Origin of the sequence: Pseudomonas sp. 1D4 (genome assembly GCF_001728925.1) — a bacterium.
Taxonomy (GTDB): domain Bacteria; phylum Pseudomonadota; class Gammaproteobacteria; order Pseudomonadales; family Pseudomonadaceae; genus Metapseudomonas; species Metapseudomonas otitidis.
The window spans coordinates 1-56,321 of sequence record NZ_LXJQ01000021.1; the positions used below are offsets into that span (position 1 = coordinate 1).

A 56,321-nucleotide genomic window follows, 5' to 3' on the forward strand; every position below is an offset into this window, starting at 1 on the left:
GTGTCATCAATGGCTACCTGGGCGACCGCGGCCTGTCATTGCGTCAAGGCACCATCGTCGATGCCACGCTGATTCATGCGCCCAGTTCGACCAAGAACAAGGAAGGCAAACGCGATCCTGAAATGCACCAGACCAAGAAAGGCAACCAGTATTACTTCGGTGCCAAGGCACATATCGGTGTCGATGTCGAGTCGGGGCTGGTGCACCACATCCACGTCACAGCCGCCAATGCTGCGGACGTCACCCAGGTGGACAAGTTGCTGCATGGTGAAGAGAACAGGGTGGCTGCTGACGCCGGTTATACGGGCATCGAGAAGCGCGAGGAGCATAAGGGGCGCAAGGTCATCTGGCAGATCGCGGCTCGGCGCAGCACGTACGAAAAGCACGGAAAGAAAAGTGCACTGTACAAGGCATACCGCAGCATCGAGAAAGCCAAAGCGCAGACGCGCTCGAAGGTCGAGCATCCGTTTCGCGTGATTAAACGCCAGTTTGGTTACACCAAGGTGCGGTTTCGTGGCCTGGTGAAGAACACGGTACAGATGGTCACATCTCGTAGCACTGTCGAACCTGTGGATGGCACGTCGACATTTGCTGGCCACCGCAGGAGAGGTGCGCCTGTGATGAGGGAAATGACCTCCGCAGACTACTTGCGGCGGTCAGTAACGGCAACATAAGCGAGCGATCTGACCATTATGTGATCAGCGAGCCTCTTTCAAAATCGGTAGCGACCGAAGTCGGCCAGAAATGGTGGCCTATTTCAGACCTTCCCTAACGCTCAGTGTTGGGATTTGCTTTTGCGTGAGGACTTGCCGGGACGCTTTTTTGCAACGGACACGCCGTAGCCGTTCTTCAGCACATTCACAACCACTTCGAAGAACTGGGCTTTCTGGCTCATGACTTCCAGTGCTGCTCCAGCTCCTTGATGCGCTGCTCCGTCGTCAGTGGCAGGTTGGGTTCGGACATCGGCTTGCTCCTAGCGGATCGAATGGAGGCTCCCTGACTCCAGTCCTGCCGGCCATGCTTGCGTTAACCACACCAGCACCGTTGAACGGCCTTGGAGCCGTGGTGAGCCTGAGCCTCCTTGTAGCTCGTTTCGCCTTTTTCGACCTGATCGACCACTGCCAGCTTAAAAGCTAGCGTGTAATCACGCTGACTGCTACGGATACCTTCTGCTACCAGGACTCTCCTGAAATAAGGGGAAGGTGTAAACGATATTCAGGACGGTACAACCAAAACAAAAAGGCGACCCGAAGGTCGCCTTTTTATGCGATGAACTGCCCGAACTTAGTTCTGGTTTTCCATCTGCGCACGAATCAGATCACCAATGGTGGTCGGACCAGTGCTTTCGGATTCCTGCTTGCGCAGTTCCTTCATTGCGTCTTTCTCGTCGTCCACGTCCTTAGACTTGATGGACAGGCTGATGACGCGGCTCTTACGGTCGATGCTGATGATCTTAGCTTCGACTTCTTCACCTTCCTTCAGCACGTTGCGAGCATCTTCAACGCGGTCACGGCTGATTTCAGAGGCTTTCAGGACGCCTTCGATATCGTTGCCGAGGGAAATTACAGCGCCTTTGGCGTCAACTTCCTTGACAGTGCCACGGACGATGCTGCCCTTCTCGTTCAGAGATGCGTAGTTGGAGAACGGATCGTCTTCCAGCTGCTTGATGCCCAGGGAGATGCGCTCGCGCTCCGGGTCAACAGAGAGGATGACGGTTTCCAGCTCGTCGCCCTTCTTGAAGCGGCGTACGGCTTCTTCGCCAACCTCGTTCCAGGAGATGTCGGAGAGGTGAACCAGACCGTCGATGCCACCTTCAAGACCGATGAAGATACCGAAATCGGTGATCGACTTGATGGTGCCGGAGATCTTGTCGCCCTTGTTGAAGCGGCTGGAGAAATCTTCCCACGGGTTGGATTTGCACTGCTTGATACCCAGGGAGATACGACGACGCTCTTCGTCGATATCCAGAACCTGAACTTCCACTTCGTCGCCGACCTGAACGACCTTGGACGGGTGGATGTTCTTGTTGGTCCAATCCATCTCGGACACGTGCACCAGGCCTTCTACACCTTCTTCCAGCTCGGCGAAGCAGCCGTAGTCGGTCAGGTTGGTGACGCGAGCCATGACGCGGGTGCCTTCCGGGTAACGGGCCTTGATGGCAACCCACGGATCTTCGCCCAGTTGCTTCAGACCCAGGGAGACGCGGTTGCGCTCACGGTCGAACTTCAGGACCTTGACGTCGATCTCGTCACCAACGTTGACGATTTCGGACGGATGCTTGATGCGCTTCCACGCCATGTCGGTGATGTGCAGCAGACCATCTACGCCGCCCAGGTCAACGAATGCACCGTAGTCAGTGAGGTTCTTGACGATACCCTTGACTTGCTGACCTTCCTGCAGGGATTCCAGCAGAGCTTCGCGCTCGGCGCTGTTCTCGGCTTCGAGGACGCTGCGACGGGAAACGACAACGTTGTTGCGCTTCTGATCCAGCTTGATGACCTTGAATTCGAGCTCTTTGCCTTCCAGGTGAGTGGTGTCACGCACCGGACGCACGTCGACCAGGGAACCCGGCAGGAACGCACGGATGCCATTGACGTCGACAGTGAAGCCACCTTTGACCTTGCCGTTGATAACGCCCTTGACCACTTCTTCGGCAGCGAAAGCCGCTTCCAGAACAATCCAAGACTCGGCGCGCTTGGCTTTCTCGCGGGACAGCTTGGTTTCGCCGAAGCCGTCTTCCACAGCATCGAGCGCAACGTGCACTTCGTCACCGACCTTGATGGTCAGCTCGCCCTGCTCGTTGTAGAACTGCTCGACCGGGATGACACCCTCGGACTTCAGACCGGCATGAACGGTGACCCAGTCACCATCGATGTCGACCACGATGCCGGTGATGATCGCACCGGGCTGCATGTCGAGGGATTTCAGGCTTTCTTCAAAAAGTTCTGCAAAGCTTTCGCTCATGTTGATTCCTGTTGATCAAGGGCGAGAATTCACCCAAAGCCACACTCCAGACAATGTGGGTTTGTTCATATAAAAAGAGTCTTGCGGGGCTTTAGACTGGTCTTCCCGCATGCCTCTCTGGGTTACCCGGCGAGATCGCGAGTTGCGACCTCACTGAGAATACGTTCCAGCACCTGCTCGATCGAGAGATCGGTGGAATCCAGCAGGATCGCATCGGGCGCCGGTTTAAGCGGAGCCACCGCACGCTGCGTATCACGCTCGTCACGTGCGATTATCTCGTCAAGTAGACTCGGCAGATTAACATCCTCGCCTTTGCCCTTCAACTGGAGATAGCGGCGTCGCGCGCGCTCCTCGGCGCTTGCGGTGAGGAATATCTTGAGTGGCGCCTCGGGAAATACGACGGTCCCCATGTCACGACCGTCCGCAACAAGGCCGGGGGACTCACGGAACGCACGCTGGCGCTCCAGCAGCGCATCGCGAACCGCCGGCAAGGCTGCCACCTGGGAAGCGCCCGCCCCTACCACCTCGGTTCGGATCACATTGGACACATCTTCGCCTTCGAGCACGATGCGCTGGCTGCCATCAGCCGCGGAAAGGAACTGCACGTCCAGATGAGCCGCCAGAACCGTCAGCGCTTCCTCATTGGTGAGGTCAACACCGTGGTTGCGCGCAGCAAATGCCAAGAGGCGGTAAAGCGCACCCGAATCGAGCAGATTCCAGCCCAGGCGCCTGGCCAGCAAGCCACACAGGGTGCCTTTGCCGGAGCCTCCCGGGCCATCGACGGTTATGACAGGTACGCCACTCATCATTTGCCCTCTTCCGCTACGCGGATTCCGACCTGCGAAGCCAGCCCAAGGAAGTTCGGGAAGGAGGTCGCCACGTTCGCGCAGTCATGGATTCGGATCGGAGCCCCGGCGCGGAGCGACGCCACCGTGAAGGACATGGCGATACGATGGTCGCCATGCGCCCAGACTTCACCACCGCCCATCGGGCCACCTTCGATGACGATACCGTCCGGGGTCGGCTCCGCCTTGACGCCCAGGGTCTGCAGGCCATCGGCCATGACCTGGATACGGTCGGACTCCTTGACCCGCAGCTCTTCCGCACCACGTAGCACGGTACGCCCCTCCGCGCATGCAGCCGCGACGAAGAGTACCGGAAACTCATCGATGGCCAGGGGCACCAGGTCTTCGGGAATATCAATGCCCTTGAGCTTTGCTGCCCGAACGCGGATATCGGCAACCGGTTCGCCACCCACCACGCGCTGATTTTCCAGGGTGATGTCGCCCCCCATCAGCTTGAGGATATCGATCACCCCGGTACGGGTTGGGTTGATGCCAACATGCTCGAGCAGCAACTCAGAACCTTCGGCAATGCTCGCCGCCACCAGGAAGAAGGCAGCCGAGGAAATGTCGGCAGGCACCTCGATCTTGCAAGCCGTGAGCTTGTGACCGCTCTCGACGCTCGCAGTATTGCCTTCCACCTTCACCGGGTAGCCAAAGCCCTGGAGCATGCGCTCGGTGTGATCACGGGTAGGGGCCGGCTCGGTAACGGCGGTCTCCCCGGCCGCATACAGGCCGGCGAGCAGCAGGCAGGACTTCACCTGGGCACTGGCCATGGGCATGTCGTAGCTCATCCCGGTCAGGCGCTGGCCGCCGCGGATGGTCAGCGGCGGGCGCCCCTCAGGGCCGGTTTCGATCACCGCCCCCATTTCCCGCAGCGGCTTGGCCACGCGATTCATCGGGCGCTTGGAGAGAGACGCATCACCAGTCAAGGTGGTGTCGAACGGCTGGGCCGCCAGCAGACCGCTGAGCAGACGCATGGAAGTGCCAGAGTTACCCAGGTAGAGAGGACCCGGCGGCGGTTTGAGACCATGGAGGCCAACACCATGGATGGTCACACGACCATGGTGAGGGCCTTCGATGACGACGCCCATGTCACGGAAGGTCTGCAGCGTCGCCAGGGCGTCCTCGCCCTCTAGGAAGCCTTCCACCTCGGTGGTTCCTTCGGCCAGGGAGCCGAGCATGATCGACCGATGGGAGATGGATTTGTCGCCAGGAACGCGAATACGGCCAGAAATTTGGCCACCGGGCTGGGCAAGGTAGATCAGATCGTTATTGTGCATGGCGTCCACATAGGCCCTGCGGGCCAGGATTTTGCTGAAATGCTCGCGGGCGAAGCGGGCGCGGGTGAACACGCCCAGCAACTCATGCCCATCCCCAGCGTCGACCGCAGCGCGCAGCGCGTCGAGGTCGGCGCGAAATACGTCCAGGATCCGCAGCACGGCCTCGCGATTGGCGAGAAAGATGTCGTGCCACATCACCGGATCACTGCCGGCGATCCGCGTGAAATCACGGAAGCCGCCAGCGGCGTAACGGAAAATCTCCAGGTTCTCGCTGCGCTTGCCGAGCGAATCGACCAGGCCAAACGCCAGCAGGTGCGGCAGATGGCTGGTCGCAGCGAGCACTTCGTCGTGGTGCTCGACATCCATGTGCTCAACATCGGCGCCCAAGGCACGCCAAAGCTGGTCGACCTGCTCCAGGGCTGCCGGGTCGGTATTCTCTGCCGGCGTGAGGATCACCTTGTGACGACGGAACAGACCCGCGTTGGCCGCTTCCACCCCGCTCTTCTCCGAACCCGCGATGGGGTGACCGGGGACGAAACGCGCAGGCATCTGGCCGAACGCCACGCGTGCAGCGCGTACCACATTGCCCTTGGCACTTCCCACATCGGTCAGCACGGCCTTTCCAAGGTCAAGCGCGGCCAACTGCCCCAGCAGTTTCTCCATGGCCAGTATCGGCACCGCCAACTGGATCACCTCAGCCCCGCGACAGGCGGCATCCAGATCGCTCTCGCAGCGATCCACCACCCCTGTCTCGACGGCGATGCGGCAGGACTCCAGATCCTTGTCCACGCCCACCACCTCGGCAAACACCCCCTTCTCGCGCAAACCCTTGGCGAAAGATCCGCCAATGAGGCCCAGCCCAATCACCACCAGGCGCCCGAAGATAGGACCGCCCCGTTGCAGGGTCATGACATCAGGCACGGGCGAGCACCTTGGCCAGCGCCTCCAGGCAACGGGCGTTTTCCGCCGGCAGACCAATGGAGACACGCAAGAAGGTGGGCATGCCATAGCCCCCCACCGGGCGAAGGATCACACCCTCGCGCAGCAAGGCGGCATTGATGGGGGCAGCGTCACGACCGAAGTCGACTGCGATGAAGTTGCCCTTGGAAGGAATCCACGTCAGACCCAGGGCGCGGCCCCCCTCTTCCAACTGAAGCATGCCGGCATCGTTGATCCGGCGGCTTTCAGCAAGGTAATCAGCATCGTCCAGCGCTGCGCAGGCCGCTGCCAGGGCCAGACTGTTGACGTTGAAGGGCTGGCGCACGCGGTTCAGCACATCGGCCACCTGGGCACTGGAAAGACCGTAGCCGACCCGCAGGGACGCCAGGCCATAGGCCTTGGAGAACGTCCGCGAGACCAGCAGGTTCGGGTAGCGCGCCAGGTAATCGAGACCATCGGGCAACTCGTCGCCCTCGGCGTACTCGATGTAAGCCTCGTCCAACACCACCAGAACGTTTTCCGGCACCTGGGCGAGGAAGCTCTCCAGGGCAGCAGGGCCGAACCAGGTGCCGGTGGGATTATTGGGGTTAGCGATGAAGACGACGCGGGTATTGGCGTCGATGGCCGCCAGCATGGCCGGCAGGTCGTGGCCAAAATCCCGGGCCGGAACCACCTTGCCGACAGCACCCACGGCCTGAGTGGCAATGGGATAGACGGCAAAGGCGTACTCGCTGAACACGGCATTCAAGCCAGGCGCCAGGTAGGCCCGGGCCACGAGATCGAGAATGTCGTTGGAGCCATTGCCGAGGGTCACCTGGGCCGGCGTGACGCCGCAGCGTTCGGCCAGGCGGCGCTTCAGCTCGAAGCCGTTGCCATCGGGGTAGCGGGTCAGCTCGGCCAGCTCGGCACGAATGGCCTCGAGAGCCTTGGGGCTCGGGCCGAGCGGATTCTCGTTACTTGCCAGCTTGACGATGCCGGACGGATCGAGGTCGAGCTCGCGAGCCAACTCATCCACCGGCTTGCCGGGCACATAAGGTGAAAGTTTCTGCACGCCCGGTTGGGCAAGGGCAAGGAAGTCACAGGACATAGCTGCACGCCTCAAGCTTTGAGCCACAAACCGGAAGCCACGCGCCGGATCTGTTCAGCAAGAGGCTAGCGGCCTGTGACCGTCGATTCAGAGAACTGCTTTGGGATAGGAACCAAGCACCTTCAGTGCCACGGCCTCCTGATTGATCTTCTCCAGCACGTCCTTGATCAGCGGATCGCGGTGGTGGCCAACGAAGTCGATGAAGAAAACGTAGGTCCACTTGCCACTGCGTGACGGGCGGGTCTCGATGCGGGTCAGGTCGATGCCGTTGTTGTGGAACGGCACCAGCAGCTCGTGGAGCGCCCCCGGCTTGTTGCGCATGGAGACGATGACCGAGGTCTTGTCGTCGCCGGTGGGCGGCACTTCCTGGTTACCGATGATGAGGAAACGCGTGGAATTGTCCGGGCGGTCCTCGATCTTCTCGCACAGTTTGGTCAGCCCGTAGAGGCTGGCCGCCATGTCGCCGGCGATGGCGGCAGAGTTCCACTCGCTCTTCACCCGCTTGGCCGCATCGGCATTGCTCGAAACCGCCACGCGCTCGACGTTGGGGTAGTGGGCGTCCAGCCACTTGCGGCACTGCGCCAGGGACTGGGCATGGGAGTAGATACGGGTGATGTTGTCGGTCTTGGTGTTCTCACCCACCAGCAGGTGGTGGTGGATGCGCAGCTCAACTTCACCGCAAATCACCATATCGTGCTCGAGGAAGCTGTCCAGGGTGTGGTTGACCGCACCCTCGGTGGAGTTCTCCACCGGCACGACACCGAAGTTGACGGCACCTGCTGCAACCTCGCGGAACACCTCGTCGATGGCGGCCATCGGCGAGCTGATCACCGCATGGCCGAAATGCTTGAGGGCAGCCGCCTGGGTGAAGGTGCCTTCCGGCCCCAGGTACGCCACCTTGAGGGGCTGCTCCAGGGCCAGGCAGGAGGACATGATCTCGCGGAACAGCCGCGCCATTTCCTCGTTATCCAGCGGCCCCTGGTTGCGCTCCATGATGTGCTTGAGCACCCAGGCCTCGCGCTCGGGGCGGTAGAAGACCGGCTTCTCGCCCTCCGGCAAGGACGCCATCTTCACTCGCGCCACATCCTGGGCGCAGCGGGCACGCTCGCTGATCAGCTCGAGGATCTTCTCGTCAAGGCTGTCGATGCGCAGACGCAGGGCCTTCAGTTCCTGGTCGGACATCACGCGCGCTCCTTCTCGAACTCCGCCATGTAGGCCACCAGGGCCTCGACCGCATCCAGGCCCACGGCGTTGTAGATGGAGGCACGCATGCCGCCTACGGAGCGATGGCCCTTGAGGTTGAGCAGGCCACGGGCATCGGCGCCGGCGAGGAAGTCCTTGCCCAGGCGCTCGTCAGCCAGGCGGAACGGCACGTTCATCCAGGAACGGGCGTTGTGCGCAATGGGGTTAGTGTAGAAGTCGCTCTTGTCGATGTAGCCGTAGAGCAGGTCCTTCTTGGCCTTGTTGCGCACCTCCATGGCCTCGACACCACCCTGCTCCTTCAGCCACTCGAACACGAGGCCCGAGAGGTACCAGGAGAAGGTCGCCGGCGTGTTGTACATGGAGCCGTTATCGGCCGCGATCTTGTAGTTGAGCATGGTCGGGCAGGACGAACGGGCACGGCCCAGCAGGTCCTCGCGCACGATCACCACCACCAGGCCGCTGGGACCGATGTTTTTCTGCGCGCCGGCGTAGATCAGGCCGAAACGGGAAACGTCCAGCGGGCGGGAAAGAATGTCGGACGACATGTCCACCACCAGCGGTACGTCGCCAACCTCCGGAACCCAGTCGAACTGCAGACCGCCGATGGTTTCGTTGGAGGCGTAGTGCAGGTAGGCAGCGTCCTTGGACAGCTGCCACTCGTTCTGGCCAGGAATGGCGAAATAGTCGTAGCACTTGGCACTGGCCGCGACGTTGACGCGGCCGAAGCGGCTGGCCTCTTCAATGCTCTTCTTCGACCAGATGCCGGTCTCGACGTAGTCGGCCACACCGTTCTCGGGCAGCAGGTTCAGCGGAATCTCGGCGAACTGCTGGCTGGCGCCGCCCTGGAGGAACAGCACCTTGTAATTGGAGGGAATGGACAGGAGGTCGCGAAGATCCTGCTCGGCCTTCTCGGCAATGGCCACGTAGTCATCACTGCGATGGCTCATCTCCATCACGGACAGGCCCTTGCCCTGCCAATCGAGGAGTTCGGCCTGGGCACGTTGCAGTACAGCGTCCGGAAGCGCGGCGGGGCCGGCGCAGAAGTTATAGGCTCGCTTGCTCACATCCATTCTCACTGGGTAGCGCGAGGGCATCGGCGCCCTCGCAGGTTTTTCTTCTACCGAACGGACGGACCGGCGAAGGCCCGCCCTTGCCACACTTACTCGTCAGCGGCCTGCTCGGCGTCACCCTCGACGCCCTCAACCGCGGCCACGGCCTCATCATCAAGGCCTTCGATCACGTCGTCCTCGCCATCGTCGGAAGGCTCCTGGACGCGCTCGAGCCCAACCAGCGTCTCATCCTTGGCGAGCTTGATCAGGGTCACACCCTGGGTGTTGCGCCCGGAGCTGGAGACTTCGTCGACGCGGGTACGTACCAAGGTGCCCTGGTCGGAGATCAGCATGATTTCCTCGCCGTCCTGCACCTGGATGGCGCCGACCAGCTTGCCGTTGCGCTCGTTGGAAACCATGGCGATGACGCCCTGGCCACCGCGCCCACGGCGGGGGAACTCACCCAGACGAGTGCGCTTGCCGTACCCGCGCTCGGAGGCGGTCAGGATCTGCGCATTGGCTTCAGGGATCAGCATGGAGATCAGGCGCTGGCCTTCCGGCAGGCGCATGCCGCGCACGCCACGGGCATTACGGCCCATGATGCGCACAAGCTTTTCCTTGAAGCGGATGACCTTGCCACCATCGGAGAACAGCATGACTTCCTTGGCACCGTCGGTAATGGCCGCAGCGATCAGGGTGTCACCCTCTTCCAGCTTCAGCGCGATCAGACCGGCACTGCGCGGACGGCTGAACTGCACCAACGGGGTCTTCTTCACGGTGCCGAAGGCGGTGGCCATGAAAATGTAGGCCCCGGTGGGCTCGTCGTTGGCCAGCTCGGTCTCGCCGTCGTCAGCGCCTTCGCTGGCGGCTTCCGGCTCGACTACTTCACCCTCGATCACCACGCCATCGGCTTCGTCCAGGTCCTCGTCGCTGCCGCTCTGCTGCAGCGCTTCCAGGTCGATCTGGAGCATCGCGGTGATGCGCTCGCCTTCGTCCAGCGGCAGCAGGTTCACCAGCGGGCGACCACGCGCAGTACGGGACGCCTCGGGAATCTCGAAGGTGCGCAGCCAATAGACCTTGCCCTTGCTGGAGAACAGGAGCAGGGTCGCGTGGCTGTTGGCGACCAGCAGGTGTTCGATGTAGTCCTCGTCCTTCACGCCCGTGGCGGACTTGCCCTTGCCGCCACGGCGCTGGGCCTGGTAGACGGCCAGCGGCTGGGACTTGGCGTAGCCACCATGGGAAATGGTGACGACACGCTCTTCCTCGGTGATCAGGTCAGCGATGGTCAGGTCGACCTGGGACGCGACGATCTGGGTACGACGGGCATCGCCGAACTCGGCCTTAACCTTCTCCAGCTCTTCGCGGATGACCTCCATCAGGCGCTCGGGGTTGGTCAGGATGCGGATCAGCTCGCCGATCAGGTTGAGGATTTCCTGGTACTCGGACAGGAGCTTCTCGTGCTCCAGGCCGGTCAGGCGGTGCAGGCGCAGCTCGAGAATGGCCTGGGCCTGCTCGGGGGACAGGTAATACTTGCCATCGCGCAGGCCGTATTGCGGCTCCAGGTCCTCGGGGCGGCAGGCATCGGCACCGGCGCGCTCGACCATGGCTTCCACGGCGCTGGATTCCCAGGCGGTGGCGATCAGGCGCTCCTTGGCTTCGGCCGGGGTCGGCGAGGCCTTGATCAGCTCGATCACCGGGTCGATGTTGGACAGCGCAACGGCCTGGCCTTCGAGGATGTGCCCACGCTCACGCGCCTTGCGCAGCTCGTAGACGGTACGGCGGGTCACCACTTCACGGCGGTGACGGATGAAGACCTCGAGCATGTCCTTGAGGTTCATCGTGCGCGGCTGGCCATCCACCAGCGCCACGGCGTTGATGCCGAAGACGCTCTGCATCTGGGTCTGGGCGTAGAGGTTGTTCAGCACCACCTCGCCCACTTCGCCACGACGCAGCTCGATCACCACGCGCATGCCGTCCTTGTCGGACTCGTCACGCAGCTCGGTGATGCCCTCGATCTTCTTCTCCTTGACCAGCTCGGCGATCTTCTCGATCAGACGCGCCTTGTTCAACTGGTAAGGCAGCTCGGTGACGACGATCTGCTGGCGACCGCCGCCCTTCTCCATGTCCTCGATCTCGGCGCGGGCACGGATGTAGATACGACCACGACCGGTGCGATAGGCCTCGATGATCCCCGCGCGGCCGTTGATGATGCCGGCGGTGGGGAAGTCGGGGCCCGGGATGTACTTCATCAGGTCGTCGACGGAAAGCTCCGGGTTCTCCATCAGCGCCAGGCAGCCGTCGATGACTTCGCCCAGGTTGTGGGGCGGGATGTTGGTCGCCATGCCCACGGCGATACCGCTGGAACCGTTGACCAGCAGGTTCGGGATCTTGGTGGGCATGACCGCCGGGATCTGCTCGGTGCCGTCGTAGTTGGGCACCCAGTCCACGGTTTCCTTGTCCAGATCGGCCAGCAGCTCGTGGGCCAGCTTGGCCATGCGCACTTCGGTGTAACGCATGGCGGCCGCGTTGTCGCCGTCCACCGAACCGAAGTTGCCCTGACCGTCCACCAGCATGTAGCGCAGGGAGAAAGGCTGGGCCATGCGCACGATGGTGTCGTACACGGCAGTATCACCGTGGGGGTGGTACTTACCGATCACGTCACCGACCACACGGGCCGACTTCTTGTAGGGCTTGTTCCAGTCGTTGCCCAGTTCGCTCATGGCAAAGAGGACACGACGGTGGACCGGCTTCAACCCGTCACGCGCGTCCGGCAGGGCGCGACCGACGATCACGCTCATCGCGTAATCGAGGTAGGACTGTTTCAGCTCGTCTTCGATATTGACCGGGAGGATTTCTTTGGCCAGTTCACCCATGAGAAGCCTGATTCCTTTTTCTGATGAAACCCCGCGCCATCCGTCCTGAACGAGGCGGGGTCCGCCGCCCGGCCAGCACCAGGACGACACGAAAAATCAAAGAGTTACGCCGGGATCGCGCGGATGCGACCGCCCCGGCGAGGGGAAGCGCTAGAACTGGCGGAGGTTACCACAATCCCCACCCGGCAGGCAGCCCCGCCGGGCATGGGCAAAACGCCTCAGTGCAGGCGCTTGCGGCACATCAGTTGGGCCATTTTCTCGGCATCAGGGCGCTCGACGATGCCGCGCTCGGTCACGATGACATCGATCAGGTCGGCCGGTGTCACGTCGAACACTGGATTCACGGCCTCGACATCCGCCGCAATGCGCACCCCGCCCACCTCCAGCAGTTCACTGCCAGCACGCTCCTCGATCGGGATGTCCTCGCCGCTTTCCAGCCCCATGTCGATGGTGGAGCTGGGCGCTACCACCATGAAACGCACACCGTGATGCATCGCACACACAGCCAACTGGTAGGTGCCGATCTTGTTGGCCACATCACCATTGGCCGTGATGCGATCCGCCCCGACAATCACCCAGGTGATACCCCCCACCTTCATCAGGTGAGCAGCCGCCGAGTCGGCGTTCAGGCGCACCGGCACGCCCTCATTCACCAGCTCCCAGGCCGTCAGACGGGCCCCCTGCAACCAGGGGCGAGTCTCATCGGCGTAGACCCGCTCCACCAACCCCTCCAGGTGAGCCGCACGGATAACCCCCAGGGCCGTACCGAAACCACCGGTCGCCAGGGCACCGGCATTGCAATGGGTCAGAAGTGCCTGGGGCGCCCCCTGGTGACGCCGGATCACCTCCATCCCCAGTTGAGCCATGGTCAGGTTGGCCTCGCGATCACTCTCATGGATCGCCACGGCCTCGATCTCCAGCACCACCAGCGGATCCTCCGTATCCTTCAGGCGCTCAAGGCGATCACGCATGCGGTTCAGCGCCCAGAACAGATTGACCGCCGTAGGGCGCGAGCCTGCAAGAAGCGCAAAATCCTCCTCCAGCGCCTGGCGCCAGTCACCACCGGCCGCCAACCGCTCACGCACTCCCAGCACCACGCCATAGGCTGCACTGATGCCAATGGCCGGCGCACCACGCACCACCATGTCGCGAATGGCCTGAGCCACACCCGCAGCGGAGTCGTAGGACAGCCAGATTTCCTCACGCGGCAGGAGCCGTTGATCGATCAGCCGCAGGACGCCGTCCCGCCACTCGATGGCCGTGACCTTCTCGGCCGCCAACAGTCGCTCACGCATGCCACACCTCACCCCAGTCAACTTCGCGAAAAACCGCGGATTATAGCGATGCAAGGGCGGTCTGGCTTGGCTATTCGGGTATACTCCCGCGATATTTTCCGCGCCCAGGACGCGCCACCATGCCTCACGCCCGCCTCCCCCTCGACCTGCTCCTGCTGCCCACCTGGATCGTCCCGGTAGAGCCCGCCGGCGTCGTGCTTTCCCACCACGCCCTCGGGGTGCGCGACGGCCGCATCGCCCTGATCGCCAAGCGCGAGGAAGCTCTGGCCCATCCAGCCCGCGAGGTCATCGAACTGCCCGGCATGCTGCTCGCCCCCGGCCTGGTGAATGCCCACGGCCACGCCGCCATGTCGCTGTTCCGTGGCATCGCCGACGACCTGCCGCTGATGACCTGGCTGGAGAAGCACATCTGGCCGGCCGAGGCCCGCTGGGTCGACGAGGACTTCGTCCGCGATGGCACCGAGCTGGCCATCGCCGAGCAGATCAAGGGCGGCATCAGTTGCTTCTCCGACATGTACTTCTTCCCCTCGGTGGCCAGCGAAGCCATGCACGGCGCCGGCATCAAGGCGCAGATCACCATCCCGGTGCTGGACTTCCCCATCCCCGGCGCCAACGACGCCAGCGAAGCCGTGCGCCGTGGCCTGGAGCTGTTCAGCGACCTCAAGCACCACCCCCGCCTGAAGGTCGCCTTCGGCCCCCACGCCCCCTACACCGTCAGCGATGACAAGCTGGAGAACGTCCGGGTACTGGCCGAGGAACTGGATGCCGGCATCCACATGCACGTGCAGGAAACCGCCTTCGAAGTGCAGCAGAGTCTTGAGCAGCGCGGTGAGCGCCCCATGGCCCGCCTGGCACGCCTCGGCCTGCTCGGCCCGCGCTTCCAGGCCGTGCACATGACCCAGATCAGCGATGACGACCTGGCCCTGCTGGTAGAAAGCAACGCCAGCGTCATCCACTGCCCCGAATCCAACCTCAAGCTGGCCAGTGGCTTCTGCCCGGTGGAGCGCCTCTGGCTCGCGGGTGTCAACGTCGCCATCGGCACCGACGGCGCCGCCAGCAACAATGACCTCGACCTGCTGGGGGAAACCCGCACCGCCGCCCTGCTCGCCAAGGCCGTCGCCGGCTCCGCCACCGCCCTGGACGCCCACCGCGCCCTGCGCATGGCCACCCTCAACGGCGCCCGCGCGCTGGGCATGGAGGCGGACACAGGCTCCCTGGAACTGGGCAAGGCCGCCGACATGATCGCCGTCGACCTCAGCGGGCTGGCCCAGCAGCCGGTCTACGACCCGGTATCGCAACTTATCTATGCCACCGGGCGCGATCGCGTCCGGTACCTGTGGGTGGACGGCAAGCCGCTGCTGGAAGACGGCCGCCTCACCCGCCAGGACGAAGACCGCCTGATCGCCACCGCCCGCCAATGGGGCCAGCGCATCGCCGGTCACTGAATTACGTTTGATAAAGGTGTTCACCATGAGCAACGTCGATCACGCCGAAATCGCCAAATTCGAGGCCCTCGCCCACCGCTGGTGGGACCGCGAAAGCGAGTTCAAGCCCCTGCACGACATCAACCCCCTGCGGGTCAACTGGATCGACGAACGCGTCCAGCTCGCTGGCAAGCGCGTGCTGGACGTCGGCTGCGGCGGTGGCATCCTCAGCGAGGCCATGGCCCAGCGTGGCGCCACCGTCACCGGCATCGACATGGGCGAAGCCCCCCTGGCGGTGGCCCAGTTGCATCAACTGGAATCCGGCGTCCCGGTGGAGTACCGCCGCATCACCGCCGAGGAGCTGGCAGCCGAGATGCCCGGCCAGTTCGACGTCGTCACCTGCCTGGAGATGCTCGAGCACGTTCCCGACCCCGCCTCGGTGATCCGCGCCTGCCACACCCTGGTCAAACCCGGTGGCCAGGTGTTCTTCTCCACCATCAACCGCAACCCTAAGGCGTACCTGTTCGCCATCGTCGGCGCCGAATACATCATGAAGCTGCTGCCGCGCGGCACCCATGACTTCAAGAAGTTCATCCGCCCGTCCGAGCTGGGCGCCTGGAGCCGCGCTGCCGGTCTGGCCGTGAAGGACATCATCGGCCTGACCTACAACCCGCTCACCAAGCACTACAAGCTGGCCAACGACGTCGACGTCAACTACATGGTCCAGACCCTGCGCGAGGAGTGACGACCATGCGACTGCGAGCGGTTCTCTTCGACATGGACGGCACCCTCCTCGACTCGGCGCCGGACTTCATCGCCATCTGCCAGGCCATGCGCGCAGAGCGCGGCCTGCCGCCACGGGACGAGAAATCGATCCGTGACGTGGTCTCCGGCGGCGCCCGCGCCATGGTTGCAACCACCTTCGAGATGGACCCCGAAGCCCCCGGCTTCGAAGCCCTGCGTCTGGAGTTCCTCGAACGCTACCAGCAGCACTGCGCCGTGCTCACCCGTCCTTTCGACGGCATCGAGCCGCTGCTTGCCGATATCGAGGCCGCCAAGCTCATCTGGGGCGTGGTGACCAACAAGCCGGTGCGCTTCGCCGAACCGATCATGCAGCAGCTTGGTCTGGCCCAGCGCTCGGCCGTGCTCATCTGCCCGGACCACGTGACCAACAGCAAGCCCGACCCGGAGATGCTCCACCTCGCATGCAGCCAACTGGGGCTGGAGCCGGCCAGCGTGCTGTTCATCGGCGATGACCTGCGCGACATCGAATCCGGTCGCGCCGCTGGAACGCGCACCGCCGCAGTCACCTACGGCTACATCCACCCCGACGACAACCCCCACCACTGGGGAGCCGACGTGGTGGTTGACCACCCGCTCGAGCTGCGCGCCATTCTCGACCGCGCACTCTGCAACTGCTGACCGGCGGGGGCCTGCCACGCAGCGACCCCATGCCCTGCCTTCCCATTGCCTGAAGCGAGCACCCGCAGCGCTTCGAAGGAGTCCAAGATGTTCCAGTATTCCGCCCGCCCCGACCTGCTGAAGGACCGCGTCATCCTCGTGACCGGCGCCGGTCGCGGCATCGGAGCCGCCGCCGCCAAGACCTTCGCCGCCCATGGCGCCACCGTCCTGCTGCTGGGCAAGACCGAATCCCACCTCAACGAGGTGTATGACGCCATCGAAGCCGCCGGCCACCCGCAGCCGGGCGTCATCCCCTTCAACCTGGAGACCGCCCAGCCGCACCAGTTCGACGAACTGGCCGCCCTGGTGGAGCGTGAATTCGGCCGCCTCGACGGGCTGCTGCACAACGCCTCCATCCTCGGCCCACGTACACCCATCGAGCAGTTGTCCGGCGAGAACTTCATGCGCGTCATGCAGGTGAACGTCAACGCCATGTTCATGCTCACCAGCACCCTCCTGCCCGTGCTCAAGCTCTCCAGCGACGCCTCGGTGGTGTTCACCTCCAGCAGCGTAGGCCGCAAGGGTCGCGCCTACTGGGGCGCCTACGCCGTCTCCAAGTTCGCCACCGAGGGCCTGATGCAGGTCCTCGCCGACGAGCTGGACGGCATCGCCAACGTCCGTGCCAACAGCGTCAACCCGGGCGCCACCCGCACCAGCATGCGCGCCCTCGCCTACCCCGGCGAGAGCCCCACCAACAATCCGGAACCCGAGGCCATCATGCCGGTCTACCTCTACCTCATGGGGGCGGACAGCACCGGCATCAACGGCCAGGCATTCGACGCACAGTAAGACCTTCCGGCGGCGGCCATCCAACCGCCGCCATCGCCCTGCCATTAAACCGGCGCGCCCCTCCGCAACAGGCATCAAATTGCCATCTCGCCCGTCAGACAACCGGCAACGCCTTGCCACCCCACCACTCTAGAAGCGCATAAGCGGCTGATAGAAAAGGGATTTCCCAAGGAATGTGAAACCTGGCACGGAAATAGCCTTAGGTCGGATGTCGTCGCTCGAAGCGTCAGAGGTTTCGCCAAATGGCTCACCACACGCCCACCAACACCATTGATTTCGATGCCGCCAAGCTCCAGCGCCTGGGCTATAACACGCCCACTCCGCTGCAGCCGCCGCGCCAGGTCACCCTGCTGGAGCTGCGCCGCCAGCTGACCCTGCAGCTGCAGACCAGCCTGGAAGTGGACCGCATCCTCGGCAGCTTCTTCCGCGAGGTGCAGCGCCTGGTACCGCTGGACGCGCTGGCCTACGCGCACCAGGGCAGCGATCTGCGCCTGGAATTCGGCGAGCGTGCAGCCCACTCCGCCGGCTATCGCCTGACCCATGAGGGCGAGTACCTGGGCGAACTGGTGTTCCGCCGTCGCCAGCGCTTCGAAGAGGCCGAACTGGCGCAGCTCGAATCCCTACTGGCCTGCCTGCTGTTCCCGTTGCGCAACGCGCTGCTGTACCGGACCGCCGTGCAGTCCGCCCTGCGCGACCCGCTGACCGAGACCGGCAACCGCATCGCCATGGACCAGGCCCTGCAGCGCGAGGTCGACCTGTCGCGCCGTAACCAGCAGCCGCTGTCGGTGCTGATGCTGGACATCGACCACTTCAAGCGCATCAACGACCAGTACGGCCACGGCACCGGCGACGAAGTGCTCAAGGCCGTGGCCACCACCTTGAAAGGCCGCCTGCGCAACGTCGACATGGTGTTCCGCTACGGCGGCGAAGAATTCCTCATCCTCCTCTCCAACACCTGCCGCGAGGCCGCTGCCATGGTGGGCGAGCGCCTGCGTCTGAGCGTGATGGAGATCCAGCACCTGGTGGCCGGCCGGCCGATCGAGCTGTCCGTCAGCCTGGGCTGCGCCACGCTGCTGCCGGCCGAGTCGGTGCAGAGCCTGCTGCGCCGCGCCGACAACGCCCTCTATGTCGCCAAGCGCGACGGACGCAACCGCCTGTCCATGGCCGGCTGATCCAGACGGCGGACATGAAAAAGGGGCTCATCGAGCCCCTTTTTCATTGCCTGTAACCCAGCGTCAGCGCTTGCGACCAAAGCCCGGGCGCTGGCCTTCGCCGGCCGGCGGATTGCTGCGGCGGCTCACCGGACGCTGCGGCTTGGGCTTGCGCTGCGGGCGCTCGGCGACTTCCACGGCATCACCCTGGGGGCGGGCCGGGCGCTGCGGCTTGCGACCGGAATCCTTCGGACGCTCGGCGATCGGCGTGCCACGCGACTCGCCACGCCCAGCCGGACGGGGCGCACGGGCCGGACGCTCAGCCCCCTCACCGCGCGGACGGCTCGGGCGCTCGGCCTTCTCACCACGCGGGGCGCGTACCGGACGCTCATCACCCTCACCACGGGTCGGACGCGGCGAACGCACCGGGCGCTCCGCACCTTCGCCACGGGGACGGCTCGGACGCTCGGCTTTCTCGCCACGGGGCGCACGGGCCGGACGCTCGTCCCCCTCGCTGCGGGCAGGACGCGAGCGCGGAGCCACCGGCTTGGCGGACTTGCGCTGCATGCGCTCCAGCTTCTCGCGGGACTTGGCCTTCATGGCCGGCAGGGCCACCGGGCGCAGGCCGACTTCCTCGCTGAGGATGTCCACTTCCTGCTGGCCCATCTCGCGCCAGCGCCCCATGGTCAGGTCGGAGGTGATGAACACCGGGCCAAAGCGCACACGCTTCAGACGGCTCACCACCAGGCCCTGGGACTCCCACAGGCGACGCACTTCACGGTTGCGGCCTTCCATCACCACGCAGTGGTACCAATGGTTGAAACCTTCACCGCCCGGGGCTTCCTGGATGTCGGTGAACTTGGCCGGGCCGTCTTCCAGCATCACGCCGTTCTTCAGGTTCTCCAGCATCTCCTCGGTGACCTCGCCGCGCACGCGCACGGCGTACTCGCGGTCCATCTCGTAGGAGGGGTGCATCAGCCGGTTCGCCAGCTCACCGTCGGTGGTGAACAGCAGCAGGCCGGTGGTGTTGATGTCCAGGCGGCCGACGTTGATCCAGCGACCGGAACGCAGGCGGGGCAGGCGCTCGAAGACAGTGGGGCGGCCTTCCGGGTCGTCGCGGGTGCAGACTTCGCCTTCGGGCTTGTTGTAGATCAGCACGCGGCGGACGCTCTCGGCCTCTTCCTCGCGCTTGAGCAGGCGGCCATCGACGCTGATGGCGTCATGGCTGTCGACCCGCTGGCCGAGGGTGGCAGCAGCGCCGTTGACCTTGACGCGGCCTTCGGTGATCCAGGCCTCGATGTCGCGGCGCGAGGCCAGCCCCATGCGTGCCAGGACCTTCTGCAGCTTTTCCCCTGCGGGGCTGTAATCGTCTTCGTTCATCTGGGCACCTCCCGGTGTATCGCTCGAAAAAGGTCGCGCATCATACGCGGCGGTAGTCACTGAGGCTAGCCAGACCTGGCCGGGCCGTCAGCCTTTACGCCGGCCGGTCGCCTGCAGCGCCAGCAGACGCAGGTCGGCTTCGGCCAGCACCACCAGGCGCTCGCCCTTGTCCAGCTTCTTCCAGGCCTTGATCTCGCGGCGGGTGCGGCCGCAGCCCCGGCAGACATCGTCGGAAAACTGGCACACGCCGATGCAGGGGTCCTTCATCAGGTCACCTCAGTGCAGGGTCTCGCCTTCGTCGGCGAGGGGCGTGTCCTCATCCTCCACCTCATCGGCCGTGGCAGGCTCGTCGTCAGGCGGCAGCAGGTCGTCGAAGTCGGTCTTGAGCCCCTCCTCCATGGTGTCCAGCTCGGCCAGCAGGCTGCGGAAGCTGACTTCCTCGCGGGGCTCGCCGGCAGGCTCATCGCCCAGTGCTGCGTCCGCACGGGCCTGCAGGTCGGCCGGCACCGGCGCCTCGTCATCCAGGGCCAGCTCGGGCTCCGGCTCCAGTTCGCGCAAGGCAGCCAGGGGCGGCAGTTCGTCGAGGTTGCGCAGGTTGAAGTGGTCGAGGAAGGCCTTGGTGGTGGCAAACATTGCTGGTTTGCCCGGCACGTCGCGGTAACCCACAACGCGAATCCACTCCCGCTCCATCAGTGTCTTGACGATCTGGCTGTTCACCGTGACGCCACGGATGTCCTCGATCTCACCCCGGGTGATGGGTTGCCGGTAGGCGATCAGCGCCAGGGTCTCAAGCAATGCGCGGGAATAGCGCTGCGGCCGCTCCTCCCAAAGACGCCCGACCCAGGGTGCAAAGCGCTCGCGCACCTGGAGGCGGTAGCCCGAGGCCACCTCCTTCAGCTCGAAGGCACGGCCATTGCAGGACTTGGCCAGCACGGCGAGGGCGTCGCGGATCTTCGACAGCTCCGGGCGCTCGGCTTCCTCGAACAGCTCAGCGATCCGCTCCAGCGACAGGGGCTTGCCGGCGGCCAGCAGAAAGGCTTCGAGCAGGGAAGCCAGCTCCTTGGTGTCGTTGAGGTTCATCGGTCACTCGGCTCGGGCACGGACATGGATGGGCGCGAAGGGCTCATTCTGCACCAGTTCAACCAGTTGTTCCTTGATCAGTTCGAGCACCGCCATGAAGGTGACCACCACCCCCAGCCGCCCCTCCTCCGGGGCGAACAGGTGGACGAACGGCACGAAACCGCCCCCCTTGAGACGCTCCAGCACCTCGCTCATGCGCTCGCGGGTGGACAGCGCCTCGCGGGTGACCTGGTGGCTCTCGAACATGTCGGCCCGGCGCAGCACCTCGGCCATGGAGAGCAGCACTTCCTCCAGGCTCACATCGGGCAACAGCTTGCGCGCCCGCGCCTCGGGCGCATCCACCCGCGGCACAATGAGGTCGCGCCCCACTCGGGGCAGGGTGTCCAGGCCCTCGGCGGCCTGCTTGAAGCGCTCGTACTCCTGCAGGCGGCGGATCAGCTCGGCGCGGGGGTCTTCCTCTTCCTCCTCGCTCTCGCCGGAGCGCGGCAACAGCATGCGCGACTTGATCTCGGCCAGCATCGCCGCCATCACCAAGTACTCGGCGGCCAGCTCCAGGCGCACCGACTTCATCAGCTCGACGTAGCCCATGTACTGGCGGGTGATCTCCGCCACGGGGATGTCGAGGATGTCGATGTTCTGCTTGCGAATCAGGTAGAGCAGCAGGTCCAGCGGGCCCTCGAAGGCTTCGAGGAACACTTCCAGGGCATCCGGAGGGATATAGAGGTCGACGGGAAGTTCAGTGACCGCCTGGCCATAGACCAGCGCGAACGGCAGCTCCTGCTGGGCCCCGGCCTGAGGATCGACGCCCGTCGGCTCGCCGCTCACGCCTCGGCGTCCGCCAGGAACGGAGTGGGGTCGCCACAACCGACGCGAACGATGCTCGGTTCACCTTCGGACAGGTCCACCACGGTGGAGGCTTCGACGCCGCCGTAGCCACCGTCGATGATCAGGTCCACGTGGTGCTCAAGCGCCTGGCGCATCTCATAGGGGTCGCTCATGGGCTGGGCCTCGCCGGGGAGAATAAGCGACGCGCTCATCAACGGCGCCCCCAGTTCGGCCAGCAATGCCAGGGCGATCGGGTGGTCCGGCACCCGCAGGCCAATGGTGCGGCGCTTCGGGTGCATCAGCATCCTCGGCACCTCGCGAGTGGCGTTGAGGATGAAGGTGTAGGGACCGGGGGTATGGGCCTTGAGCAGACGGAACGCTGCCGTATCGACCTTGGCGAACAGCCCGAGCTCGGACAAGTCGCGACAGACAAGGGTGAAATTGTGCTTGTCATCCAGGCGGCGAAGGCGGCGGATGCGTTCGACCGCCGACTTCTCGCCGATGAGACAACCGATGGCGTAGGAGGAGTCGGTCGGGTAGACGATCACACCGCCGCCCCGGACGATCTCCACCGCCTGCTTGATCAGGCGGACCTGAGGATTTTCCGGGTGGACCTGGAAGAACTGGCTCACATGGGCTCCCTGTTCAATGTGCCGTGCTGAGGCTGCCGAGGCTGGGTGCATGGTCAAAACGCGCCGCGAGAGGCGGCAGGTCCTCCGGAATCGGTCGGTACATGCCCAGTTCCGACCAGTCGCCTGGTGCGTGGAAGTCGCTGCCGGCAGAAACCAGCAGCCCGAACTCGCGGGCCAGGATGGCCAGTGTCCCCACCTGATCCGCCGGTTGCATGCCGTTGACCACCTCGATGGCGTGGCCGCCGGCACCGATGAAATCCGCGACCAACTTGCGTCGCTTGGTCCTAGTGAAGTCGTAATGGTAGGGATGCGCCAGGCTGATCCACGCCCCGGCGGCCCGCAGGGTCGAGACCGCATCCGCCAGGCTCGGCCAGTGCTGCTTCACATCGCCGAGCTTGCCGGCCCCCAGCCACTTGCGAAATGCCTCGGCACGGTCACGGACGTGCCCGGCACGCACCAGGAACTCGGCAAAGTGCGGTCGAGCCGGAGCATTGCCGCTGTCGCCCAGCTCGCGCTGGATGGCCCGAGCCCCCTCCAGGGCGCCCGGCATGCCCTTGGCTGCCAGCCGCCGGTCGATCTCCTCGGCGCGGGCCCAGCGCCCGTGGTGCAGGTCCGCGATGGCCGCGACGAGCGACGGCGCATCGGCGCGGAAGCCGTAGCCAAGCACATGAATGGTCGCCCCACCCCAGGTACAGGACAGCTCCACGCCGTTGATCAGCCGCAGGTCCAGACGAGCAGCGGCCGCGCGAGCCTCCGGCAACCCTTCGAGGGTGTCGTGATCGGTCAACGCCAGCACCCGGACGCCCCGTTCATGGGCGCGCGCCACCAGCGCGGCGGGCGCCAGGGCGCCGTCGGAGGCTGTGCTGTGACAGTGCAGATCGATGTGCATGAGGCGCGCTTTCGCTGGAGAAATGGTTTGTTATTATGCCGCCACATCCCGCTTCTGGCTGCTGCCGTGAAACAATTCATCGACTTCGTCCCCCTCGTACTCTTCTTCATCGTCTACAAGCTCGAACCCCGTGCCATCGAACTCGCCGGCCACAGCGTCATGCTGGGCGGCATCTTCAGTGCCACCGCCGTGCTCATCGCCAGCTCCATCGTTGTCTACGGCGCGCTGTTCATCAGCCAGCGCCATCTGGAGAAAGGCCAGTGGCTGACCCTGGTGGCCTGTCTGGTGTTCGGCGGCCTGACCCTGGCCTTCCACAGCGAGACCTTCCTCAAATGGAAGGCACCGGTGGTCAACTGGCTGTTCGCCCTGGGCTTCGCTGCCAGCCACTTCATCGGCGACCGCCCGCTGATCCAGCGGATCATGGGCCATGCCGTGAGCCTGCCGCAGCCGATCTGGGTGCGCCTGAACCTGGCCTGGATCGTGTTCTTCCTGGTCTGCGGTTTCGCCAACCTGTTCGTAGCCTTCACCTTCCAGTCCATCTGGGTGGACTTCAAGGTGTTCGGCAGCCTGGGCATGACGCTATTGTTCCTCGTGGGCCAGGGCATCTTCCTGGCTCGCCACATGCATGATTCCGAACCGGACAAACCGCAAGAATAAGGACTCCCATGCTCTACGCGATCATTTCCACCGACGTTGCCGATTCCCTGGAGAAGCGCATGGCTTCCCGCCCCGCCCACATCGCCCGCCTGGAACAGCTCAAGGCGGAAGGCCGCCTGGTGCTGGCCGGCCCCCACCCGGCGGTGGACAGCAACGACCCGGGCAGCGCCGGCTTCACCGGCAGCCTGGTGGTCGCCGAGTTCGAATCCCTGAGCGCCGCGCAGACCTGGGCCGAGGCCGATCCCTTCCGCCTCGCCGGAGTCTATGGCCAGGTGGTGGTCAAGCCGTTCAAACAGGTATTCCCCTGATCGCGGCGCCGCCGCCAGCCCCAAGGAATCCGCACATGCGCCAGGTTCCGCTGCCCCTTCTGTTCGCCTTCGCCCTGTCAGCCAACCTGGCCCATGCCGAAGACCCTGTCACCACCGCCCCACCGCCGTCCCAGGCGGTGGAGCCGGCGCCCGCGGTGAATCCGCTGGCGGCGGAGCTTGCCCAACTGACCCAGCGACTGGCCGAAAGCGAGCGGCAGCGGGAGGCCCTGGCCGCCCAGTTGGCCGACCGCGGCAACGCCAGCGAGCAGGACGGCGCGCAATTGACCCGCCTGCGCCAGGAAAACCAGCGCCTCAAGCTGCAACTGCGCGAAGTCCAGGCCAACCGCAACCCGCCCCTCGTCAGCGAGGAGCAGATGTGGTTCGCGGTGGGCGGCGGAGCCTGCCTGCTCTCGTTGCTGGCCGGCGCCCTGCTGCGTGGCAGCCGCCGCCAGCCGCGCCAATGGATCAACTGAAGACGACCTCCGCGACATGAGCGAACTGCTGCTTATCGACGACGACCAGGATCTCTGCGAGCTGCTGATCAGTTGGCTCTCCCAGGAGGGCTTCAGCGCCCGGGCGTGCCACGACGGCATCTCCGCGCGCACCGCGCTGGCGGGCCACACCCCCGCCGCCGTGGTGCTGGACGTGATGCTGCCCGACGGCAGCGGGCTGGAGCTGCTCAAGCAACTGCGCAGCGACCACCCCGAACTGCCGGTGGTAATGCTGTCGGCCCGGGGCGAACCCCTGGACCGCATCCTCGGCCTGGAGCTGGGCGCCGACGACTACCTGGCCAAGCCCTGCGACCCCCGCGAGCTGACTGCCCGCCTGCGCGCCGTGCTACGGCGCAGCCAGGGGCCTTCTCAGTCCAGCCAACTGGAGCTGGGCGACCTGTGCTACAGCCCGATTCGCGGCGTTGTCAGCGTAGGGGCTCACGAAGTCAGCCTCACCCTCTCCGAAGGCCGCCTGCTGGAAGCCCTGCTGCGCCAGCCTGGCGAACCGCTGGACAAGCAGGAGCTGGCGCAACTGGCTCTGGGTCGCAAGCTGACCCTGTACGACCGCAGCCTGGACATGCACGTCAGCAACCTGCGCAAGAAGCTCGGCCCCCACGCTGACGGCCGCCCGCGCATCGTCGCCTTGCGCAGCCGGGGCTACTACTACGCCGTCTGACCTGCACCCCACCTGCACGATCCTTTACCCAAGCTTTACCCAGGGCTGACCGCCCTTGACCTTGCGCTCCCTAGACTGGGCTCATCCGGCAACCGGCCGGCTCAAGAGACAAGGAGACAGACCATGCGCAAGACTATCGCCGCCCTGCTGTTCGCAGCCGCCCTGCCCACCGTCGCCATGGCCATGCCCGAAGGCGGCCCGCGTGGCGAGCCGGGCTTCGGCGGCCCAGGTGGCCACGGTGGCCCGCACCTGTTCAAGGAGCTGGACCTGACCCGCGAGCAGCGCCAGAAGGTCGGCAAGCTGATGGGCGAAAGCATGAAGGCCCGCCAGGACATCACCCGCAAGTACCTGGACAAGCTGCCCGAGGCCGAACGCAAGGCCATGGAGGCCGAGATCAAGGCCAGCGAAGACAAGAACCGCGCCGACATCCGCGCTCTGCTGACCCCGGAGCAGCAGAAGGACTTCGACGCCCAAGTGAAGAAGATGGACGAACGCCGCGCCGAGCGCGCCGAATTCGAGGCCTGGAAGGCCCAGCGCGCCCAGAAGGCCCAGTAACCGACCGTAACCGGTCATCGAACCCACCCGGCGTCCACCGGGTGGGTTTCGTCGTTGAAAGGAGCACCCCGTGCGTTCACTGTTCTGGCGCATCCTCGGCGCCTTCTGGCTGGCTCTGGCCCTGGTCGCCGGCCTCTCCCTGCTGCTTGGCCGCGCACTGAACCAGGATGCCTGGATCCTCAGCCGCCACCCTGCGTTGCAGGGCCTGGCAGAGAGCCTCGTGCAGCGCTACGAGGTCAACGGCCGTGGCGAGGCCCAACGCTTCCTCGAACAGTTCAAGCGCCGCGCCCGCATCGACGTGCAGATCCTCAACGACAACGGCCAGCCCGTGGTGCGCGGCACCTTCCCACCCCGCGCCGCCGCCTTCGAAGCGCGCCAGCACGACGGTCACCTGCCGTGGCGCCGCATCACCGAGGAGTACACCAGCCCGCGCAGTGGCGAGAACTTCCTGCTGATCTACCGCATCCCCTTCCCGGAACTGGAGGCCTGGCACCGTGGCAGCCTGTTCTGGCCCCTCAGCGCCCTGGGCATCGCCCTGGTGGTGCTGACGCTGTTCAGCCTGATGCTCACCCTCTCCATCACCCGCCCCCTGGGCCGCCTGCGCAGCGCCGTGCATGACCTGGGGCAGACCGCCTACCAGCAGGACAGCCTGTCTCGCCTGTCACGACGACGGGACGAGTTGGGTGTCCTGGCCGGTGACTTCAACCGCATGGGCCAGCGCCTGCAGGGGCTCATCGGCAGCCAGCGGCAACTGCTGCGCGACGTTTCCCACGAACTGCGCTCGCCCCTGGCCCGCCTGCGGGTGGCGCTGGCCCTGGCCGAACGGGCACCCGCAGCGGAGCGTGAAAGGCTCTGGCCACGACTGGCCCAGGAGTGTGACCGGCTGGAGGCGCTGATCAGCGAGATTCTCGCCCTCGCCCGCCTCGATGCCGAACCCGGCGCACGCCACGCCATCGCGCTCCGGCCTCTGCTGGAGAAACTCAGGGAAGACGCCCGGCTGCTGGTGCCCGAGCAGGAGGTGCGTATCCACTGCGAAGGCAAACCGCAGCTAAATGGCTGGCCGGACATGCTGGAGCGCGCGCTGGACAACCTGCTGCGCAACGCCCTGCGCTTCAGCCCGGCCGGGCAAGCGGTGGAGATCGAGGTAAAGGCGCTGCCCCAGCAGTTGACGATCAGCGTGCGCGACCACGGCCCTGGTGTCGCCGCCGATCACCTGGCCCAACTAGGCGAGCCCTTCTTCCGCGCGCCGAACCAGAGTGGCGCCGGGCATGGCCTTGGCCTGGCCATCGCCCGCCGCGCCGTGGAGCGCCACGGCGGTAGCCTGACCCTGGCCAATCACCCACAGGGCGGCTTCATCGCCACCCTGTCATTGCCGACTGCCTGATCGGCGGCCTCGCTATCAACGGGCCGCTGATCAGCCCCAGGTGCTGACGAAGTCCGTCGGCGCCAGCTCCGGCGCAGCCCGGCGCTCGCCCTCGACGCTGCCGAGGTAGAGGAAGCCCACCACCTGCTCGTTGTCCGCCAGGCCCAGCCCCTGAGCGACGGTGCGGTCATAGGCCATGTCGCCGGTGCGCCAGATGGCCCCCAGGCCCTGCGCGTGGGCCGCCAGCAGGATGCCGTGGGCCGCGCACCCGGCAGACAACAACTGTTCCGACTCCGGCACCTTGTGGCCGGCCTGCAGACGCGCCACCACCACCACCAGCAACGGCGCACGCAGCGGCATGCCCCGGGCCTTGGTCAGAGCCGCCTCGGGGGCGGCCGGGTCCTTGGCCAGCACGGCAGAGGCGAACAGCTCGCCGAGCTTCTCGCGGGCACTACCCTCGATGGTGAGGAAGCGCCAGGGGCGCAGGTAGCCATGGTCCGGCGAACGCAGGGCCGCACGGAACAGGTAATCACGCTGGACTGCGTTCGGTGCGGGCTCCTGCAGCCGGGCCAGGGATACACGGTTGAGCAGAGCGTCGAGAGCCTCCATCGGCCACCTCCTGAGTTCGGGAAGCCGGCATTCTAGCCGATATCCCGCCCCGCTCAGGCCACCCGGTCAGGGCTCACGCGCGGTTGCAGCGGTGGCGTCAGCGGAGGCAAGCCATAGGCTGCGCGCGCCTTGTCGCAGTGGGGGTTGTGCTGGCCATCCTCCCAGGAGGCCGTGAACTCCCGGCAGGTGCTGGAACGCTGCTCGTAGGTGGTGCAGCGCACGCCGCAACCCACCTCGCCCATCAGGCTGATGCAGCGCACCGGCCGGCTCTCGGTACCGAGCATGGCAACCAGATGGTGACTGACCTGGACGACCCGATCATCCGGCACGACACCACCGGCGGACTGGCATTCACCCCAGAAGAAGGACACACGAAAGTGCGCGCAGCAGGCGCCGCACGTAAGGCAGGGATTGTCAGCGGACATTTGGAGAGGAGGCTCAGAAAACCGGCACGGGCCGGCACCTGGCCGGCCATTCTATTCAGCGCCCTTGCCCTGTAAAGACCCCGGATGCGGAGTGTTTCACAGCAGCGAAAGAGGCCAGTAGAATGCCGCCCTCCCGTCCTCGACCGACTCTCCCATGGCCCTGTCCACGCTGCGCACCATCGGTTTCATCATCGGCCTGTTCCTCATCACGCTGGCGGTCAGCATGGTGGTGCCGATGCTGGCCGTGCTCGCGTTCGAGCGGACCGACGACATCGGTGCGTTCAGTTGGTCCAGCCTGATCACCTTCATCGTCGGCCTGGCCCTGGTGGCCCCGGGGCGCCCGGAGCACCTGCACATGCGCCCGCGGGACATGTACATGCTCACCACCGCCAGCTGGGTGGTGGTGTGCATCTTCGCCGCGCTGCCGATGGTGCTGATCCAGCACATCAGCTACACCGACGCCTTCTTCGAGACCATGTCGGGCATCACCACCACCGGCTCCACCGTCATCACCGGACTCGACCATGCCTCACCAGGCCTGCTGCTGTGGCGCTCGATGCTGCAATGGCTCGGTGGCATCGGCTTCATCGGCATGGCGGTGGCGATCCTGCCGCTGCTGCGCATCGGCGGCATGCGCCTGTTCCAGACCGAGTCCTCGGACTGGGGTGAGAAAGTCATGCCGCGCTCGCACATGGTGGCTAAGTACATCCTGGTGGTGTACATCGCCCTGACACTGCTGGGCATCCTGGCCTTCTGGCTCGCCGGCATGACCCCGTTCGACGCGGCCAACCACGCCATGTCGCTGATCTCCACCGGCGGCTTCTCCACCTCGGACAACTCCATCGCCAACTGGAAGCAGCCGGCCGTGCACTGGGTCGCGGTGGTGGTGATGATGGCCGGCAGCCTGCCCTTCACCCTCTACGTCGCCACCTTGCGCGGGCACCGCAAGGCCCTGCTGAGGGACCACCAGGTGCGCGGCTTCGTCGGCTTCCTTGTGGCGACCTGGCTGTTCTTCGGCACCTGGCTGTGGCTCAACTCCGACTACAGCTGGCCGGACGCCTTCCGCATCGTCGCGGTCAACGTCACTTCGGTGGTCACCACCACCGGCGTCGCCCTGGGCGACTACACGCTGTGGGGCAGCTTCTCGGTGATGCTGTTCTTCTACCTGACCTTCGTCGGCGGCTGCTCCGGCTCCACCTCCGGCGGACTGAAGATTTTCCGCTTCCAGGTGGCACTGGTGATGCTGCGCACCAACCTCAAGCAACTGGTACACCCCCGCGCAGTAATCCGCCAGAAGTACAACGGGCACAACATCGACGAAGAGATCGTCCGCTCGCTGATCACCTTCTCCTTCTTCTTCACCATCACCATCGGGGCGATCGCCCTGGGCCTGTGCCTGGTGGGCCTGGACTGGACCACCGCCCTCACCGGCGCCGCCACCGCCGTGTGCAACGTGGGACCGGGTCTGGGCCCGACCATTGGCCCGGCCGGAAACTTCTCCACCCTGCCGGACTCGGCCAAATGGCTACTGACCATCGGCATGCTGCTGGGCCGGCTGGAAATCCTCACCGTGCTGGTGCTGTTCACCCGGGGTTTCTGGAAACACTGAGCCGGGATCGACTACACCTGAATCAGGCGCCCGTGGACAGGCGGCGGCACGTCGCTAGAATGGCGCCCTCATTCATCCAGACCGAGCACGCCCCATGGCTTTGCCGACCCTGCGTTTGATCGGCTTCATCATCGGTATCTTCCTGATCACCCTGGCGATCAGCATGGTCATCCCGGTCATCACCGTGATCGCCTACGACCGCCCGCAGGACATCCACGCCTTTGTCTGGTCGAGCCTGGCCACCTTCATCACCGGGCTTGGCCTGGTGATCCCCGGGCGTCCGGAACAGGCCCACCTGCGCCCCCGGGACATGTACCTGCTGACCGTCTCTAGCTGGGTGGTGGTGGGCATCTTCGCCGCCCTGCCCTTCCTGCTCACCCAGCACATCAGCTACACCGACGCCTTCTTCGAAAGCATGTCCGGCATCACCGCCACCGGTGCCACGGTGCTCAGCGGGCTGGACAGCATGTCGCAGGGCATCCTCATCTGGCGCTCGCTGCTGCACTGGCTGGGTGGCATCGGCTTCATCGGCATGGCGGTGGCGATCCTGCCGCTGCTGCGCATCGGCGGCATGCGCCTGTTCCAGACCGAATCCTCCGACCGCTCGGAGAAGGTCATGCCGCGCTCGCACATGGTGGCCAAGTACATCGTCGCGGTGTACGTCGGCTTCACCCTGGTGGGTACCCTGGCGTTCTGGCTGGCCGGGATGAACGCCTTCGACGCGGTCAACCACGCCATGTCGGCCATCTCCACCGGTGGTTTCTCCACCTCCGACCAGTCCCTGGCCAAGTGGCAGCAGCCGGCGGTGCACTGGGTGGCGGTGGTGGTGATGATTCTCGGCAGCCTGCCCTTTGCCCTTTACGTCGCCACCCTGCGGGGCAACCGCAAGGCACTGTTCCGCGATGACCAGGTGCGCGGCTTCCTCGGCCTGCTGCTGATGATCTGGCTGGTGCTGGGCACCTGGTACTGGGCCACCACCGACCTGCACTGGCTGGACGCACTGCGCCACGTGGCGGTGAACACCACCTCGATCCTCACCACCACCGGCTTCGCCCTGGGCGACTACAGCCTGTGGGGCAACTTCTCGCTGATGCTGTTCTTCTACCTGGGCTTCATCGGCGGCTGCTCCGGCTCCACCGCCGGCGGGGTGAAGATCTTCCGTTTCCAGGTGGCCTACATTCTGCTCAAGGCCAACCTGTACCAGCTCATCCACCCCCGCGCGGTGATCAAACAGAAGTACAACGGCCACCGCCTGGACGAGGAGATCGTCCGCTCGATCCTCACCTTCTCGTTCTTCTTCACCATCACCATCTGCGTGATCGCCCTGGGCCTGTCGCTGCAGGGGCTGGACTGGATCACCGCCCTCAGCGGCGCAGCCAGCACCGTCTCCGGCGTCGGCCCGGGTCTGGGCGAGGTGATCGGCCCGTCGGGCAATTTCTCCACCCTGCCTGACGGGTCCAAGTGGTTGCTGTCTCTGGGCATGCTGCTGGGGCGGCTGGAGATCATCACCGTGCTGGTGATCTGCACGCCGTATTTCTGGAGGCATTGAACCAGCGCGCTCGGCCGATGGGCGACTGAGGCCGCCCCTGGCGCCCCGGCAGTCATCGAGCGTCATTGCAGACGCGCGCGGTACTCGCCCGGCGTGGCGTCGAACCAGCGGCGGAAGGCACGAAAGAAATTGCTCGGATCGGCAAAACCCAGCAGGTAGGCGATTTCCAGCAGGGTCAGGTTCGGCTGCGCCAGGTACTGCTCGGCCAGCTCGCGGCGGGTGTCATCGAGCAGTTGCTGGAAACGGGTGCCCTCCTCCTGCAAACGCCGCTGCAGGGTGCGCTGGGACAGGTGCAAGGCGCTGGCCACCACTTCACGCTTGGGTTCGCCCTGGGGCAGCAGGCGGCAGAGCACCTGGCGGGCCAGGTGGGTCACCCGGCTGCCGGCGAAGCGCGCCAGGTACTCCCCGGCAAAACGGTCATGCAGTTGCGCGAGGGACTCGTTGGCAGTGGGCAGCGGCGTATCCATGTCGGCCCGGCTGAAACGCAGCGCATAGTGCTCGGCACCGAAACGCAGGGGCGCCTGGAACACCTGCCGATAGGGCTCGACGTCCGCCGGGGCCGGCCCCTGGAAGCGGATCTCCAGCGGATTGATGGCGCGCCCGGTCATCCAGCGGCAGAAGGCGAGGCAATAGGCCATCGAAGCTTCCGCACTCTGCCGCGCCGGAGGCAGCCGATCACCGTGGATCGCCAGCCGCAGTTCGTAGCCCTCCGGAGTCGGCCGGAAGCTCAGGTCCGCCCCCTCGGCGATGATCCGCTGGTAACGCACCAGGCGGGCGAAACCCTCGTTCAGCGTGCGGCTGGACATCAGCGCATAACCCACCACATGGAATGAGGCCGGCCGCACCACCTTGGCCATATTCAGCCCGATGGCCGGGTTGCCCGACAGCTCCACCGCCCGCAGCCACAGGCGGGTCATGCCGTCTTGAGGGAAGCGCGCGTCCGCGTCGAAGAGAGCGGCGTAGTCGAGTCCCAGTTCGGGGAACAGGCGGCGACAATCGACCCCGCCCATTTCCAGGGCCTGCACGATCCCCAGGGCCCAACTGGAGGAAGTGGTACGTTCGCTCATGGCGCCTTCTTGTTCGGGTGGGAGAAAGGCCCGACAGGGCCCGGCGAGGAAGGATACTCACCCCGGCCCGGCTTTGTCAGGTTCGGCACGCCCGGCTTTCCGGGCCATGAACCGACAAAAAACAGGATGCCCTGAAAGCCTTGCCAGACGTGGCTTCCGGCCATTCCAGCGACACCTTTTCGAGTGATTCCACAAAATAAACCTGGGTTATTTCCACAATGGGTGTATGGTGTCGCCACTGGATGCAACGTGTCATTGCGATTTCTGACCTGATGTAACGATTCCCATCTTTCCATCTCCTCGGCTTACTTCGCTTTCGTTCTCAGTCTCGACCCGGACAGTCCGGCGTCGATGCCCCTTTTTATTTCCCTGGAGATACATCATGTCCAATCGTCAACTCGGCACCGTCAAATGGTTCAACGATGAAAAAGGCTTCGGCTTCATCACCCCCCAGGAAGGTCCGGACGTATTCGTTCACTACCGCTCGATCGAAAGCACCGGCTTCAAGTCCCTCGCTGAAGGTCAGAAAGTGAGCTTCATGGTCGCCAAAGGCCCGAAAGGCCTGCAGGCCGAGCAGGTTCAGGTGGTCTGAAGACCCCCTCTCGAAGAAAGCCCCGGTTTTCCGGGGCTTTTTTTTGCACTCCATTTTTCCAGCGAGCACATCGACATGCCGGGTTACCTGATCAAGACCACCACCTTTAGGGTGGGCGGCCGCGACTTCCACGTGCAGTCGCTGCTGGATGCCGAACAGTTCCATGACCCTGCAGGCGAAGCTGCCAGCCTCGGCATCACCGAGAGCACCTGGGCACTGTTCGGCCAGGTGTGGCCGGCTGGCGAGGTACTCGCCCAGGCCATCGCCCGGCGCGACCTCACAGGGCTGCGGGTGCTGGAAGTGGGCGCCGGCCTGGGCCTGGCCAGCCTGGTAGGCCACCAGCGCGGCGGCGACATGACCGCCAGCGACATCCACCCGCTGATCCCCACCTTCCTCGCCGAGAACCTGCGCCTCAACGACCTGCCCCCCATGCGCTACGAAACCTGCGACTGGGCCGGTGCCGACAGCTTCGGCCAGTTCGACCTGATCATCGGCAGCGACCTGCTCTACGACGACGACAACCAGGAAGACCTGGCCGACTTCATCGACCGCCATTCCGCGCGCTCGGTCGAAGTGCTGCTGGTGGACCCCAACCGGCAGGACACGCAGCCCTTCCACGACGAAATGACCGAGCTCGGCTACGACATCGTCATCTCCCAGGCGGACTGCCTGCTGGCCAATGGCGAACGATTCAAGGGCTCCTACCTGCACTACAACCGCGAAGCGACGCCGGCCTGAAGCCGTCTGCGCGCCCGGCAGGGCGGCGCAACGGGATACTAAACTGGCACTCATTGTCACTGGCCGTGGGAGGCGCGCCACCTACACTCCCCGGCACACAACAAGAAGGAGACCGCCATGAGCAGCCTGCCCGCCGAGCGTTTCAACAGCTTCGCCGAGTTCTATCCCTACTACCTGCAGGAGCACAGCAACGGCGTCTGCCGCCGCCTGCACTACGTCGGCAGCCTGCTGGTGCTGGCCATCCTCGGCTATGCCCTGGTCACCCAGCAGTGGCTGTGGCTGCTGGCCATGCCGCTGGCCGGCTATGGCTTCGCCTGGGTCGGCCACTTCGTCTTCGAGAAGAACCGTCCGGCCACCTTCAAGTACCCGCTGTACAGCCTGATGGGCGACTGGGTGATGCTCAAGGACGCCTTCACCGGCCGCATCCGCTTCTAGGGCTGCCGACTACCCCGATCCCTTCGCCGTTCGGCGGCCCCGCTTGGCCGCCATACTGGCACTTGGTTATGATCCACACCCGTCATGCTGGCTCAGGTCTTGCAAGCTGGCGGGCGCTCCAGCGAGTGCCAGAAAACCACCAGGGATCGTCGCAACAATGAAGTCAGCCTCCACCGATCGGCCCAGCAGTCTTCCGACGTTACCCCTGCGCGAATACTACTCCCGCGTTCTCGCCTACATCGCCACCGCCGCCACCATCGCCGCCGGCAGCTACACCCAGCATTTCGGCTTCGACGTGCTGTGGATGGTCCCCTACGCCCTGCTCTACCCGCACCTGGCCCACCACCTGAGCCTGCGCTTCAAGCGCGAACACCCCGAAAAGACCCACCTGGTGCTGCTCTTCCTCGACGCCCTGCACGCCGGCTGCGGCGCCGCATTGCTGGGGTTCTCCACCGTGCCCAGCCTGATGTTCATGTTGACGCTGGCCTTCAGCGCGCTGATCGTCGGCGGCCTGCGCCACCTCGGCCTGGCCCTGCTGGTGGCCGCCAGTGGCACGGTGCTGACCACCGTGATCGCCCACCCCGACCTGAAGACCGGCACCCCCACGCTGGTGGCCTTCGTCAGCATCTGCTTCACCACGCTCTACGTCTGTATCACCGCCTTCTTCGTGCACCAGCAGGGCCTGCGCCTGGCGCTGGCGCGCAGCGAGATCAAGCAGGAGCAGGAAAAGGCTGCGCGCCTGGCCCGCAACCTCGCCAAGTACCTGTCGCCCCAGGTCTGGGAGATGATCTTCAGCGGCAAACGCCACGTGCGCCTGGAGACCCAGCGCAAGAAGCTCACCGTGTTCTTCTCCGACATCAAGGGCTTCACCGAGCTGTCCGAGGAACTGGAAGCCGAGGCGCTGACCGACCTGCTCAACAACTACCTCAACGAAATGTCGAAGATCGCCCTCAAGTACGGCGGCACCATCGACAAGTTCGTCGGCGACTGCGTCATGGTGTTCTTCGGCGACCCCACCACCCAGGGCGCCAAGAAGGACGCCGTGGCCGCCGTGTCCATGGCCATCGCCATGCGCAAACACATGAAGGTGCTGCGCCAGCAGTGGCGGGCCCAGGGCATCACCAAGCCCCTGGAAATCCGCATGGGCCTGAACACCGGCTACTGCACCGTGGGCAACTTCGGCGCCGACACGCGCATGGACTACACCATCATCGGCCGCGACGTGAACCTCGCCAGCCGCCTGGAAAGCGCCTCCGAAGCCGGCGAGATCCTCATCTCCCACGAGACCTACTCGCTGGTGAAGGACGTGATCATGTGCCGCGACAAAGGCCAGATCAGCGTCAAGGGCTTCGCCCGCCCGGTGCAGATCTACCAGGTGGTCGACTTCCGCCGCGACCTGGGCGCCACCTCCAGCTACGTCGAGCACGAACTGCCGGGCTTCTCCATGTACCTGGACACCAACGGCATCCAGAACTACGACAAGGAAAAGGTCATCCAGGCCCTGCAGGCCGCCGCCGAGAAATTGCGCGACAAGGTCATCCTCTGACCGAAAGGGTCACCCGAAGGCCGCCCCAGGGCGGCCTTGCTCATGGCAGCGCCCAGCGTCCAATCAATTTTGTTAGCGATCAGCCATGGCGCGGGGATTCGCGGTTGAAACAGCCCCCACACCTCCAATGGCCAAGGTGCACAGGGCTGGTCCGCAGGATGCGGTCAGCTCAGCGAACCGCATCGATGCCCCGAACGTGTAGGCCATGTAGGGTGAGTTTCAACCCACCAGCGGTGGCCAGCGTGGGCTGAAGCCCACCCTACGGGAATGCCCCAACCCACCTGGCAGAACGAAGGGTGGACCGCGCTTCACCGGTCCACCATGCGGGGTCACGACGAACGCCATGGGTGGATGGAAAAGGCGCCATCCCACCCTACGTACTGGCCAAGGCACACAGGGCCGGTCCGTAGGATGCGGTGAGCTCAGCGAACCGCATCGATGCCCCGTACGTAGCAGCCGGAAATGTCCCAACCCACCTGGCAGCAGCACCCAGTGGGAGCGGATTCGTTCGCGATCAACCTTTGCCAGCACGGCGCACGTCCCACTACGACGCGCCTTGAACCCCTGGCTCTGCCATGCCCTCGCCGCACAGCTCCCCGTCCAGCAGGGGCTGCCGGGCCAGGAACTCCAGCGCCGACGCCCGCCAGGACAGCCGTGCCGCCCGCTCGGCGCAGACACCACGGTCCAGCTCCAGCGCCCGCAGGCAGGCGCCTTCCAGGTCCTCGTCCATCACCCCGGTGACGCCCGCCTCCAGCACGTCCAGCGGCCCCGGCACGGGGAAAGCCGCCACCGGCGTGCCGCAGGCCAGGGCCTCCAGCATCACCAGCCCATAGGTGTCGGTACGCGAGGGGAACACCAGCACGCTGGCCGACGCATAGGCCTCGGCCAGCGCCTCGCCATGGCGGTAGCCGAGGAAGCGCGCCCGGGGATAGGCCGCCTCCAGTTCCTCGCGCTGCGGACCATCGCCCACCAGCCACTTCTCACCCGGCAGATCCAGATCGAGGAAAGCCCGCAGGTTCTTCTCCGGGGCGATACGCCCGACATAGAGGAACACCGGGCGCAGCGGCCTGGGTATCTCCGACCGGGGATGAAAACAAGTGCTGTCCACACCCTTGCGCCACAGCGAAAGCCGCGTCAGCCCGTGGCCGCCCAGCTCCTCGCGCAAGCGCTCGGTGGTCACCAGCACCGTCTGGCTGGGGCGGTGGAAGGCACGCAGCAGCGTGTACCCCCAGGCCAGCGGGACCTGCCGCCAGCGGGTATGCACGTATTCGGGGAAACGTGTATGCACCGCGCTGGAGAAGGCCAGGCCACGCTTCATCAACCAGCGCCGTGCTGCCCAGCCCAGCGGGCCCTCGGTGGCAAGGTGCACGCAGTCCGGGCGGAAGTCGCGGATCGCCGCCCCCACCCGCCACAGGTCCCACACCAGCGGAATCTCCGGGTAGGTGGGACAGGGCACGGCGCGGAAGTCCCGCGGTGACAGCAGCTTGACCAGGTGGCCGAGCCCGCGCAGTTCGGCCACCAATGCCTGCAGGCTGGTGACCACGCCGTTGACCTGGGGTGCCCAGGCATCACTGACGACAAGGATTCTCATGCGGCGGACTCGAGCGCCGGTGTACGGGCCTCAGCCTGGCGCGCCTGGTCCTCGGCCAGACGATAGAGTTCGATGGTGCCGTCCCAGTGCTCGATCAGCGCCGTGCAGGACTCCACCCAGTCACCGCAGTTCATGTACTCCACCTCCCCCACCCGGCGAATCTCGGCATGGTGGATGTGGCCGCACACGGCACCGTCCAGCCCGCGCTTGACGCATTCGTGGGCGATGGACTCCTCGAAGTCGCTGATGAAGTTCACCGCACTCTTCACCTTGTGCTTGAGAAAGGCCGACAGCGACCAGTAGCCGTAGCCCCAGCGCTCGCGCCAGTGGTTGAGCCAGCGGTTCAGGGTCAGGGTGAACTCGTAGGCCGAATCGCCGAGGAAGGCCAGCCACTTGTGGTAGCGGGTGATGACGTCGAACTGATCACCGTGGATCACCAGCAGGCGACGGCCATCGGCGGTCTCGTGGATCGCCTCGTCCACCAACTGGATGTTGCCGAGCATCAGGCTGGAATAGCGACGCAGGAATTCGTCGTGGTTGCCGGTGACGTAGATCACCTCGGTGCCGCGCTTGCTCATGGTCAGCAGACGGCGGATCACGTTGGTGTGCGCCTGGGGCCAGTAGATGCCGCCGCGCAGCCTCCAGCCATCGATGATGTCGCCCACCAGGTAGATGCGGTCGGCGTGGTGGCGCTTGAGGAAACGCGCCAGATGCTCGGCCTGGCAGTCACGTGTGCCCAGGTGCACGTCGGAGATCCACAGGGTTCTCACCCGCTGCTTGCGGGGACGCGCCGGGTCAACCGGCTCCAGGCGTTCGACACTGCTCATCGTGTAGCCTCCAGCGGCGTTTTACGGATATTGCGCGGAAGTGGTGAAGTGCAGATGACCGGCAGGCTGCAGAACGATGACACTGCGGCCGCTACCGCCAGCAGGTAGACTGGCCGCCTCGCCGAGGACCGCCCCAATGAAGCCGATGCTGAGCCTGCGCCGCTACACCCACGACCTGCTTGCCCACAGCCACGACCACGCCCAACTGGTGTTCGGCCTCAGCGGCAGCCTGGACTTTGAAGTGGGCAGCCTGGGCACCCGCGTCGAGCGCCAGCACCTGGCGGTGGTTCCGCCCGGCGAACACCATGCCTGCGGCAGCCCGCGCGGCAGCCTGTGCCTGGTGCTGGACGTGCCCGACGATGCCTGGCTGAAGCACACCCTCGGCCATCACTACGACGCCGGCCGGCGCCTGCTGGAGCGCCCCGGCGCCCTGCGCCTGGACCCGAACCAGAGCCAACTGGTGGGCTGGCTGGCCACCAGCCCGATCAACGATACGGTGATCGCCAACCAGGGCGTCGGCCTGCTGCTGGCCAGCCTGGTAGCGCCTGCCGGCCCATGCGAAGCACTCGACGAGCTGCCCCTAGCCGTCCTGGACGCCCACCTCGACCAGCACCTCGACCGCCCGCTGCAGGTCGCCGACCTGGCGCGCCTCTGCGGGCTCTCGGTGGCGCACTTCCACCGCCGCTTCCTCGACGCCACCGGGCAGACACCCATGGACTACCTGCGCACCCGCCGCCTGCTGCAGGGGCGCCGCCTGCTGCTGGAGAGCAACCTGCCGGTGGGCGAGATCGCCGCCCGGGTCGGCTACAGCTCCCAGAGTGCCTTCACCGCCGCCCTCTCCCGTGGCCTCGGCACCACGCCCCGCGCCCTGCGCCGCCAGCGCGAGTAGCGCGACAAAGCCCGCGAGCCCCGCGACAGACATCGGCGGCACGAGCCTCTAGACTGCCGCCATCGTTTCACTGGGGATCAGCATGACCACCACCATCGAATGGGAAGACTTCCTGCACGTCGACCTGCGCGTCGGCACCATCCGCTCCGCCCAGCCCAACCCCAAGGCCATCAAGCCCGCCTACGTGCTGGAGGTGGACCTGGGCGAACTGGGCCTGAAGACCTCCAGCGCCCAGCTCACCGCCCACTACGCCGCCGAAGACCTGGTGGGCCGGCAGGTGCTGTGCGTCTGCAACTTCGCCCCCAAGCGCGTCGCCGGCGTCCGCTCCGAGGTGCTGGTCACCGGCGTCTATGACGCCGAGGGGAAGGTGGTGCTGGCCAGCTTCGACAAGCCCCTGCCCAACGGCGCACGCCTGGCATGACGCCGCGCAACGCCCTGCTCGCCATCCACCTGGGCGCCCTGCTGTTCGGCCTCTCCGGCATCTTCGGCAAGCTGGCGCAAACCTCGCCGATGATGATCACCTTCGGCCGTGCGGCGTTTGCCGTCCTCGCCCTGGCGCTGTTCGCCCGCTTCGTCGGCGGCGACCGCGGCGCACGGCCTGGGCCACGCCAACTGCCCGCGCTGCTGCTGGGCGGCCTGCTGCTGGGCGGGCACTGGGTGCTGTTCTTCCAGGCGGTGAAGGTGGGCGGCGTGGCCATCGCCACCCTCGGCTTTGCCAGCTTCCCGGCCTTCACCCTGTTGCTGGAGGCGTTGCTGTTCCGCGAACGCATCCACCTGCGCGAGGTGCTGGTGGTGGCCCTGGTGAGCATCGGCCTGGTGCTGGTGACGCCGGATTTCGACCTGGCCAGCGATGCCACCCAGGGGCTGATCGCCGCCGTGCTCTCCGGCTTGCTGTTCGCCCTGCTGTCGCTGCTCAACCGTGCCACCACCCGGGGTCTGGACCCGGTACACGCCGCGCTCTGGCAGAACCTCACCATCGTCGGGCTGCTGGTGTTGCCGGTATGGCCGGTCCTGCCCGAACCCCGCGCACTGGACTGGCTGTGGATCGGCCTGCTCGGCGTGCTCTGCACCGGCCTCGCCCACAGCCTGTTCGTGGCCAGCCTGAAGGTGCTCAAGGCACGGACCACTGCGGTGATCTTCGCCCTGGAGCCGGTCTACGGTATTGCCTTCGCCTGGTGGCTGTTCAGTGAGGAGCCGTCCCTGCGGATGCTGGTGGGCGGCGTGCTGATCATCGGTGCGGTCTTCGTCCCGGCCCGGATGAAGCACTGAACCGATCAGGCTCGACGGCACGGGGCAGCTCCGCAGGAGTGCCCCGTGCACCCGGTCAAGGGATCGGGTCGTGACTCGGCCGGCCATCCACCAGGCGCTGGATACCGAGCGGGTTGGCATTCTGCAACGCAGCAGGCAGCCACCTGTCCGGGTAGTTCTGGTAGCACACCGGGCGCAGGAAGCGGTCGATCGCCAGTGTCCCCACCGACGTACCCCGGGCATCCGATGTCGCCGGATAAGGCCCGCCATGCACCATCGCATCGCACACCTCAACACCGGTCGGGTAGCCATTGAGCAGCAGGCGGCCGGCCTGGCGTTCGAGCAACGGCACCAGATCGGCAAACCCGTCCAGATCCTGCTCGTCGGCGATCAGCGTGGCGGTGAGCTGTCCGTGCAGGGCCTGCAGTGCCTGTTGCAGTTCGGCACGATCGGCCACTTCGACCAATACGGTGGCGGGCCCGAAGACTTCCTCCTGCAGCAGAGCATCACCGTGCAACAGCAGGCTGACATCAGCCTGGAACACCTGGGGCTGTGCCTGCTGGCCAGCTTGGGGCCGGCCCGCCAGGTGGCGCACGCCAGGGTGTGCCAGCAAGGCAGCCACACCATGGGCATAGCTGCGCAAGGTACTGGCATTGAGCATCGTCTGAGCCGACTGGCTGCCAATGGCATCGCCCAGGCAGGCGGCGAAATCACTGAACGCCACGCTGCGGATGCCGATGACCAGACCCGGCTTGGTACAGAACTGGCCACCTCCCAGCACCACTGAAGCCGCCAGCTCGGCGGCAATGCGCTCGCCGCGTGCCTGCAGCGCCTGCGGCAGGAGCACCACCGGGTTGATGCTGCTCATTTCGGCAAACACCGGGATCGGCTGCGGGCGCGCCGCTGCCAGGTCGCACAGGGCACGTCCCCCCTTGAGCGAGCCGGTGAAGCCGACCGCCTGGATCGCCGGGTGCTGCACCAGCGCGGCGCCGACACCACCGCCATAGATCATGTTGAACACACCGGCAGGCATACCGGTCCTGTCAGCCGCACGCAGGATGGCATCGGCCACCCATTCGGCGGTGGCCATGTGGCCGCTGTGGGCCTTGACCACCACCGGACAGCCGGCTGCCAGTGCAGCAGCGGTGTCACCACCAGCCGTAGAGAACGCCAGCGGGAAGTTGCTGGCGCCGAAGACCGCGACCGGACCGACCCCCAGCCGGCACTGACGCAGGTCCGGGCGCGGCAGTGGTGTACGCGCAGGCAAGGCACGGTCGATGCGTGCGCCATGGAAATCGCCGCGTCTGAGCACCGAGGCGAACAGCCGCAACTGGCCACTGGTACGGCCCCGCTCACCCTGAATACGGGCAGCCGGCAACGCCGTTTCACGGCAGACAATGGCAACGAAGTCATCACCCAGCGCATCGAGTTCATCGGCGATGGCGTCGAGGAATTCGGCACGGTGCCTGGGATCGAGCTTGCTGTACGAGGGAAAGGCCAGGGCGGCGGCTTCAGCGGCAGCCGCCACCTCGGCTTCGGTGGCCTGGATGAAGGCTCCCGGCAGTGCCTCGCCTGTGGTGGCGTCCAGGCTCTGCAGGCGGATGTGTCCGGCGGCACTGCGCCGCCCGGCGATGTAGTTGTGACCGAGTCTGCCAGTCATCAGGGGCTCCTAGAGCGAATGGGATCACGAACGACCGCCGTGGGTAACGGCGGGGTGGAGTCGAGCGCTCCGCAGGCTGAGAGAAGACACGCGCCACCGTTGTGCAGCGGCGCGTGGCGACAGCTCAGAGCGCGCTGACCTGCCCGGGCTGCAAGCCGATGGGCTTGTGTGTGATGCCGTTGCGCAGCGGCGCACCGAAGAGATCCAGAGCGATCTCGAAGGTATCGCCCGGCACCGCCTTGATACCGTCAGCGAACGACAGCGTCGCGGTGCCGAAGTAATGCACATGCACGTCCCCCGGCCGAAGGAACTGCGCGTACTTGAAGTGGTGGTACTCAAGGTTCTCCAGGCTGTGGCACATGTTGTCCTCACCGGAAAGGAACTCGCGCTCCCAGAGCACCTCGCCCCCCCGCAGGATGCGGCTGTGGCCACGCAGGTTGCGCGGCAGCTCGCCGACGCGCAGCTCCGGGCCATAGGCGCAGTAGCGCAGCTTGGAATGTGCCAGGTACAGGTAGTTGCGGCGCTCCATGACGTGGTCGGAGAACTCGTTGCCCAGGGCGTAGCCCAGCCGATAGGGCCGGCCATCGTCACCGACCAGGTAGAGGCCGACCAGCTCGGGCTCCTCGCCCGCGTCCTCGGCGAACTCCGGCACCGGGAAATCGGCGCCGGGTCGCACGACGATGCTGCCATCGCCCTTGTAGAACCACTCCGGTTGCGCACCGACCGTACCGCTCGCAGGCTTGCCGCCCTCCAGGCCCCATTTGAAGATGCGCATGGTGTCGGTCAGGCTGGCCTCGTCCTGCTGGTGCATCTTGTCTCGCGTGGCAGCGCTGCCCAGGTGGGTCAGGCCGGTGCCACTGATCAGGCAATGTGCCGGGTCGTCATGGTCCAGCGGCGGCAGTACCTGACCGGCTGCCAGCAGGCCGGCATAATCCGGGCCGGCGTCGCCGCCGCGTGCGTCCACTTCCGCCGCCAGGCCATGGCCGGCACGAATCGCCGCCAAACCCAACTCGCGCATGCTGCTCACGCCGCGTACCACCTGTACCTGGGCGCCTTCGATGACGCCCACCTGGCGTTGTCCCGCCTGGTTTTCGAATTGAATCAGCCGCATCTGGGTTTCTCCTTCGATGCTGAGGGCGCCGCCAGCCGGCTGCGCCACTGCGGTCATTCGATGATGTTGAAGTCCTTGAGGTATTCCTCGGAAATCTCCAGGCCCAGACCCGGCTTGTCGTCATCGAGCTGGATGTAGCCGTTGATCGGTTGTGGCTCGCCCTTGAAGACGTAGTAGAACAACTCGTTGCCGACCTCGACGTCGAACACCGGGAAGAACTCGGCCATCGGCGAGGCGGTACTGGCCATGGTCAGGTGGTAGTTGTGCATCTGCCCGGCATGGGGGATGACCGGCACCGACCAGGCTTCGGCCATGGCGTTGATCTTGCGTGCGGCGGTGATGCCGCCAACCCGGTTGGTGTCGTACTGGATGACGTCCACCGCACGGCGTTCGAGCAAGTCCTTGAAACCATGACCGGTGAACTCATGCTCGCCACCGGAGATCGGCATGACCCCCATCTTCTTCAGCTCGATGTAGCCTTCGATGTCGTCGGCAAGCACTGGCTCTTCCAGCCAGCGCGGCTCGAACTCAGCCAGCTTCGGCAACATGCGCCGTGCATATTCCAGGGTCCAGCCCATGTAGCACTCGAGCATGATGTCGATGTCCGGCCCCGCCAGCTCACGCAGCGCACGCACCTGCTCGATGTTGCGGCGCATACCCGCCGGGCCGTCCTTGGGGCCGTAGCCGAAACGCATTTTCAGCGCGGTGAAGCCCTGGTTCAGGTAGCCCTGGGCCTCTTCCAGGAACAGGTCGAGGTTGTCGTTGGCGTACAGCTTGGAGGCGTAGGTCCAGATCTTCTCCTTGGTGCGGCCGCCCAGCAGCTTGAACACCGGCTTGCCCACGGCCTTGCCCATGATGTCCCAGATCGCCAGGTCGACAGCCGAGATGGCCGCCATGCCGATGCCCTTGCGGCCCCAGGCGTGAGTGCGGCGGTACATCTTCTGCCAGATGTACTCGCTGTCGAACGGGTCTTCACCGATGCAGATGGGGGCCAGGTAGAGGTCGATGATTTCCTTCGCTACACGCGGAGCCAGGGCGCAGTTGCCGATGCCGACGATGCCGTTATCGGTCTCGATCTCGACCACCAGCCAGCCGTGGAAACGGAACGAGCCCATGGCATCGCCACGCTCGAAAAGGAGGTCGCTGGCGTTGGTGCAGAAGTGGGGCTGGGGTGGAACGACCTTGCCCTTCCATTCGAAGACACGGGTACGGACGGACTTTATTTTCATGCTTACAGCTCCTTGCATGGTGGGTCAGGGAGTACGAACCGCTTGCGGAACCGGCGAGTACCTGTGTTTGAGGGTATTGAGGCGGAGGATCAGCCCGGCGCCGAGCAAGCCCACCAAAGCCAGGGCGAACATGCCGGCACGAGGGTCGGCAAAAAACGTCTCCATGGCAGTCTTGAGGTTCGGGGCAACGAAGCCCCCCAGGTTGCCCAGGGAGTTGATGAGGGCGATGCCACTGGCTGCTGCGGCACCGCTCAGGTAGCCGGTGGGCAGGGTCCAGAACAGCGGCTGTACGGCAACGAACCCAGCCGCGGCAAAGCAGAAGGCAATCACCACCAGAGGCAGGGTCGGGCTGAGGGCCGAGGCCGCAATGCCCCCCGCAGCCATGGCCAGCATGATGGCGGCGACGCGGCGATGCTGGCCGGTACGGTCGGCCTGCCAGGTCACCAGGCGAGTGACTGCCAGGGCGCAAAGCCAGGGAATCGCGGTCAGCAACCCCACGCCCAGGCCAACGTGACCATCAAGGAAACTGGCGATCCGGGTCGGCAGGTAGAACACCACACCGTACACACTCATCTGCACCGTGAAGTACACCAGGCAGAACCGGAGTACATGGCCGTCACGCAGGGCACTGAGGAACCCACGGGGGCTGTGCTCGCGCTTTCCCGCATCCTCCTCGGCCAGGCAGGCTTCGAGTGCGGCCTTCTCTTCAGCATTGAGCCAGCGGGCATCACGAGGACGGTCGACCAGGTAGAAGTAGGTGGCGACTCCCACCGCCGAGGCCATCAAACCCTCGACGACGAACAGCCACTGCCAGTTGGTCAGGCCGAATACGCCGTGGAACTCCAGCAGCCAGCCCGACAGCGGACCGCCCACCAGCAGCGCCAGGGGCAAGCCGAAATAGAACAGACCAAGCGCTTGCCCACGGCTACGCTCCGGGAACCAGTAGGTGAGATAGAGGATGATGCCGGGGAAGAAACCGGCCTCCGCGACCCCCAGCAGAAAACGCAGCACATAGAAGGTCAGGGCGTCGTTGGCAAACATCATGGCTGCCGAGACCAGGCCCCAGGTGACCATGATCCGGCACAGCCAGACCCGCGCACCGAGACGATGCAACATCAGGTTGCTGGGGACTTCGAAGAAGGCGTAGCCGACGAAGAAAATGCCGGCCCCGAAGGCGAAGGCCGCGTCACTGAGGCCGGTGTCGGCCTGCAGCACACTGCGGGCGTAGCCAACGTTGGCACGGTCGATGAACGCCAGCACGTACATCAGGATGAGGAAGGGCAACAGCCGCAGGCGGCTCTTGGCGATTGCAGAAATGAGCGTTTCGGACAACACGGCAGATCGAGTCATGGTCATGTCCTTGCAATACCGATGAGCACCTTGCCGGGCGTCATCGCAGGCTTCTTGTAGGTACTCGGCTAGACCTCTGGGCTCTGTCACGACGCCGACTCTAGTCAGTCACCGGGGTAGCGAATAATCACTTCTGCACATCCAGTGATAACCCCAGGAAATGAGTTGGCGCCGCATAGCCTTTCATCCGTTATCGATGAGGCGCCCCTGGGTCTTCGGCAACGCATGGCCATCTTCGGCAAGCAGGATCACAGGCTCATGGGCAAAGCCCTCCCCTTCACCCGGCAGCACAGGCTGCGGGTGCTTGCGATGGATAGCCGTGAACGGCTCCTTTTACTGTTGTTGCGGCAGCGGCAGGGGGTGGCTCAGTGACGCGGTTTCCGGCCCATGCGGCAGGCGATCTCGAATGCCTGGCGGGTGGCACCGACATTGGCCGTGCCCTGCCCGGCGATGTCGAACGCCGTGCCGTGCGCTGGCGTGGTGATCGGGATCGGCAGGCCGCCCTGCACGGTCACGCCGCGGGAGAACCCCATCAGCTTGATCGCGATCTGGCCCTGGTCGTGGTACATGGTCACCACCGCGTCGAAGGCTCGGCTGTCACCCTGCACCTTGAGGAAGATGGTGTCGCCCGGGTACGGACCGAGCGCCTCGATCCCCTCGGCACGTGCCTGCTCGACAGCCGGGCCGATGATGTCCAGCTCTTCGCGACCAAAACTGCCGTTGTCACCGTTGTGCGGGTTGAGGCCGCAGACGCCGATGCGTGGCTTGTCCAGGCCATTGCGCCTGAGAGCGGTATCGATCAGGCGGATCGCCTCCACCACCCGTTCCCGGCTGATCAGTCCAGGCACCTCGGCCAACGCGACATGGGAGGTCACCCGCGACGTCCACAGGTCGTCGAGCACGTTGAACTCGCAGAACGGGCCGTCGAAGCCGAGGTAGTCGGCGGACCAGTGCAACTCATCGCTGTGATCCATGCCCGCCATGTGCAACGAGGTCTTGTTCAGGGGGCCGAAAAGTATCGCGTCGGTGACGCCATCAGCGGTGAGGCGCAAGGCCTGCTCCAGGGTGTCGAGGCTGTACTGGCCTCCGATCACGCTGGCCTGGCCACGTGGAAAGTCGCCCTGGGCACGCCCCCGGAAGGGCAGCAGCAGCGGCGTGTCGTCGGCGAAGGCCAGGGCTTCTGTCGAGTCGATCAGGCGGTAGGTGAAGGACTGCCCGGCGATGTCCATGCCTCGGCGCAGTTCCGCTTCATCGGCGATCAGCAGCACATGGGCCGTGCGCCTTACCTCGGGCTCGGCAAGCAGGCGGGCGATCAGTTCGGGGCCGATGCCGGCGGGGTCGCCCAGCACCATGGCCAGGCGTGGGAGGGGGGCTTTGTTCATGCATGAGTCCTCAGGTCGGCCGATGCGTCATCCAGGCGGATCGCATCGGGCACGGTGCGGTAGATACGCCGTGCGTTGCGGCAGAAAAGCTGTTCCTGCTGGGCCAGCGGCAGGTCGGCGACGATGCGCTTGAAGCCGCCGTAGATGTCGTCGAACGAGCCGCACAGGCTGTCGACGGGGAAGTTGCTGGCAAACATCACCCGCTCGGAGCCGAACATGGCGATGGTCTCGCGCACGATCCAGGCGTTGTCCGCCACGCTCCAGCGCCTGCCGGGCAGGCCGATGCCGGACACCTTGACGGCGACGTTGGCGCATTCGGCCAGGCTGGCCATGGCCGCATGCCAGGCGGCCAAACCCTGCTCGCTGCGATCGGACGGCAGACCGGCATGGTTGAGGATGATCCGGGTTGCGGGGAAGTCGCGGGCCAGTGCGATGGCCTCGTGCAGGTTCCACCAGGGTGTCTGCAGATCGAAGTGCAGCCCGTGCCGCGCCAGTCCGGCATAGCCCTGACGCCAGCGTTCGTCGCTCATCAGCGTGCGGCAGGCCCCGACTTCCTCGGGTGAGGCCGGGCCACCGGGCTTGTGCCGCACGCTGCGCACCCGTTCGAAGGCGGCCTGCGCTTCGAGCACGTCAGCAGCATCCGGGGCATCCAGCCAGGCTTGCGCAACGACGGCGTTGGGCGCGCCATACAGGGCGGCAACCTCATGGATGAAGGCGGTCTCGCCGATGGGGTCGCGCGGGCTCCATTCGGTCTCCACGTACACGGTTCCCACCACCGGATGCTCGCCGGCATCGGCCAGGTAGTCCGCCGGGAAATAGCGGCGCTTGATGGCGCTGTAGTCACCGTAGCGGAACGGGATGCAGTGTTCGCCGGAGAGCCAGGGGTGGTGGTTGCGCTGTGGGTCCCAGAAATGGTGATGGGCGTCGACGATCGGCCCGTCGTACAGCTCAGCCATGGGAAACCTCGGTGTCATCCAGGGAAATCAGCAGGGTGCCGGCGATGAACAGGGCCGAGCACAGGGCGAAGAAGGCCAGTACCGCGGGATAGCCGCCGGCATGCTGCACCAGCAGGCCAACCAGAATGGGCACGGCGATGCCGCCCAGGCTGCCGGCCAGGTTCATCACGCCGCCGATCAGCCCCACCCGTGCAGGCGATGCCAGCAATGCCGGGAAGCTCCAGTACAGGCTGCCCCACATCAGGAAGAAGGCGGTCAGCGACAGCAGGCCGACGGCCAGATAGGCATCGCTCAGGCTCGGCAACAGCAGGAAGGCGCCCAGCGCGGCCAGGCCGGAGATGCTCAGCATGCCCTTGGCGGCCAGACCGCGACGCATGCCCTTGCGGATCAGCAGGTCGCAGCAGAAGCCACCGGCCAGCGAACCGACGGCGCCACACAGGAAGATCACGAAGGTGGCTGCACCAATGCCCTTGATGTCGAAGCCACGGGCTTGGGCCAGGTAGCTGGGTCCCCAGGTCAGCAGGCCGAAAAAGACCATGGCCCAACTGGCACGACCGAGCAGGATGCCGACCAGCGAACGATGGGCGATGCCCAGGCCACGGACGTGATGGTGTGCCGCATCGGCCATCGGAACGCTGCGTCCCTCGTTGATCACGTTCAGTTCGGCCCGGTTCACCTGTGGATGCTCGGCCGGGTTGTCACGCAGGTAGCGCCAGGCCAGCCAGCCGGTGGCCAGGGTGGCGATGCCGGCAATGAAGAAGGCCGTGCGCCAGGAGCCCAGTACGGCGATCAGGTAGGCGATGATCAGGCCGCCGAGGGCCACGCCCAGCGGGCCGCCACAATCCATCAGCACGGCACCCCGGCTTCGCTCGCCGCTGCCCAGCCAGAGGGAGTTGAGCTTGCCGCCGGCGGGAAATAGAGGCGCCTCCGCTGCCCCCAGGGCGACCCGGGCGACGATCAGCGACAAGCCACCGGTAGCGAAAGCGGCGAGTGTCTGGAAGGTGCCCCACAAGCCGGTGGACCAGGCAATGACCCGGCGTGGGCCATAGCGGTCGATCATCCAGCCTCCGGGAATCTGCAACAGCGCATAGGCCCAGAAGAAGCTGCTGAGGATCAACCCCTGCATGCTCGGCGAGAGCTGGAACTCACCGGCGATGACCGGCATGGCGATGGACAGCGAAACCCGATCGACCAGGTTGATCACCGTCAGGGCGAAGATGAGGGCGAAGATGCGCCAGCGCACGTTAGTGGGATGTGCGTGGGTCACCGGGGCGGTAGAGGCAGACGACGGGTGCAGGTGGGGTGTTGCGCTCGAATCAGCCATGGCGGAGACCTCATCGTTATCGTTCTTGTAAGGGTCCGGCGCTTCGAGTCGGCCACCGGTGTAGAGGCACTATTCAACCCTGGGCTATTACCGTCCAATCAAAACCCCTCATAGGCCTATCACCCCTGGATATCGCTCAAGCCACCGCTACCGATTCCACGAACACGCACTGCAGAACGATTCGATAACCTCAGGCTATCGGTGTATGCGATTTACTCAGTGGACGCGGGCAGACTCGCTTCCCACACTCGAGCCACTCGATAACAAGCACAACAAGAGGCTCACCATGCGGACTCCACGTGTTCGTCATCTCGCTCGCCTGCTCGCCGGCTGCACCCTGATCTGCACAGGCGCCCTGCCCGCTCTGGCCCATGCCTGGCAACCGGAGAAGAACATCGAGATCGTCGTCGCCGGCGGCCCTGGCGGGGGCACCGACCAGCTCGGTCGCCTGATCCAGTCGATCATCACCCGGCACAAGCTGCTGGACGTCAACACGGTGGTACTGAACAAGGGAGGCGGCAACGGCGCCGAGGCCTTCCTCGACATGAAGCTGGCCAAGGGCAAACCCGAACGCCTGGTGATCGGCACCAACAACGTCTATTTGCTGCCGCTGGTTGCCAGACTCGGCTACCAGTGGAGCGACCTCACCCCGGTGGCTGCCGTGGCCGAGGACGACTTCATCCTCTGGACCTACCAGGATGCCCCCTGGCAGGACGCCAGGGCCTACGTCGACGCGGCACGCGACAACCCAACGAAGATGCGCATGGGCGGCAGCCAGTCCAAGGATGTCGACCAGACCCTGACCCTGCTGCTCAACCAGACCACGGGCAGCACGCTGACCTACATCCCCTTCAAGAGCGGCAGCGAAGCGGCCACGCAGTTGGCCGGCAAGCACATCACCTCCAACGTCAACAACCCGGCCGAGAGTGTCAGCCAGTGGCGCGGCAACCAGGTTCGCCCGCTGTGCGTGTTCAGCCAGGCGCGGATGACCTACCGCGAGAACGTCACCGGGGAGCACGCCTGGTCAGACGTGCCGACCTGCAAGGAGCAGGGCCTGGGCATCGACCAGTACCGCTTCCCGCGCACGGTGTTCATGGCCGGCGGTGTTTCTGCCGAACAGCAGGCGTTCTATGTCGATCTGCTGCGCAAGGTCACTCAGACCGCCGAATTCAAGGCGTATGTCGCGCGTAATGCACTGGTACCGACCTTCCTCACCGGTGACGAGCTGATCGCCTACATCGAGCAGGACACCGCCCGGGCCACCCCGGTCTTCGAGCAGGCCGGCTGGCTGCGCAAGTGATCCACCGAGGGCCCCCTGGCGTGGTGCCCGCATCGAGGGTGAACGACATGAATCCGAAACACGATAGCGCGGCCCTGCTCGGTACACGCTGGGTGGAGTGCGGCCTGGCCCTGTTCACCGGGGCGCTCGGCGCAGTGGTGATGCTGGGTAGCATCGAGAGCGACATCGGCTGGGGCGATGCCGGCCCGGAAGCGGGCTACTTCCCCTTCTACATCGGCCTGCTGCTGAGCGGCGCCAGCCTGGCCAATCTGTTGTCCACGGCGCTCAACTGGCGCGCATTGGGCCACGCCTTCGTCAGCCGCCGCGCCTTCCGCCAGGTGTTGGCGGTGTACCTGCCCGTTGCCCTGTACGTGGCCATCACGCCCTTCACCGGCATCTACATCGCCTCGGCGCTGCTCATCGCCGGGTTCATGTGGCGCGACCGCCAGCGCCAGAGCCCCTACGGTTGGCCGATGATCCTCGCCGTGGCAGTGGGCGCCAGCCTGGCCAGCTACCTGATCTTCGCCCTGTGGTTCAAGGTGCCCTTGCCGGCGGGTCCGCTGGCAGGGCTGGGAGGATGGTGGGCATGAGCGAGATCGATTCCCTCCTGCATGGCATGAACCTCATCCTCACGCCCGGCCACATCGGCGTGATGGTGGTGGGGGTGCTGCTGGGCATCCTGGTCGGCGTACTGCCGGGCCTCGGTGCGCCCAATGGCGTGGCGTTGCTGTTGCCGCTGACTTTCACCATGGAACCGGTGTCGGCCATCATCCTGCTCTCCTGCATGTACTGGGGCGCACTGTTCGGCGGCTCGATCACCTCGATCCTGTTCAACATTCCCGGCGAGCCCTCGTCGGTGGCGACCACCTTCGATGGCTATCCCATGGCTCGCCAGGGCAAGGCTGCCGAGGCTCTGACCGCCGCCTTCACCTCGGCCCTGCTGGGGGCGCTGATGGGCGTGCTGCTGCTGACCTTCCTGTCCACACGCATCGCCGACTTCGCCATGCAGTTCAGTTCGCCGGAGTTCTTTGCCGTCTACCTGCTGGCCTTCTGCACCTTCATCGGCATGAGCAGGAACCCGCCGCTGAAGACCGTGGTGGCGATGATGATCGGGTTCGCGATGGCCGCGGTGGGCATGGATACGGTGTCCGGTGACCTGCGCCTGACCTTCGACCAGAGCTGGCTGCTGTCGGGCATCAGCTTCGAAGTGGCGGTGATCGGCCTGTTCGGCATCGGCGAGATTCTCTGCACGGTGGAGGAAGGTCTGGTGTTTCGCGGGGAGCATGCGCGTATCACGCCGATGACCATCCTGCGCACCTGGGCCAAGCTGCCGCGCTATTGGCTGAGCTGGCTGCGCAGTGTGCTGGTCGGCTGCTGGATGGGCATAACCCCCGGCGGCCCGACCGCCGCCTCGTTCATGAGCTACAGCCTGGCGCGGCGCTTCTCGAAGAACCGCGACAACTTCGGCAAGGGTGAGCTCGAAGGGGTCATCGCCCCGGAAACCGCTGACCACAGCGCCGGCACCAGCGCCCTGCTGCCGATGCTGACCCTGGGCATCCCCGGCTCGGCCACGGCAGCGGTGATGCTGGGCGGCCTGATGATCTGGGGCCTGCATCCGGGACCGACGCTGTTCGTCGAGCAGCACGACTTCGTCTGGGGCCTGATCGCCAGCATGTACCTGGGCAATGTGGTCAGCCTGATCGTGGTGCTGGCCACGGTGCCGCTGTTCGCTTCGATCCTGCGCATCCCGTTCTCGATCATTGCGCCGATCATCATCATGGTCTGCGCCATCGGGGCCTATTCGGTGCACAACTCGATGTTCGACGTGGCGCTGATGCTGGGCTTCGGAGCGCTGGGCTATCTGTTCAAGAAACTTGGCTACCCCATCGCCCCCCTGGTGCTGGCGGCAGTGCTGGGCGACAAGGCCGAGGATGCCTTCCGCCAGTCGATGCTGTTCTCCGATGGGGAGCTGGCGATCTTCTGGTCCAACCCCCTGGTGGGCAGCCTCACCGGCGCAGCCTTGCTGATGCTGTTCTGGCCGCTGCTGGCGCGCCTGCTGCAACGCCTGCGCAGGCGCCACATGGCGCCTGGGGAGTCCCTCGGATGACCCTCACCGCACGGCGCCCCCTTGGCAGCGGCAGCGGTTTGTTGCCAGGCTTGCGACCTTCCGATCAGCGAGCCGCCGCAATGTCCCGAATACCCGACGCCAGTCTCATCCACAGCCGTCTGCGCCTGCGTCAGTTGCGCCTGATGATCGCCCTGGAGGATCTCGGCTCCCTGCGCCGTGCCGCTGACGAAATCGGCATGACCCAACCCGCCGCCACCAAGATGCTCCACGAGGCCGAAAGCCTGCTCGGCGTCGAACTCTTCGAGCGACTGCCAAGGGGCATGCGTGCCACGCCGTTCGGAGAGACGGTGATCTACTACGCGCGGATGGTGTTCTCGGAACTCTCCGGCATGCGCGAGGAACTGGTGGCCCTGGAGTCCGGCAACCTGGGCAGGGTCACGGTCGGGGCGATTCCTGCACTCGCTTCGGGCCTGCTGACACGCACCATCGCCACGCTGAAGCAAAGCCACCCTCGCCTGTCCATGAGCATCCAGGTGGACACCAGCGACGTACTGGTCCAGGCCCTGCAGCAGGACCAGTTGGACGTGGTGATGGGGCGCATCCCCACCGGTACGCGTGCCGATGACCTGATGTTCGACAGCCTCGGCGAAGAGGAACTGTGCGTGGTCGCTGGCGCGCACAATCCGACGACCCAGGCCAGCCACCTGACCTGGGAAGAGCTGCAGGGCATGACCTGGGTGTTGCAGCAACACCCGAGCCCGATGCGGGCCATCGTCAACCAGGCCTTTCACAACGCACGGGTGGACCTCCCCAGCAGCATCGTCGAAACGACATCGATCATGACCCTGCTGTCCCTGTTGCAGCAGACCGACATGATCGGCGTGACCCCTCGCTCGGTGGTGGAGGATTACCCCGGCCGTCACCTGCTGGCCATTCTTCCCATCCATTTCGGCCCACGACTGCCGCCCTACGGCCTGATCAGTCGGCGCAGCCGGGTCGCCTCTTCGGCGATGCAGACATTCGTTGCGGCAGTGCGCGCCGAGCAGGCCAGGTCGCAGCACTTGGGCTGAACCGACCCGGCCATCTGCCCACATCGTCAGTTGAGGCTGTAGCCGCGCCTGGCGAGGCAAGCGCCCAGGGCCCGGCGGTAGCGCTCGGTGACTTCGGCGCCCACTGGGCGCGTCGCGGTGGCGGGGTCGAAGCCACTCTGGCCGACACGCTGCCCGTTGGCCGGGTAGGCGATCACTTCGTAGCTGGCCACGCGGTTGCCTTGCACCATGGGCGGCAGGGCGACCACCTCGTAGCGTGTTGCGCTGCTGTTCCACAGGTAGCAGGAGCCGGCGGCGACGAAGTACAGCCTGCTGCCGATCCACAGCTCGCGGGCACCGTCCGGCCAGCACCTGGGTGGACAGCCCCAGCGCCAGGACCAGGGTTCGTTTCACCGACTTCGCTCACCTCATCGCAGAACAGCCGCACACGGCAGCCACGGGCGAATCATTCGCCGGGCCCGGTCGAGAGGGGGTCAGTGCTGTTTAAAGGGGCGGCAAACGTTCTGATACACGCCGCTCAGGGGCGGTCGTTGTGGCCCAGGTCGCGGGCCGGGTCGATGCGGTCGCGAACCCGCTGCTTGAGCACCTTGGCCTCGGGGAAGCCACCGTCGGCCTTGCGCTCCCAGATCTCCACGCCGTCGCAGGTGATGCGGAACACGCCGCCGCTGCCGGGCTCCAGCGCCACCCGGCCGAGGTCGTCGGAGAAGGTGCTGAGCAGCTCCTGGGCCAGCCAGGCAGCACGCAGCAGCCATTGGCATTGGGTGCAATAGGTGATGACGATCTCGGGCTTGGCAGCACTCATTTCAGGCTCGGAGCAGTCGGGAGGGCGCCTATAATAGCGGCCTTTTTCCCCCGCCTGACCAGGGAAGCGTTATGCGCCGCGTGCTCCTCGCCCTCACCCTCCTGCTCACCACCTGCTGCGCCGTGGCCGATGCCGCACGGCCCCGCGTCGGCCTGGTGCTTTCCGGCGGGGCCGCCCGCGGGCTGGCCCACATCGGCGTGCTCAAGGCACTGGAGGAGCAAGGTATCCACATCGACGCCATCGCCGGCACCAGCATGGGCGCGGTGATCGGCGGGCTCTATGCCTCCGGCTACAGCGTCGAGGAGCTGGAAAAGCTCGCGCTGACCCTGGACTGGCGCCAGGCCCTCTCCGACGCCCCCGCGCGGGAGGACGTGCCCTTCCGCCGCAAGCAGGACGACCGCGACTTCCTGGTGAAGCAGAAGCTCAGCTTTCGTGACGACGGCAGCCTGGGCCTGCCGCTCGGCGTGATCCAGGGCCAGAACCTCGCACTGCTGCTGGAGAGCCTGCTGGTGCACACCAGCGACACCCGCGACTTCGACCGCCTGGGAATCCCCTTCCGCGCCGTGGCCACCGACATCTCCACCGGCGAGAAGGTGGTATTCCGCAAGGGCCACCTGCCCCAGGCCATCCGCGCCAGCATGTCGATCCCCGCGGTGTTCGCCCCGGTTGAAGTGGACGGGCGCCTGCTGGTGGACGGCGGCATGGTGGACAACATCCCGGTGGACGTGGCACGGGAGATGGGCGTCGACCGGGTGATCACCGTCGACATCGGCACGCCCCTGCGCAGCCGCAAGGAGCTGACCACCGTGGTGGACGTGCTCAACCAGTCGGTGACGCTGATGACCCGGCGCAACTCCGAGGCGCAGCTCGCCACCCTCGGCCCCGACGACATCCTCGTGCAGCCGCCCCTGGCCGGCTACAGCGCCACCGATTTCAGCCACGCCCGCGAAGTGATCGACGCCGGCTACCGGGCCGCCACCATCCTCCAGGCCCGCCTGGCGACACTGCGCCGGGACGCCCGCCCCGGCCAGGACGCGGAACTGGTGCAGGCACGCCAACCGGGTGAGCGACGCCCGGTGATCACCCGCATCCAGGTGGAGAACGACTCCAAGGTGGGCGATGAGGTGATCCGCCGGCAGATCCGCCAGGAGCTCGGCGAGCCCCTGGACCTCGCCCGTCTGCAGGCCGACATGGGCACCCTCTACGGCCTCGACTACTTCGAGCAGGTGCATTACCGCGTGGTCAAGCACAAGGACGGCAACATCCTGGTGATCAGTGCCCGCGGCAAGCGCAACGGCACCGACTACCTGCGCCTGGGCCTGAACCTCTCCGACGACATGCGCGGTGGCGGCACCTACAACCTTGGTGCCAGCTACCGGGTGAATGGCCTCAACGACCTCGGTGCCGAGTGGCTGACACGGGCCCAGATCGGCAGCCAGCAGGTGCTCTACAGCGAGTTCTACCAGCCGCTGGACTACGGCTCGCGCTACTTCGTCGCCCCCTACCTGGCGGCCTCGGCGCAGAACATCGACGCCGTGCTGGACAACGACCCCATCGCTGAATACCGCCTGCAGCGCTACGGCTACGGCTTCAACCTGGGCCGGCAGATCGCCAACAACGGCGAACTGCGCCTCGGCATCGGCCAGGAATGGGGCGAGGCCGATGTGCGCATCGGCGACCGGCGCCTGCCCAGCTTCAGCTTCAGCAACGGCTACTACGAAGCGAAGTACTCCTTCGACACCCTGGACAACGTCGACTACCCCCACGAGG

The 56,321-nt window shown here is 65.5% G+C and carries 53 protein-coding genes and 2 pseudogenes (1 of these 55 running past the window's edge); 26 read left to right on the forward strand and 29 right to left on the reverse strand.

Annotated features, from left to right (window positions below):
- Positions 1–621, forward strand: a pseudogene (locus A7D27_RS12585) (IS5 family transposase); the annotation flags it as partial.
- Positions 622–770: 149 nt separating this feature from the next.
- Here the strand turns inward: A7D27_RS12585 and A7D27_RS27190 are convergent.
- The 9 genes and pseudogenes from A7D27_RS27190 to mtnA all read right to left on the reverse strand — a co-directional run.
- A pseudogene (locus A7D27_RS27190) lies at positions 771–1,179 on the reverse strand (IS3 family transposase); the annotation flags it as partial.
- Positions 1,180–1,284: 105 nt separating this feature from the next.
- Positions 1,285–2,964 (reverse strand): 30S ribosomal protein S1, encoded by a 1,680-nt coding sequence (gene rpsA, locus A7D27_RS12595; protein ID WP_069565091.1) that lies wholly within the window; start codon positions 2,962–2,964, stop codon positions 1,285–1,287.
- 122 nt (positions 2,965–3,086) lie between these two features.
- Positions 3,087–3,773, reverse strand: a complete 687-nt coding sequence (cmk, locus tag A7D27_RS12600; protein ID WP_069565092.1) for a (d)CMP kinase — start codon at positions 3,771–3,773, stop codon at positions 3,087–3,089.
- Complete coding sequence (locus A7D27_RS12605; protein WP_069565093.1) at positions 3,770–5,998, reverse strand: bifunctional prephenate dehydrogenase/3-phosphoshikimate 1-carboxyvinyltransferase; 2,229 nt, start codon at positions 5,996–5,998, stop codon at positions 3,770–3,772. The genes cmk and A7D27_RS12605 overlap by 4 nt, the downstream gene beginning before the upstream one ends.
- A 4-nt stretch (positions 5,999–6,002) precedes the next feature.
- Positions 6,003–7,115, reverse strand: a complete 1,113-nt coding sequence (gene hisC, locus A7D27_RS12610; protein WP_069565094.1) for a histidinol-phosphate transaminase — start codon at positions 7,113–7,115, stop codon at positions 6,003–6,005.
- Between the two features lie 87 nt (positions 7,116–7,202).
- A complete protein-coding gene (gene pheA / locus A7D27_RS12615) occupies positions 7,203–8,297 on the reverse strand; it encodes a prephenate dehydratase (RefSeq protein WP_069560944.1) in 1,095 nt (364 codons plus the stop codon).
- Positions 8,297–9,382 carry a 3-phosphoserine/phosphohydroxythreonine transaminase gene (gene serC, locus A7D27_RS12620; RefSeq protein ID WP_069565130.1) on the reverse strand — a complete coding sequence of 362 codons (1,086 nt, stop codon included), beginning with the start codon at positions 9,380–9,382 and terminating at the stop codon, positions 8,297–8,299. The genes pheA and serC overlap by 1 nt, the downstream gene beginning before the upstream one ends.
- 95 nt (positions 9,383–9,477) lie before the next feature.
- Positions 9,478–12,240: a DNA gyrase subunit A gene (gyrA, locus tag A7D27_RS12625; RefSeq protein ID WP_069560945.1), complete on the reverse strand. Its 2,763-nt coding sequence runs from the start codon at positions 12,238–12,240 to the stop codon at positions 9,478–9,480.
- Between the two features lie 218 nt (positions 12,241–12,458).
- Positions 12,459–13,535, reverse strand: a complete 1,077-nt coding sequence (gene mtnA / locus A7D27_RS12630; protein ID WP_069560946.1) for an S-methyl-5-thioribose-1-phosphate isomerase — start codon at positions 13,533–13,535, stop codon at positions 12,459–12,461.
- Positions 13,536–13,654: 119 nt separating this feature from the next.
- On the opposite strand from mtnA, the gene A7D27_RS12635 reads away from it, so the two are divergent.
- From A7D27_RS12635 to A7D27_RS12655, 5 genes are all read left to right on the forward strand, one after another.
- Entirely contained in the window at positions 13,655–14,980 is a 1,326-nt protein-coding gene (locus tag A7D27_RS12635) for a TRZ/ATZ family hydrolase (RefSeq protein WP_069565095.1), read from the forward strand.
- A 25-nt stretch (positions 14,981–15,005) separates the two neighbouring features.
- On the forward strand, positions 15,006–15,704 hold the full coding sequence (gene ubiG / locus A7D27_RS12640; protein ID WP_069560948.1) for a bifunctional 2-polyprenyl-6-hydroxyphenol methylase/3-demethylubiquinol 3-O-methyltransferase UbiG: 699 nt from the start codon (positions 15,006–15,008) through the stop codon (positions 15,702–15,704).
- On the forward strand, positions 15,701–16,381 hold the full coding sequence (gene mupP, locus A7D27_RS12645; protein ID WP_170832293.1) for an N-acetylmuramic acid 6-phosphate phosphatase MupP: 681 nt from the start codon (positions 15,701–15,703) through the stop codon (positions 16,379–16,381). The genes ubiG and mupP overlap by 4 nt, the downstream gene beginning before the upstream one ends.
- 87 nt (positions 16,382–16,468) lie before the next feature.
- The gene (locus A7D27_RS12650; protein WP_069560950.1) at positions 16,469–17,209 is read left to right on the forward strand and encodes a YciK family oxidoreductase; all 741 of its coding nucleotides are present in this window, start codon (positions 16,469–16,471) and stop codon (positions 17,207–17,209) included.
- 242 nt (positions 17,210–17,451) lie between these two features.
- Complete coding sequence (locus tag A7D27_RS12655) at positions 17,452–18,381, forward strand: GGDEF domain-containing protein (protein WP_069560951.1); 930 nt, start codon at positions 17,452–17,454, stop codon at positions 18,379–18,381.
- 63 nt (positions 18,382–18,444) lie between these two features.
- Here the strand turns inward: A7D27_RS12655 and rluB are convergent, their stop codons facing one another.
- The 6 genes from rluB to A7D27_RS12685 form a co-directional block, all read right to left on the reverse strand.
- The gene (gene rluB, locus A7D27_RS12660; RefSeq protein ID WP_069565096.1) at positions 18,445–19,740 is read right to left on the reverse strand and encodes a 23S rRNA pseudouridine(2605) synthase RluB; all 1,296 of its coding nucleotides are present in this window, start codon (positions 19,738–19,740) and stop codon (positions 18,445–18,447) included.
- A gap of 87 nt (positions 19,741–19,827) precedes the next feature.
- Complete coding sequence (locus A7D27_RS12665) at positions 19,828–20,007, reverse strand: DUF1289 domain-containing protein (RefSeq protein ID WP_044408754.1); 180 nt, start codon at positions 20,005–20,007, stop codon at positions 19,828–19,830.
- 9 nt (positions 20,008–20,016) lie between these two features.
- On the reverse strand, positions 20,017–20,820 hold the full coding sequence (scpB, locus tag A7D27_RS12670; RefSeq protein ID WP_069565097.1) for an SMC-Scp complex subunit ScpB: 804 nt from the start codon (positions 20,818–20,820) through the stop codon (positions 20,017–20,019).
- Between the two features lie 3 nt (positions 20,821–20,823).
- Entirely contained in the window at positions 20,824–21,522 is a 699-nt protein-coding gene (locus tag A7D27_RS12675) for a ScpA family protein (RefSeq protein ID WP_165665613.1), read from the reverse strand.
- A gap of 119 nt (positions 21,523–21,641) precedes the next feature.
- Positions 21,642–22,277 (reverse strand): L-threonylcarbamoyladenylate synthase, encoded by a 636-nt coding sequence (locus A7D27_RS12680; RefSeq protein ID WP_069560955.1) that lies wholly within the window; start codon positions 22,275–22,277, stop codon positions 21,642–21,644.
- A 13-nt stretch (positions 22,278–22,290) separates the two neighbouring features.
- A complete protein-coding gene (locus A7D27_RS12685) occupies positions 22,291–23,166 on the reverse strand; it encodes a PHP domain-containing protein (protein ID WP_069565098.1) in 876 nt (291 codons plus the stop codon).
- A 66-nt stretch (positions 23,167–23,232) separates the two neighbouring features.
- On the opposite strand from A7D27_RS12685, the gene A7D27_RS12690 reads away from it, so the two are divergent.
- The 6 genes from A7D27_RS12690 to A7D27_RS12715 all read left to right on the forward strand — a co-directional run bounded on the left by A7D27_RS12690 (position 23,233) and on the right by A7D27_RS12715 (position 27,237).
- Positions 23,233–23,823, forward strand: a complete 591-nt coding sequence (locus A7D27_RS12690) for a septation protein A (protein ID WP_069560957.1) — start codon at positions 23,233–23,235, stop codon at positions 23,821–23,823.
- A gap of 8 nt (positions 23,824–23,831) precedes the next feature.
- Positions 23,832–24,131 carry a YciI family protein gene (locus A7D27_RS12695; RefSeq protein ID WP_069560958.1) on the forward strand — a complete coding sequence of 100 codons (300 nt, stop codon included), beginning with the start codon at positions 23,832–23,834 and terminating at the stop codon, positions 24,129–24,131.
- A 35-nt stretch (positions 24,132–24,166) separates the two neighbouring features.
- Positions 24,167–24,604: a hypothetical protein gene (locus A7D27_RS12700; protein WP_069565099.1), complete on the forward strand. Its 438-nt coding sequence runs from the start codon at positions 24,167–24,169 to the stop codon at positions 24,602–24,604.
- Between the two features lie 16 nt (positions 24,605–24,620).
- Positions 24,621–25,298 (forward strand): response regulator transcription factor, encoded by a 678-nt coding sequence (locus tag A7D27_RS12705; RefSeq protein ID WP_069565100.1) that lies wholly within the window; start codon positions 24,621–24,623, stop codon positions 25,296–25,298.
- 123 nt (positions 25,299–25,421) lie between these two features.
- Positions 25,422–25,853 carry a Spy/CpxP family protein refolding chaperone gene (locus tag A7D27_RS12710; protein ID WP_069565101.1) on the forward strand — a complete coding sequence of 144 codons (432 nt, stop codon included), beginning with the start codon at positions 25,422–25,424 and terminating at the stop codon, positions 25,851–25,853.
- Positions 25,854–25,923: 70 nt separating this feature from the next.
- Entirely contained in the window at positions 25,924–27,237 is a 1,314-nt protein-coding gene (locus A7D27_RS12715; protein ID WP_069565102.1) for a sensor histidine kinase KdpD, read from the forward strand.
- Between the two features lie 30 nt (positions 27,238–27,267).
- Here the strand turns inward: A7D27_RS12715 and A7D27_RS12720 are convergent, their stop codons facing one another.
- Entirely contained in the window at positions 27,268–27,825 is a 558-nt protein-coding gene (locus A7D27_RS12720) for a nitroreductase family protein (RefSeq protein ID WP_069565103.1), read from the reverse strand.
- 53 nt (positions 27,826–27,878) lie between these two features.
- Positions 27,879–28,250, reverse strand: a complete 372-nt coding sequence (locus A7D27_RS12725; protein WP_069560964.1) for a YkgJ family cysteine cluster protein — start codon at positions 28,248–28,250, stop codon at positions 27,879–27,881.
- Positions 28,251–28,404: 154 nt separating this feature from the next.
- Here A7D27_RS12725 and A7D27_RS12730 point away from each other — a divergent pair, with 154 nt between their 5' ends.
- Positions 28,405–29,859, forward strand: coding sequence for a TrkH family potassium uptake protein (locus tag A7D27_RS12730; protein WP_069560965.1), 1,455 nt, complete (start codon positions 28,405–28,407; stop codon positions 29,857–29,859).
- A gap of 94 nt (positions 29,860–29,953) precedes the next feature.
- Positions 29,954–31,408: a TrkH family potassium uptake protein gene (locus A7D27_RS12735; RefSeq protein ID WP_069560966.1), complete on the forward strand. Its 1,455-nt coding sequence runs from the start codon at positions 29,954–29,956 to the stop codon at positions 31,406–31,408.
- 62 nt (positions 31,409–31,470) lie between these two features.
- Here A7D27_RS12735 and A7D27_RS12740 read toward each other — a convergent pair whose 3' ends face one another.
- Positions 31,471–32,475 carry an AraC family transcriptional regulator gene (locus A7D27_RS12740; protein WP_069560967.1) on the reverse strand — a complete coding sequence of 335 codons (1,005 nt, stop codon included), beginning with the start codon at positions 32,473–32,475 and terminating at the stop codon, positions 31,471–31,473.
- Between the two features lie 382 nt (positions 32,476–32,857).
- Between A7D27_RS12740 and A7D27_RS12745 the strand changes: the two genes are divergently transcribed.
- From A7D27_RS12745 to A7D27_RS12760, 4 genes are all read left to right on the forward strand, one after another.
- Positions 32,858–33,067, forward strand: a complete 210-nt coding sequence (locus tag A7D27_RS12745; RefSeq protein ID WP_069560968.1) for a cold-shock protein — start codon at positions 32,858–32,860, stop codon at positions 33,065–33,067.
- A 75-nt stretch (positions 33,068–33,142) separates the two neighbouring features.
- Positions 33,143–33,805, forward strand: a complete 663-nt coding sequence (locus A7D27_RS12750) for a methyltransferase (protein WP_069560969.1) — start codon at positions 33,143–33,145, stop codon at positions 33,803–33,805.
- A 117-nt stretch (positions 33,806–33,922) separates the two neighbouring features.
- Entirely contained in the window at positions 33,923–34,240 is a 318-nt protein-coding gene (locus tag A7D27_RS12755) for an Mpo1-like protein (protein WP_069560970.1), read from the forward strand.
- A gap of 157 nt (positions 34,241–34,397) precedes the next feature.
- Positions 34,398–35,786: an adenylate/guanylate cyclase domain-containing protein gene (locus A7D27_RS12760; RefSeq protein ID WP_069560971.1), complete on the forward strand. Its 1,389-nt coding sequence runs from the start codon at positions 34,398–34,400 to the stop codon at positions 35,784–35,786.
- Positions 35,787–36,330: 544 nt separating this feature from the next.
- Here A7D27_RS12760 and A7D27_RS12765 read toward each other — a convergent pair.
- Both A7D27_RS12765 and A7D27_RS12770 read right to left on the reverse strand, forming a co-directional pair.
- Positions 36,331–37,377: a glycosyltransferase family 1 protein gene (locus A7D27_RS12765; RefSeq protein ID WP_069560972.1), complete on the reverse strand. Its 1,047-nt coding sequence runs from the start codon at positions 37,375–37,377 to the stop codon at positions 36,331–36,333.
- Positions 37,374–38,204, reverse strand: a complete 831-nt coding sequence (locus A7D27_RS12770; protein ID WP_069565104.1) for a UDP-2,3-diacylglucosamine diphosphatase — start codon at positions 38,202–38,204, stop codon at positions 37,374–37,376. Before A7D27_RS12770 ends, A7D27_RS12765 begins: the two co-directional genes overlap by 4 nt.
- Before the next feature lie 136 nt (positions 38,205–38,340).
- On the opposite strand from A7D27_RS12770, the gene A7D27_RS12775 reads away from it, so the two are divergent.
- The 3 genes from A7D27_RS12775 (at position 38,341) to A7D27_RS12785 (ending at position 40,362) form a co-directional block, all read left to right on the forward strand.
- Complete coding sequence (locus tag A7D27_RS12775; RefSeq protein WP_069565105.1) at positions 38,341–39,093, forward strand: AraC family transcriptional regulator; 753 nt, start codon at positions 38,341–38,343, stop codon at positions 39,091–39,093.
- 82 nt (positions 39,094–39,175) lie between these two features.
- Positions 39,176–39,514, forward strand: coding sequence for a tRNA-binding protein (locus A7D27_RS12780; protein ID WP_069565106.1), 339 nt, complete (start codon positions 39,176–39,178; stop codon positions 39,512–39,514).
- Positions 39,511–40,362 carry a DMT family transporter gene (locus A7D27_RS12785; protein WP_069565107.1) on the forward strand — a complete coding sequence of 284 codons (852 nt, stop codon included), beginning with the start codon at positions 39,511–39,513 and terminating at the stop codon, positions 40,360–40,362. Before A7D27_RS12780 ends, A7D27_RS12785 begins: the two co-directional genes overlap by 4 nt.
- A gap of 55 nt (positions 40,363–40,417) precedes the next feature.
- Here the strand turns inward: A7D27_RS12785 and A7D27_RS12790 are convergent, their stop codons facing one another.
- From A7D27_RS12790 to A7D27_RS12825, 7 genes are all read right to left on the reverse strand, one after another.
- Positions 40,418–42,001 carry an aldehyde dehydrogenase (NADP(+)) gene (locus A7D27_RS12790; protein ID WP_069565108.1) on the reverse strand — a complete coding sequence of 528 codons (1,584 nt, stop codon included), beginning with the start codon at positions 41,999–42,001 and terminating at the stop codon, positions 40,418–40,420.
- Positions 42,002–42,125: 124 nt separating this feature from the next.
- A complete protein-coding gene (araD1, locus tag A7D27_RS12795) occupies positions 42,126–43,112 on the reverse strand; it encodes an AraD1 family protein (protein ID WP_069565131.1) in 987 nt (328 codons plus the stop codon).
- Between the two features lie 53 nt (positions 43,113–43,165).
- Positions 43,166–44,341: an L-lyxonate dehydratase gene (locus tag A7D27_RS12800; RefSeq protein WP_069565109.1), complete on the reverse strand. Its 1,176-nt coding sequence runs from the start codon at positions 44,339–44,341 to the stop codon at positions 43,166–43,168.
- Positions 44,342–44,365: 24 nt separating this feature from the next.
- A complete protein-coding gene (locus tag A7D27_RS12805) occupies positions 44,366–45,691 on the reverse strand; it encodes an MFS transporter (protein ID WP_083265622.1) in 1,326 nt (441 codons plus the stop codon).
- A 365-nt stretch (positions 45,692–46,056) separates the two neighbouring features.
- The gene (locus A7D27_RS12815) at positions 46,057–47,073 is read right to left on the reverse strand and encodes a 4-hydroxythreonine-4-phosphate dehydrogenase PdxA (protein WP_069565112.1); all 1,017 of its coding nucleotides are present in this window, start codon (positions 47,071–47,073) and stop codon (positions 46,057–46,059) included.
- Positions 47,070–48,029 (reverse strand): amidohydrolase, encoded by a 960-nt coding sequence (locus tag A7D27_RS12820; protein WP_069565113.1) that lies wholly within the window; start codon positions 48,027–48,029, stop codon positions 47,070–47,072. Before A7D27_RS12820 ends, A7D27_RS12815 begins: the two co-directional genes overlap by 4 nt.
- The gene (locus tag A7D27_RS12825; RefSeq protein ID WP_069560982.1) at positions 48,022–49,353 is read right to left on the reverse strand and encodes an MFS transporter; all 1,332 of its coding nucleotides are present in this window, start codon (positions 49,351–49,353) and stop codon (positions 48,022–48,024) included. The genes A7D27_RS12820 and A7D27_RS12825 overlap by 8 nt, the downstream gene beginning before the upstream one ends.
- A 286-nt stretch (positions 49,354–49,639) precedes the next feature.
- Between A7D27_RS12825 and A7D27_RS12830 the strand changes: the two genes are divergently transcribed.
- The 4 genes from A7D27_RS12830 (at position 49,640) to A7D27_RS12845 (ending at position 53,770) form a co-directional block, all read left to right on the forward strand.
- Entirely contained in the window at positions 49,640–50,653 is a 1,014-nt protein-coding gene (locus tag A7D27_RS12830; protein ID WP_069565114.1) for a tripartite tricarboxylate transporter substrate binding protein, read from the forward strand.
- 47 nt (positions 50,654–50,700) lie between these two features.
- Positions 50,701–51,222, forward strand: a complete 522-nt coding sequence (locus tag A7D27_RS12835) for a tripartite tricarboxylate transporter TctB family protein (protein ID WP_069565115.1) — start codon at positions 50,701–50,703, stop codon at positions 51,220–51,222.
- The gene (locus A7D27_RS12840; RefSeq protein WP_069560985.1) at positions 51,219–52,739 is read left to right on the forward strand and encodes a tripartite tricarboxylate transporter permease; all 1,521 of its coding nucleotides are present in this window, start codon (positions 51,219–51,221) and stop codon (positions 52,737–52,739) included. Before A7D27_RS12835 ends, A7D27_RS12840 begins: the two co-directional genes overlap by 4 nt.
- A gap of 80 nt (positions 52,740–52,819) precedes the next feature.
- Positions 52,820–53,770, forward strand: a complete 951-nt coding sequence (locus A7D27_RS12845) for a LysR family transcriptional regulator (RefSeq protein ID WP_069560986.1) — start codon at positions 52,820–52,822, stop codon at positions 53,768–53,770.
- A gap of 26 nt (positions 53,771–53,796) precedes the next feature.
- Here the strand turns inward: A7D27_RS12845 and A7D27_RS28480 are convergent, their stop codons facing one another.
- Together A7D27_RS28480 and A7D27_RS12855 are read right to left on the reverse strand one after the other, a co-directional pair.
- A complete protein-coding gene (locus A7D27_RS28480; protein WP_177343738.1) occupies positions 53,797–53,961 on the reverse strand; it encodes a hypothetical protein in 165 nt (54 codons plus the stop codon).
- Between the two features lie 305 nt (positions 53,962–54,266).
- Positions 54,267–54,551, reverse strand: a complete 285-nt coding sequence (locus tag A7D27_RS12855; protein WP_069565117.1) for a SelT/SelW/SelH family protein — start codon at positions 54,549–54,551, stop codon at positions 54,267–54,269.
- A 71-nt stretch (positions 54,552–54,622) separates the two neighbouring features.
- On the opposite strand from A7D27_RS12855, the gene A7D27_RS12860 reads away from it, so the two are divergent.
- On the forward strand, positions 54,623–56,321 hold the 5' portion of the coding sequence (locus A7D27_RS12860) for a patatin-like phospholipase family protein (RefSeq protein WP_069560989.1). It continues 494 nt past the right edge of the window; the window shows 1,699 of its 2,193 coding nt (coding positions 1–1,699); the start codon lies at positions 54,623–54,625; its stop codon lies off the right edge, out of view.

Excerpts from the sequence above, each read along its gene's own strand:
- A7D27_RS12740 (WP_069560967.1), bottom strand. The coding sequence starts at position 32,475 with ATGAGCGAACGTACCACTTCCTCCAGTTGGGCCCTGGGGATCGTGCAG.
- A7D27_RS12825 (WP_069560982.1), bottom strand. The coding sequence starts at position 49,353 with ATGGCTGATTCGAGCGCAACACCCCACCTGCACCCGTCGTCTGCCTCT.
- araD1 (WP_069565131.1), bottom strand. The coding sequence starts at position 43,112 with ATGCGGCTGATTCAATTCGAAAACCAGGCGGGACAACGCCAGGTGGGC.
- gyrA (WP_069560945.1), bottom strand. The coding sequence starts at position 12,240 with ATGGGTGAACTGGCCAAAGAAATCCTCCCGGTCAATATCGAAGACGAG.
- A7D27_RS12665 (WP_044408754.1), bottom strand. The coding sequence starts at position 20,007 with ATGAAGGACCCCTGCATCGGCGTGTGCCAGTTTTCCGACGATGTCTGC.
- pheA (WP_069560944.1), bottom strand. The coding sequence starts at position 8,297 with ATGTCCGACCAGGAACTGAAGGCCCTGCGTCTGCGCATCGACAGCCTT.
- A7D27_RS12720 (WP_069565103.1), bottom strand. The coding sequence starts at position 27,825 with ATGGAGGCTCTCGACGCTCTGCTCAACCGTGTATCCCTGGCCCGGCTG.
- A7D27_RS12695 (WP_069560958.1), top strand. The coding sequence starts at position 23,832 with ATGCTCTACGCGATCATTTCCACCGACGTTGCCGATTCCCTGGAGAAG.
- ubiG (WP_069560948.1), top strand. The coding sequence starts at position 15,006 with ATGAGCAACGTCGATCACGCCGAAATCGCCAAATTCGAGGCCCTCGCC.
- A7D27_RS12655 (WP_069560951.1), top strand. The coding sequence starts at position 17,452 with ATGGCTCACCACACGCCCACCAACACCATTGATTTCGATGCCGCCAAG.
- A7D27_RS12770 (WP_069565104.1), bottom strand. The coding sequence starts at position 38,204 with ATGAGCAGTGTCGAACGCCTGGAGCCGGTTGACCCGGCGCGTCCCCGC.
- A7D27_RS12750 (WP_069560969.1), top strand. The coding sequence starts at position 33,143 with ATGCCGGGTTACCTGATCAAGACCACCACCTTTAGGGTGGGCGGCCGC.
- A7D27_RS12855 (WP_069565117.1), bottom strand. The coding sequence starts at position 54,551 with ATGAGTGCTGCCAAGCCCGAGATCGTCATCACCTATTGCACCCAATGC.
- A7D27_RS12820 (WP_069565113.1), bottom strand. The coding sequence starts at position 48,029 with ATGGCTGAGCTGTACGACGGGCCGATCGTCGACGCCCATCACCATTTC.
- A7D27_RS12635 (WP_069565095.1), top strand. The coding sequence starts at position 13,655 with ATGCCTCACGCCCGCCTCCCCCTCGACCTGCTCCTGCTGCCCACCTGG.
- A7D27_RS12790 (WP_069565108.1), bottom strand. The coding sequence starts at position 42,001 with ATGACTGGCAGACTCGGTCACAACTACATCGCCGGGCGGCGCAGTGCC.
- A7D27_RS12710 (WP_069565101.1), top strand. The coding sequence starts at position 25,422 with ATGCGCAAGACTATCGCCGCCCTGCTGTTCGCAGCCGCCCTGCCCACC.
- A7D27_RS12800 (WP_069565109.1), bottom strand. The coding sequence starts at position 44,341 with ATGAAAATAAAGTCCGTCCGTACCCGTGTCTTCGAATGGAAGGGCAAG.
- rpsA (WP_069565091.1), bottom strand. The coding sequence starts at position 2,964 with ATGAGCGAAAGCTTTGCAGAACTTTTTGAAGAAAGCCTGAAATCCCTC.
- A7D27_RS12725 (WP_069560964.1), bottom strand. The coding sequence starts at position 28,250 with ATGTCCGCTGACAATCCCTGCCTTACGTGCGGCGCCTGCTGCGCGCAC.
- A7D27_RS12775 (WP_069565105.1), top strand. The coding sequence starts at position 38,341 with ATGAAGCCGATGCTGAGCCTGCGCCGCTACACCCACGACCTGCTTGCC.
- cmk (WP_069565092.1), bottom strand. The coding sequence starts at position 3,773 with ATGATGAGTGGCGTACCTGTCATAACCGTCGATGGCCCGGGAGGCTCC.
- A7D27_RS12830 (WP_069565114.1), top strand. The coding sequence starts at position 49,640 with ATGCGGACTCCACGTGTTCGTCATCTCGCTCGCCTGCTCGCCGGCTGC.
- A7D27_RS12835 (WP_069565115.1), top strand. The coding sequence starts at position 50,701 with ATGAATCCGAAACACGATAGCGCGGCCCTGCTCGGTACACGCTGGGTG.
- A7D27_RS12845 (WP_069560986.1), top strand. The coding sequence starts at position 52,820 with ATGTCCCGAATACCCGACGCCAGTCTCATCCACAGCCGTCTGCGCCTG.
- scpB (WP_069565097.1), bottom strand. The coding sequence starts at position 20,820 with ATGAACCTCAACGACACCAAGGAGCTGGCTTCCCTGCTCGAAGCCTTT.
- hisC (WP_069565094.1), bottom strand. The coding sequence starts at position 7,115 with ATGTCCTGTGACTTCCTTGCCCTTGCCCAACCGGGCGTGCAGAAACTT.
- A7D27_RS12735 (WP_069560966.1), top strand. The coding sequence starts at position 29,954 with ATGGCTTTGCCGACCCTGCGTTTGATCGGCTTCATCATCGGTATCTTC.
- A7D27_RS12730 (WP_069560965.1), top strand. The coding sequence starts at position 28,405 with ATGGCCCTGTCCACGCTGCGCACCATCGGTTTCATCATCGGCCTGTTC.
- A7D27_RS12685 (WP_069565098.1), bottom strand. The coding sequence starts at position 23,166 with ATGCACATCGATCTGCACTGTCACAGCACAGCCTCCGACGGCGCCCTG.
- A7D27_RS12815 (WP_069565112.1), bottom strand. The coding sequence starts at position 47,073 with ATGAACAAAGCCCCCCTCCCACGCCTGGCCATGGTGCTGGGCGACCCC.
- mtnA (WP_069560946.1), bottom strand. The coding sequence starts at position 13,535 with ATGCGTGAGCGACTGTTGGCGGCCGAGAAGGTCACGGCCATCGAGTGG.
- rluB (WP_069565096.1), bottom strand. The coding sequence starts at position 19,740 with ATGAACGAAGACGATTACAGCCCCGCAGGGGAAAAGCTGCAGAAGGTC.
- A7D27_RS12785 (WP_069565107.1), top strand. The coding sequence starts at position 39,511 with ATGACGCCGCGCAACGCCCTGCTCGCCATCCACCTGGGCGCCCTGCTG.
- A7D27_RS12705 (WP_069565100.1), top strand. The coding sequence starts at position 24,621 with ATGAGCGAACTGCTGCTTATCGACGACGACCAGGATCTCTGCGAGCTG.
- A7D27_RS12765 (WP_069560972.1), bottom strand. The coding sequence starts at position 37,377 with ATGAGAATCCTTGTCGTCAGTGATGCCTGGGCACCCCAGGTCAACGGC.
- A7D27_RS12745 (WP_069560968.1), top strand. The coding sequence starts at position 32,858 with ATGTCCAATCGTCAACTCGGCACCGTCAAATGGTTCAACGATGAAAAA.
- A7D27_RS12780 (WP_069565106.1), top strand. The coding sequence starts at position 39,176 with ATGACCACCACCATCGAATGGGAAGACTTCCTGCACGTCGACCTGCGC.
- A7D27_RS12805 (WP_083265622.1), bottom strand. The coding sequence starts at position 45,691 with ATGACTCGATCTGCCGTGTTGTCCGAAACGCTCATTTCTGCAATCGCC.
- A7D27_RS12605 (WP_069565093.1), bottom strand. The coding sequence starts at position 5,998 with ATGACCCTGCAACGGGGCGGTCCTATCTTCGGGCGCCTGGTGGTGATT.
- A7D27_RS12755 (WP_069560970.1), top strand. The coding sequence starts at position 33,923 with ATGAGCAGCCTGCCCGCCGAGCGTTTCAACAGCTTCGCCGAGTTCTAT.
- A7D27_RS12840 (WP_069560985.1), top strand. The coding sequence starts at position 51,219 with ATGAGCGAGATCGATTCCCTCCTGCATGGCATGAACCTCATCCTCACG.
- A7D27_RS12760 (WP_069560971.1), top strand. The coding sequence starts at position 34,398 with ATGAAGTCAGCCTCCACCGATCGGCCCAGCAGTCTTCCGACGTTACCC.
- A7D27_RS12700 (WP_069565099.1), top strand. The coding sequence starts at position 24,167 with ATGCGCCAGGTTCCGCTGCCCCTTCTGTTCGCCTTCGCCCTGTCAGCC.
- A7D27_RS12650 (WP_069560950.1), top strand. The coding sequence starts at position 16,469 with ATGTTCCAGTATTCCGCCCGCCCCGACCTGCTGAAGGACCGCGTCATC.